48 protein-coding genes, 5 tRNA genes, 3 rRNA genes and 1 pseudogene (2 of these 57 only partly in view) are annotated in these 57,671 nt (G+C 57.5%); 14 read left to right on the top strand and 43 right to left on the bottom strand.

The genetic code is table 11. The features are described 5' to 3' along the window. The 4 genes from CPPEL_RS02170 to CPPEL_RS02155 all read right to left on the bottom strand — a co-directional run. On the bottom strand, positions 1 to 101 hold the start of the coding sequence (locus tag CPPEL_RS02170) for an ABC transporter ATP-binding protein (RefSeq protein ID WP_123959602.1). Its footprint begins 640 nt before the window's first position; 101 of the gene's 741 nt are visible here — the first part of the coding sequence; the start codon lies at positions 99 to 101; its stop codon lies off the left edge, out of view. Positions 102 to 223: 122 nt separating this feature from the next. Next, positions 224 to 340: ribosomal RNA gene (gene rrf, locus CPPEL_RS02165) — 5S ribosomal RNA — on the bottom strand. A gap of 105 nt (positions 341 to 445) precedes the next feature. Continuing rightward, positions 446 to 3,534 (bottom strand): 23S ribosomal RNA (locus CPPEL_RS02160). Positions 3,535 to 4,069: 535 nt separating this feature from the next. After that, positions 4,070 to 5,593, bottom strand: a 16S ribosomal RNA gene (locus tag CPPEL_RS02155). The 16S, 23S and 5S rRNA genes sit together here, the layout of an rRNA operon. A gap of 86 nt (positions 5,594 to 5,679) precedes the next feature. On the opposite strand from CPPEL_RS02155, the gene CPPEL_RS11200 reads away from it, so the two are divergent. Further along, a complete protein-coding gene (locus tag CPPEL_RS11200; protein WP_206608938.1) occupies positions 5,680 to 6,090 on the top strand; it encodes a hypothetical protein in 411 nt (136 codons plus the stop codon). 18 nt (positions 6,091 to 6,108) lie between these two features. On the opposite strand, the gene murA is transcribed toward CPPEL_RS11200, so the two are convergent. Next, positions 6,109 to 7,371: a UDP-N-acetylglucosamine 1-carboxyvinyltransferase gene (murA, locus tag CPPEL_RS02150; protein WP_123959601.1), complete on the bottom strand. Its 1,263-nt coding sequence runs from the start codon at positions 7,369 to 7,371 to the stop codon at positions 6,109 to 6,111. 49 nt (positions 7,372 to 7,420) lie between these two features. Between murA and CPPEL_RS02145 the strand changes: the two genes are divergently transcribed. Continuing rightward, positions 7,421 to 7,993 (top strand): cob(I)yrinic acid a,c-diamide adenosyltransferase, encoded by a 573-nt coding sequence (locus CPPEL_RS02145; protein WP_123959600.1) that lies wholly within the window; start codon positions 7,421 to 7,423, stop codon positions 7,991 to 7,993. 111 nt (positions 7,994 to 8,104) lie between these two features. On the opposite strand, the gene ramA is transcribed toward CPPEL_RS02145, so the two are convergent. Next, on the bottom strand, positions 8,105 to 8,947 hold the full coding sequence (ramA, locus tag CPPEL_RS02140; protein WP_123959599.1) for an acetate metabolism transcriptional regulator RamA: 843 nt from the start codon (positions 8,945 to 8,947) through the stop codon (positions 8,105 to 8,107). Between the two features lie 620 nt (positions 8,948 to 9,567). Here ramA and cysK point away from each other — a divergent pair. Continuing rightward, on the top strand, positions 9,568 to 10,503 hold the full coding sequence (cysK, locus tag CPPEL_RS02135) for a cysteine synthase A (RefSeq protein ID WP_123959598.1): 936 nt from the start codon (positions 9,568 to 9,570) through the stop codon (positions 10,501 to 10,503). Positions 10,504 to 10,608: 105 nt separating this feature from the next. Continuing rightward, positions 10,609 to 11,175 carry a serine O-acetyltransferase EpsC gene (gene epsC, locus CPPEL_RS02130; RefSeq protein WP_123959597.1) on the top strand — a complete coding sequence of 189 codons (567 nt, stop codon included), beginning with the start codon at positions 10,609 to 10,611 and terminating at the stop codon, positions 11,173 to 11,175. Between the two features lie 93 nt (positions 11,176 to 11,268). Here epsC and CPPEL_RS02125 read toward each other — a convergent pair whose 3' ends face one another. From CPPEL_RS02125 to CPPEL_RS02115, 3 genes are all read right to left on the bottom strand, one after another. Continuing rightward, the gene (locus CPPEL_RS02125; protein ID WP_123959596.1) at positions 11,269 to 11,556 is read right to left on the bottom strand and encodes a GNAT family N-acetyltransferase; all 288 of its coding nucleotides are present in this window, start codon (positions 11,554 to 11,556) and stop codon (positions 11,269 to 11,271) included. A gap of 138 nt (positions 11,557 to 11,694) precedes the next feature. Beyond that, a tRNA-Phe gene (locus tag CPPEL_RS02120) sits at positions 11,695 to 11,767 on the bottom strand. Between the two features lie 22 nt (positions 11,768 to 11,789). Next, positions 11,790 to 11,863, bottom strand: a tRNA-Asp gene (locus tag CPPEL_RS02115). Positions 11,864 to 12,016: 153 nt separating this feature from the next. On the opposite strand from CPPEL_RS02115, the pseudogene fabG reads away from it, so the two are divergent. After that, a pseudogene (fabG, locus tag CPPEL_RS02110) lies at positions 12,017 to 12,772 on the top strand (3-oxoacyl-ACP reductase FabG); the annotation flags it as partial. A gap of 65 nt (positions 12,773 to 12,837) precedes the next feature. On the opposite strand, the gene CPPEL_RS02105 reads toward fabG, so the two are convergent. The 3 genes from CPPEL_RS02105 to CPPEL_RS02095 form a co-directional block, all read right to left on the bottom strand. After that, positions 12,838 to 12,914: transfer RNA gene (locus CPPEL_RS02105), tRNA-Asp, on the bottom strand. A gap of 48 nt (positions 12,915 to 12,962) precedes the next feature. Then, a tRNA-Glu gene (locus CPPEL_RS02100) sits at positions 12,963 to 13,035 on the bottom strand. Positions 13,036 to 13,121: 86 nt separating this feature from the next. After that, entirely contained in the window at positions 13,122 to 13,967 is an 846-nt protein-coding gene (locus CPPEL_RS02095) for a hypothetical protein (protein WP_206608937.1), read from the bottom strand. Positions 13,968 to 14,540: 573 nt separating this feature from the next. On the opposite strand from CPPEL_RS02095, the gene CPPEL_RS11440 reads away from it, so the two are divergent. Both CPPEL_RS11440 and CPPEL_RS02090 read left to right on the top strand, forming a co-directional pair. Continuing rightward, entirely contained in the window at positions 14,541 to 14,861 is a 321-nt protein-coding gene (locus CPPEL_RS11440; RefSeq protein WP_487249545.1) for a VG15 protein, read from the top strand. Positions 14,862 to 15,515: 654 nt separating this feature from the next. Beyond that, on the top strand, positions 15,516 to 15,887 hold the full coding sequence (locus CPPEL_RS02090; protein WP_123959594.1) for a hypothetical protein: 372 nt from the start codon (positions 15,516 to 15,518) through the stop codon (positions 15,885 to 15,887). Positions 15,888 to 16,380: 493 nt separating this feature from the next. Here CPPEL_RS02090 and CPPEL_RS02085 read toward each other — a convergent pair. After that, a tRNA-Lys gene (locus CPPEL_RS02085) sits at positions 16,381 to 16,453 on the bottom strand. 134 nt (positions 16,454 to 16,587) lie between these two features. Beyond that, positions 16,588 to 18,102: a succinyl-CoA:acetate CoA-transferase ScpC gene (scpC, locus tag CPPEL_RS02080; RefSeq protein ID WP_123959593.1), complete on the bottom strand. Its 1,515-nt coding sequence runs from the start codon at positions 18,100 to 18,102 to the stop codon at positions 16,588 to 16,590. Between the two features lie 221 nt (positions 18,103 to 18,323). Between scpC and dusB the strand changes: the two genes are divergently transcribed. Then, on the top strand, positions 18,324 to 19,478 hold the full coding sequence (dusB, locus tag CPPEL_RS02075; protein WP_123959592.1) for a tRNA dihydrouridine synthase DusB: 1,155 nt from the start codon (positions 18,324 to 18,326) through the stop codon (positions 19,476 to 19,478). Between the two features lie 93 nt (positions 19,479 to 19,571). Here dusB and CPPEL_RS02070 read toward each other — a convergent pair whose 3' ends face one another. Continuing rightward, positions 19,572 to 21,866, bottom strand: coding sequence for an alpha/beta fold hydrolase (locus CPPEL_RS02070; protein WP_123959591.1), 2,295 nt, complete (start codon positions 21,864 to 21,866; stop codon positions 19,572 to 19,574). Between the two features lie 113 nt (positions 21,867 to 21,979). On the opposite strand from CPPEL_RS02070, the gene phoU reads away from it, so the two are divergent. Then, positions 21,980 to 22,732: a phosphate signaling complex protein PhoU gene (gene phoU / locus CPPEL_RS02065; protein ID WP_123959590.1), complete on the top strand. Its 753-nt coding sequence runs from the start codon at positions 21,980 to 21,982 to the stop codon at positions 22,730 to 22,732. 68 nt (positions 22,733 to 22,800) lie between these two features. Here phoU and pstB read toward each other — a convergent pair whose 3' ends face one another. The 6 genes from pstB to mshD all read right to left on the bottom strand — a co-directional run bounded on the left by pstB (position 22,801) and on the right by mshD (position 28,284). After that, a complete protein-coding gene (gene pstB / locus CPPEL_RS02060) occupies positions 22,801 to 23,574 on the bottom strand; it encodes a phosphate ABC transporter ATP-binding protein PstB (protein ID WP_123959589.1) in 774 nt (257 codons plus the stop codon). A gap of 22 nt (positions 23,575 to 23,596) precedes the next feature. Further along, complete coding sequence (gene pstA / locus CPPEL_RS02055) at positions 23,597 to 24,502, bottom strand: phosphate ABC transporter permease PstA (RefSeq protein ID WP_245990524.1); 906 nt, start codon at positions 24,500 to 24,502, stop codon at positions 23,597 to 23,599. An 18-nt stretch (positions 24,503 to 24,520) separates the two neighbouring features. Then, positions 24,521 to 25,561: a phosphate ABC transporter permease subunit PstC gene (pstC, locus tag CPPEL_RS02050; RefSeq protein ID WP_123959587.1), complete on the bottom strand. Its 1,041-nt coding sequence runs from the start codon at positions 25,559 to 25,561 to the stop codon at positions 24,521 to 24,523. A 117-nt stretch (positions 25,562 to 25,678) separates the two neighbouring features. Beyond that, positions 25,679 to 25,885 carry a hypothetical protein gene (locus CPPEL_RS02045; RefSeq protein ID WP_123959586.1) on the bottom strand — a complete coding sequence of 69 codons (207 nt, stop codon included), beginning with the start codon at positions 25,883 to 25,885 and terminating at the stop codon, positions 25,679 to 25,681. Positions 25,886 to 25,956: 71 nt separating this feature from the next. After that, entirely contained in the window at positions 25,957 to 27,060 is a 1,104-nt protein-coding gene (gene pstS / locus CPPEL_RS02040; protein WP_123959585.1) for a phosphate ABC transporter substrate-binding protein PstS, read from the bottom strand. 321 nt (positions 27,061 to 27,381) lie between these two features. Continuing rightward, positions 27,382 to 28,284 (bottom strand): mycothiol synthase, encoded by a 903-nt coding sequence (gene mshD, locus CPPEL_RS02035; protein WP_123959584.1) that lies wholly within the window; start codon positions 28,282 to 28,284, stop codon positions 27,382 to 27,384. Positions 28,285 to 28,387: 103 nt separating this feature from the next. Here mshD and CPPEL_RS02030 point away from each other — a divergent pair, with 103 nt between their 5' ends. Then, the gene (locus tag CPPEL_RS02030) at positions 28,388 to 29,098 is read left to right on the top strand and encodes an LmeA family phospholipid-binding protein (RefSeq protein ID WP_245990478.1); all 711 of its coding nucleotides are present in this window, start codon (positions 28,388 to 28,390) and stop codon (positions 29,096 to 29,098) included. Between the two features lie 66 nt (positions 29,099 to 29,164). Here the strand turns inward: CPPEL_RS02030 and CPPEL_RS02025 are convergent, their stop codons facing one another. Continuing rightward, complete coding sequence (locus CPPEL_RS02025; RefSeq protein WP_123959582.1) at positions 29,165 to 30,202, bottom strand: diacylglycerol/lipid kinase family protein; 1,038 nt, start codon at positions 30,200 to 30,202, stop codon at positions 29,165 to 29,167. A 155-nt stretch (positions 30,203 to 30,357) separates the two neighbouring features. Here CPPEL_RS02025 and CPPEL_RS02020 point away from each other — a divergent pair, with 155 nt between their 5' ends. Continuing rightward, positions 30,358 to 31,005 (top strand): heme-binding beta-barrel domain-containing protein, encoded by a 648-nt coding sequence (locus CPPEL_RS02020; RefSeq protein ID WP_123959581.1) that lies wholly within the window; start codon positions 30,358 to 30,360, stop codon positions 31,003 to 31,005. An 81-nt stretch (positions 31,006 to 31,086) separates the two neighbouring features. On the opposite strand, the gene CPPEL_RS02015 is transcribed toward CPPEL_RS02020, so the two are convergent. Beyond that, positions 31,087 to 32,007 (bottom strand): aminodeoxychorismate lyase, encoded by a 921-nt coding sequence (locus CPPEL_RS02015; protein WP_123959580.1) that lies wholly within the window; start codon positions 32,005 to 32,007, stop codon positions 31,087 to 31,089. Between the two features lie 52 nt (positions 32,008 to 32,059). Here CPPEL_RS02015 and ygfZ point away from each other — a divergent pair, with 52 nt between their 5' ends. Together ygfZ and CPPEL_RS02005 are read left to right on the top strand one after the other, a co-directional pair. Next, on the top strand, positions 32,060 to 33,118 hold the full coding sequence (ygfZ, locus tag CPPEL_RS02010) for a CAF17-like 4Fe-4S cluster assembly/insertion protein YgfZ (protein WP_245990477.1): 1,059 nt from the start codon (positions 32,060 to 32,062) through the stop codon (positions 33,116 to 33,118). Between the two features lie 164 nt (positions 33,119 to 33,282). After that, positions 33,283 to 33,444 (top strand): DUF3073 domain-containing protein, encoded by a 162-nt coding sequence (locus tag CPPEL_RS02005; protein WP_123959578.1) that lies wholly within the window; start codon positions 33,283 to 33,285, stop codon positions 33,442 to 33,444. An 86-nt stretch (positions 33,445 to 33,530) separates the two neighbouring features. Here CPPEL_RS02005 and purM read toward each other — a convergent pair whose 3' ends face one another. The 3 genes from purM to CPPEL_RS01990 all read right to left on the bottom strand — a co-directional run bounded on the left by purM (position 33,531) and on the right by CPPEL_RS01990 (position 36,611). Next, positions 33,531 to 34,586: a phosphoribosylformylglycinamidine cyclo-ligase gene (gene purM, locus CPPEL_RS02000; RefSeq protein ID WP_123959577.1), complete on the bottom strand. Its 1,056-nt coding sequence runs from the start codon at positions 34,584 to 34,586 to the stop codon at positions 33,531 to 33,533. A gap of 51 nt (positions 34,587 to 34,637) precedes the next feature. Then, positions 34,638 to 36,152 carry an amidophosphoribosyltransferase gene (purF, locus tag CPPEL_RS01995; protein WP_123959576.1) on the bottom strand — a complete coding sequence of 505 codons (1,515 nt, stop codon included), beginning with the start codon at positions 36,150 to 36,152 and terminating at the stop codon, positions 34,638 to 34,640. A 90-nt stretch (positions 36,153 to 36,242) separates the two neighbouring features. Further along, positions 36,243 to 36,611 carry a sterol carrier family protein gene (locus tag CPPEL_RS01990; RefSeq protein WP_123959575.1) on the bottom strand — a complete coding sequence of 123 codons (369 nt, stop codon included), beginning with the start codon at positions 36,609 to 36,611 and terminating at the stop codon, positions 36,243 to 36,245. Between the two features lie 43 nt (positions 36,612 to 36,654). On the opposite strand from CPPEL_RS01990, the gene CPPEL_RS01985 reads away from it, so the two are divergent. Then, positions 36,655 to 37,635: an acyl-CoA thioesterase gene (locus tag CPPEL_RS01985; RefSeq protein WP_123959574.1), complete on the top strand. Its 981-nt coding sequence runs from the start codon at positions 36,655 to 36,657 to the stop codon at positions 37,633 to 37,635. Here CPPEL_RS01985 and CPPEL_RS01980 read toward each other — a convergent pair. The 17 genes from CPPEL_RS01980 to CPPEL_RS01895 all read right to left on the bottom strand — a co-directional run. Further along, positions 37,632 to 38,921 (bottom strand): DUF2254 domain-containing protein, encoded by a 1,290-nt coding sequence (locus CPPEL_RS01980; protein WP_164470349.1) that lies wholly within the window; start codon positions 38,919 to 38,921, stop codon positions 37,632 to 37,634. The genes CPPEL_RS01985 and CPPEL_RS01980 overlap by 4 nt on opposite strands. A gap of 27 nt (positions 38,922 to 38,948) precedes the next feature. Further along, positions 38,949 to 39,725, bottom strand: a complete 777-nt coding sequence (locus CPPEL_RS01975) for a hypothetical protein (protein ID WP_123959572.1) — start codon at positions 39,723 to 39,725, stop codon at positions 38,949 to 38,951. Between the two features lie 3 nt (positions 39,726 to 39,728). Then, the gene (locus CPPEL_RS01970; protein ID WP_164470348.1) at positions 39,729 to 40,445 is read right to left on the bottom strand and encodes an ABC transporter ATP-binding protein; all 717 of its coding nucleotides are present in this window, start codon (positions 40,443 to 40,445) and stop codon (positions 39,729 to 39,731) included. Further along, positions 40,442 to 41,248, bottom strand: coding sequence for an MTB12 C-terminal domain-containing protein (locus tag CPPEL_RS11080; protein ID WP_164470347.1), 807 nt, complete (start codon positions 41,246 to 41,248; stop codon positions 40,442 to 40,444). The genes CPPEL_RS01970 and CPPEL_RS11080 overlap by 4 nt, the downstream gene beginning before the upstream one ends. Further along, complete coding sequence (locus CPPEL_RS01955; protein ID WP_123959568.1) at positions 41,245 to 42,036, bottom strand: class I SAM-dependent methyltransferase; 792 nt, start codon at positions 42,034 to 42,036, stop codon at positions 41,245 to 41,247. The genes CPPEL_RS11080 and CPPEL_RS01955 overlap by 4 nt, the downstream gene beginning before the upstream one ends. Before the next feature lie 198 nt (positions 42,037 to 42,234). Next, entirely contained in the window at positions 42,235 to 42,960 is a 726-nt protein-coding gene (gene trhA, locus CPPEL_RS01950) for a PAQR family membrane homeostasis protein TrhA (protein ID WP_123959567.1), read from the bottom strand. 143 nt (positions 42,961 to 43,103) lie between these two features. After that, positions 43,104 to 45,401: a phosphoribosylformylglycinamidine synthase subunit PurL gene (gene purL, locus CPPEL_RS01945; protein WP_123959566.1), complete on the bottom strand. Its 2,298-nt coding sequence runs from the start codon at positions 45,399 to 45,401 to the stop codon at positions 43,104 to 43,106. Positions 45,402 to 45,413: 12 nt separating this feature from the next. Then, complete coding sequence (gene purQ, locus CPPEL_RS01940) at positions 45,414 to 46,085, bottom strand: phosphoribosylformylglycinamidine synthase subunit PurQ (RefSeq protein ID WP_123959565.1); 672 nt, start codon at positions 46,083 to 46,085, stop codon at positions 45,414 to 45,416. Beyond that, positions 46,082 to 46,324 carry a phosphoribosylformylglycinamidine synthase subunit PurS gene (gene purS / locus CPPEL_RS01935; RefSeq protein WP_123959564.1) on the bottom strand — a complete coding sequence of 81 codons (243 nt, stop codon included), beginning with the start codon at positions 46,322 to 46,324 and terminating at the stop codon, positions 46,082 to 46,084. The genes purQ and purS overlap by 4 nt, the downstream gene beginning before the upstream one ends. A gap of 718 nt (positions 46,325 to 47,042) precedes the next feature. Beyond that, entirely contained in the window at positions 47,043 to 47,495 is a 453-nt protein-coding gene (locus CPPEL_RS01930) for a glutathione peroxidase (RefSeq protein ID WP_123959563.1), read from the bottom strand. A 16-nt stretch (positions 47,496 to 47,511) separates the two neighbouring features. After that, complete coding sequence (locus CPPEL_RS01925) at positions 47,512 to 49,611, bottom strand: S9 family peptidase (protein ID WP_123959562.1); 2,100 nt, start codon at positions 49,609 to 49,611, stop codon at positions 47,512 to 47,514. 108 nt (positions 49,612 to 49,719) lie between these two features. Continuing rightward, positions 49,720 to 50,613 (bottom strand): phosphoribosylaminoimidazolesuccinocarboxamide synthase, encoded by an 894-nt coding sequence (locus CPPEL_RS01920; RefSeq protein ID WP_123959561.1) that lies wholly within the window; start codon positions 50,611 to 50,613, stop codon positions 49,720 to 49,722. Positions 50,614 to 50,672: 59 nt separating this feature from the next. Further along, complete coding sequence (gene purB, locus CPPEL_RS01915) at positions 50,673 to 52,100, bottom strand: adenylosuccinate lyase (RefSeq protein WP_371869484.1); 1,428 nt, start codon at positions 52,098 to 52,100, stop codon at positions 50,673 to 50,675. A gap of 82 nt (positions 52,101 to 52,182) precedes the next feature. After that, positions 52,183 to 53,514 (bottom strand): APC family permease, encoded by a 1,332-nt coding sequence (locus CPPEL_RS01910; RefSeq protein ID WP_123959559.1) that lies wholly within the window; start codon positions 53,512 to 53,514, stop codon positions 52,183 to 52,185. Positions 53,515 to 55,273: 1,759 nt separating this feature from the next. Beyond that, the gene (locus CPPEL_RS01905) at positions 55,274 to 55,648 is read right to left on the bottom strand and encodes a hypothetical protein (RefSeq protein ID WP_123959558.1); all 375 of its coding nucleotides are present in this window, start codon (positions 55,646 to 55,648) and stop codon (positions 55,274 to 55,276) included. A gap of 289 nt (positions 55,649 to 55,937) precedes the next feature. After that, on the bottom strand, positions 55,938 to 56,126 hold the full coding sequence (locus CPPEL_RS01900) for a hypothetical protein (RefSeq protein ID WP_123959557.1): 189 nt from the start codon (positions 56,124 to 56,126) through the stop codon (positions 55,938 to 55,940). A 1,288-nt stretch (positions 56,127 to 57,414) separates the two neighbouring features. Further along, a protein-coding gene (locus CPPEL_RS01895; protein ID WP_123959556.1) for an AAA family ATPase crosses the window boundary here: on the bottom strand, positions 57,415 to 57,671 show its end. It continues 1,570 nt past the right edge of the window; the window shows 257 of its 1,827 coding nt (coding positions 1,571-1,827); its start codon lies beyond the right edge, outside the window; it ends in the stop codon at positions 57,415 to 57,417.

The following is a 57,671-nucleotide window of genomic DNA, read 5'->3' as shown; positions in this document are numbered from 1 at the left end:
AACGTTACGTCAATGCCGTTGAGGGCTGCCACGGCGGTGTCTCCGTAGCCATAGATTTTGTAGAGCCCTTCTGCGCGGGCGGCGGGTACGTTGTGGTTCATGCCTGCCATTATTCCCTACACGCCAGCAGCTTTCCGGCTTGGGGGCAAAGGCTGGAAAAGTACCCCAGATATAGCAAAAACGCACCCTGGTGTAGGGTGCGTTTTTGTGTTGTGAAGTTGTTGGTCGGCGGTGTCTTACTCTCCCACACCCTCCCGGGTGCAGTACCATCAGCGCTATCGGGCTTAGCTTCCGGGTTCGGAATGGGTCCGGGCGTGGCCCCGATGCTATAACCACCGACACGATTAATTATTGTTTGGTGTTGTTTGGGGGGTGTTGTGTCAGGACTGCATAGTGGACGCGAGTTGTAACACACCTTCATATGTGTGTGTCAGGTGGTGTGTTTTTTGGTGTGTTGTTCGGTGGATTAGTACCAGTCACCTGCATGACCTTGCGGTATGTCCAGTTCTGGCCTATCAACCCGGTGGTCTACCGGGCACCTAGTAATGAAACCTCATCTTAAAACAGGCTTCCCGCTTAGATGCTTTCAGCGGTTATCCCTTCCGTACGTAGCCAACCAGCCGTGCCACTGGCGTGACAACTGGCGCACTAGAGGTACGTCCGTCCCGGTCCTCTCGTACTAGGGACAGCCTTCTGCAAGTTTCTACGCGCGCGGCGGATAGAGACCGAACTGTCTCACGACGTTCTAAACCCAGCTCGCGTGCCGCTTTAATGGGCGAACAGCCCAACCCTTGGGACCTACTCCAGCCCCAGGATGCGACGAGCCGACATCGAGGTGCCAAACCATCCCGTCGATATGGACTCTTGGGGAAGATCAGCCTGTTATCCCCGGGGTACCTTTTATCCGTTGAGCGACACCACTTCCACTCGTAGGTGCCGGATCACTAGTCCCGACTTTCGTCCCTGCTTGAGTTGTCACTCTCACAGTCAAGCTCCCTTGTGCACTTACACTCACCACCTGATTGCCAACCAGGCTGAGGGAACCTTTGGGCGCCTCCGTTACATTTTAGGAGGCAACCGCCCCAGTTAAACTACCCACCAGGCACTGTCCCTGACCCAGATCATGGGCCGAGGTTACAAGATATCCAATTCGATCAGAGTGGTATTTCACCTGTGACTGACACCACCACTGGCGTGGCGTGCTGTTAATGTCTCCCACCTATGCTACACAAACCGAACCGAATATCAATACCAAGCTATAGTGAAGGTCCCGGGGTCTTTTCGTCCTGCCGCGCGTAACGAGCATCTTTACTCGTACTGCAATTTCACCGGGCCTGTGGTTGAGACAGCAGGGAAGTCGTTACGCCATTCGTGCAGGTCGGAACTTACCCGACAAGGAATTTCGCTACCTTAGGATGGTTATAGTTACCACCGCCGTTTACTGGGGCTTAAATTCTCCGCTTCGAACCACAAGGGTTCTAACAGGTCCTCTTAACCTTCCAGCACCGGGCAGGCGTCAGTCCGTATACATCAACTTCCACGTTTTCGCACGGACCTGTGTTTTTAATAAACAGTCGCTTCCCTCTATTCTCTGCGACCACGATCAGCAACCAACACCGCAAAAAGGTGTGGCACCAACAGTGGCCCCCCTTCTCCCGAAGTTACGGGGGCATTTTGCCGAGTTCCTTAACCACAGTTCACCCGTTCGCCTGAGTATGCTCTACTTGACGACCTGTGTCGGTTTGGGGTACGGGCTCACAACATCCTCGCTAGAGGCTTTTCTCGACAGTCCAGGATCACCACCTTCCCCACCAGTGTGGGGTTGCATCACGCCTGACCCATGATGCCTACCGGATTTGCCTAGTAGGCGGGCTGCACGCTTACACCACGAAAACCAACCTCGTGGCGTGGCTACCAACCTGTGTCACCCCATCGCTTGACTACTACCAATGAAGGTCCCACGCAACAAACCCAACACCAGGTCACACAAGGTGACCACGATTGGGATGCTGGGTGGTTAGTACCACTGATTCATCATGGACGGCTGTTGTGAGGTACCAGAATATCAACTGGTTGTCCATCGACTACGCCTGTCGGCCTCGCCTTATCCGACTCACCCTGGGAAGATTAGCTTGACCCAGGAACCCTTCGTCATTCGGCGGAGCAGGTTTTCACTGCTCATTCGTTACTCATGCCTGCATTCTCACTCGTATGCACTCCACACCACGATCACTCGGATGCTTCAACGCCGCACACGACGCTCCCCTACCGTGGTGTGTTGCGGTGTACTTGAGCCCCACTACATTGTCGGCGCAGAACCACTCGACCAGTGAGCTATTACGCACTCTTTCAAGGATGGCTGCTTCTAAGCCAACCTCCTGGCTGTCTTCGCGATCCCACATCCTTTTCCACTTAGTACACCCTTAGGGGCCTTAACCGGCGATCTGGGCTGTTTCCCTTTCGACCAACGGAGCTTATCCCCCGCAGTCTCACTGCCGTACTAGCATTCACTGGCATTCGGAGTTTGGCTGACATTGCTAAGATGATAGTCCCGCTCAACCAACCAGTCGCTCTACCTCCAGGAAGCACCATACAACGCTGCACCTAAATGCATTTCGGGGAGAACCAGCTATCACGGAGTTTGATTGGCCTTTCACCCCTACCCACAGCTCATCCCCTCAGTTTTCAACCTAAGTGGGTTCGCGCCTCCACAACCTCTTACAGCTGCTTCACACTGGCCATGGGTAGATCACTCCGCTTCGGGTCCAGGACATGCCACTCACAACACCCTCGTTAGGATTCGCTTTCGCTACGGCTACCCACACTCATGGTTAACCTCGCGACATGCCGCTGACTCGCAGGCTCATTCTTCAAAAGGCACGCCATCACCACACACAAGGTGGCTCTGACGGTTTGTAAGCACACGGTTTCAGGTACTCTTTCACTCCCCTCCCGGGGTACTTTTCACCATTCCCTCACGGTACTATTCCGCTATCGGTCATTTCGGAGTATTTAGGCTTACCGGGTGGTCCCGGCAGATTCACAGCAGATTCCACGAGCCCGCTGCTACTCGGGGCAACGCGATCAACACCACCACAATCAGCATTCACGTACCGGGCTTTCACCGTCTACGGCAGGCGATTCCACACCACTTCCGCTTACCAACTGCAGTCATGCCACATGTCATGCCACCATGTACAACCACGCCCCACAACACCACACACGCAACCCTGGCACAGGTATCACACGCATGCGGTTTAGCCTCATCCACGTTCGTTCGCCACTACTAGCAGAATCACAATTGTTTTCTCTTCCTGTAGGTACTGAGATGTTTCACTTCCCCACGTCTACCCCCAACAACGCTATTTCATTCACGCTGCGGTCACTACCAATCACAGTAGCCAGGTTTCCCCATTCGGACACCCTCGGATCAACGCTTGATTGACAACTCCCCGAGGCCTATCGCGGCCTTCCACGTCCTTCATCGGCTCGAAATGCCAAGGCATCCACCGTGTGCCCTTCCAACACACACCAACCACCAACAACCATTGGCAGCTGTGCATGACAGAAAACACAAGTAATACGACCACCACCACCAACCACCAACAAGGTGATCAGCAATGATGCGCCACACAAACACACACAAACAAACTGGTGTATTACAAAACTCTTACAAACATTCATCACTGATATTTCAGCAACAAAGAAATAAAGATGACTCGCGTCCACTATACAGTTCTCACACAACACCACCATGCACCCCACCAACCACCAACAGCAGCCAGTAGCGCACACAACAATCACAAGGACACGTGCATGTCCCAGACACCCAACAGCATGCCAACACTTTGAAAACAACATATCGTTTGTGCTTGTTACAACAATGACGATCACGATGCGGGCGTGTCACAAGATCTGCTTGCAACACCTACCCACACCCATTGGTGATCTCCACCCGGTCACACCACACCCATCACACACCACCACCAAACTGGCGAGAGTGTGCAACCTCATCAACGACGATGCAGTGTTGTTCAAAGAAAAGAAAAGAAAAAATATTGCTCCTTAGAAAGGAGGTGATCCAGCCGCACCTTCCGGTACGGCTACCTTGTTACGACTTCGTCCCAATCGCCGATCCCACCTTCGACCACTCCCTCCACACACAGTGGTTGGGCCATGGGCTTCGGGTGTTACCAACTTTCATGACGTGACGGGCGGTGTGTACAAGGCCCGGGAACGTATTCACCGCAGCGTTGCTGATCTGCGATTACTAGCGACTCCGACTTCATGGGGTCGAGTTGCAGACCCCAATCCGAACTGAGGCCGGCTTTCAGCGATTCGCTTACCCTCACAGGCTCGCTGCGCGTTGTACCGACCATTGTAGCATGTGTGAAGCCCTGGACATAAGGGGCATGATGATTTGACGTCATCCCCACCTTCCTCCGAGTTCACCCCGGCAGTCTCTCATGAGTCCCCACCATTACGTGCTGGCAACATAAGACAAGGGTTGCGCTCGTTGCGGGACTTAACCCAACATCTCACGACACGAGCTGACGACAACCATGCACCACCTGTACACCAACCACAAGGGAAAGACTATCTCTAGCCCGATCTGGTGTATGTCAAGCCCAGGTAAGGTTCTTCGCGTTGCATCGAATTAATCCACATGCTCCGCCGCTTGTGCGGGCCCCCGTCAATTCCTTTGAGTTTTAGCCTTGCGGCCGTACTCCCCAGGCGGGGCGCTTAATGCGTTAGCTACGGCACAGAAATCGTGGAAGATCCCTACACCTAGCGCCCACCGTTTACGGCATGGACTACCAGGGTATCTAATCCTGTTCGCTCCCCATGCTTTCGCTCCTCAGCGTCAGTTACTGCCCAGAGACCTGCCTTCGCCATCGGTGTTCCTCCTGATATCTGCGCATTCCACCGCTACACCAGGAATTCCAGTCTCCCCTACAGCACTCAAGTTATGCCCGTATCGCCTGCACGCCCGGAGTTAAGCCCCGGAATTTCACAGACGACGCGACAAACCACCTACGAGCTCTTTACGCCCAGTAATTCCGGACAACGCTCGCACCCTACGTATTACCGCGGCTGCTGGCACGTAGTTAGCCGGTGCTTCTTCTCAAGGTACCGTCACAAAAAGCTTCGTCCCTTGCGAAAGAGGTTTACAACCCGAAGGCCGTCATCCCCCACGCGGCGTCGCTGCATCAGGCTTGCGCCCATTGTGCAATATTCCCCACTGCTGCCTCCCGTAGGAGTCTGGGCCGTATCTCAGTCCCAATGTGGCCGTCCACCCTCTCAGGCCGGCTACCCGTCGCCGCCTTGGTAGGCCATTACCCCACCAACAAGCTGATAGGCCGCGGGCCCATCCCACACCGAAAAAACTTTCCACCACACGAACTACCATGTGGTCCTATCTGGTATTAGACCCAGTTTCCCAGGCTTATCCCAAAGTGCAGGGCAGGTCACCCACGTGTTACTCACCCGTTCGCCACTCGAGTACCCTGCAAGCAGGGCCTTTCCGTTCGACTTGCATGTGTTAAGCACGCCGCCAGCGTTCGTCCTGAGCCAGGATCAAACTCTCCACAAAAAATGAACAAAACAGTCCACAAAGGCTCGTGAAAAGCCCAAAACCTAGCAAAGCCACCACCAAAACAGTGGCAACCAAACCAAACGATGACAAAAAAATCATCAAAAACAAAACAGGGCAATCAGTGCACACGCATGGCCATCCTTGACGAGGACAAACAACCACACACACCAATCACCCTAAGTACTACCAATCACAATAACCGTGACAACAGCACCACAACCGGCACCACCAACACGACCATCATCATCAACAGCACAAAACATATAAAAAGTATTGGCACACTATTGAGTTCTCAAACAACACGCACACCCACCACAGTGAGTGCAACGGAAACACAACCTAACACAGCAACAAACACCGCGTCAACACAGCATGAACAATCATCCACACCACGTGTTTCCCATCTCCGCGACATCAACCGTGTCGCAGCGACCCCGATAAAACTACACACACCCCAACAAACACACAAACCCGCAGGTAAACAGCGGGTTTGAACGTCGAAAAGCTAAAAACTAGCGAGCATCGCTCACTCGCTCAATCGTGGCGCCAAGGGAACGCAGCTGTTCTACGAAGTTCGGGTAGCCACGGTCGATATGGAACACATCGTGAACCTCGGTCACGCCATCGGCGCACAAACCGGCAAGCACCAAACCCGCGCCGGCGCGAATATCGGAGCTCCACACCGGAGTAGAAGACAACTGCTCCACTCCGCGGATCACCACATAGTGGCCATCGACGGTGGCATCGGCACCAAGACGCAAAAGCTCGTCTACGAAACGGAAACGCGCTTCGAAGATGTTCTCGGTGATCACCGAACTGCCTTCTGCGATGGTGGCAATGCCAATGGCCATGGGTTGCAAATCAGTCGGGAACCCGGGATAGGGCAAGGTCTGGAAATCCACAGCCTGAGGGCGATGATTCATCCGAACCCTAAAGCCGTGCTCATAGGTCTCTACCTCGGCTCCGGCCACCTTGAGCTTTTCAAGCGGCAGGTGCAGATACTTCGGCGCGATGCCACCTACGGTGATGTCACCTTGAGTCATCGCTGCGGCATAAGCCCAGGTACCTGCGACAATGCGGTCGCCGATCACCGCGTGGTCAGCCGGATGCAGCTTCTCCACACCGCGAATGGTGATGGTGGAGGATCCCTCACCAGTAATATCTGCGCCCATCTCCTTGAGCATGATGCAAAGATCGAGGATCTCCGGTTCGCGCGCGGCGTTATCCAGCACCGTCGTACCCTCTGCCAACACAGCGGCAGTCAGGATGTTCTCGGTAGCACCCACCGAAGGGAAATCGAGGCGAATATTGGCACCGCGAAGCTCCTTGGCCTCAGCAACGACGCATCCGTGCTGGATATGGGTGGTAGCGCCCAGTTTTTCCAAACCGGATTGGTGCATATCTAGCGGCCTCGAACCGATGGCATCACCGCCGGGCAGCGCCACCTTCGCGCGGCCACAACGCGCCGTAAGCGGACCAAGCACGCACACCGAGGCGCGGAATTGGCGCACCGCATCGAAGTCTGCGTCGCTAGCAATTTCTGCAGGCGTGGTAATCGAAACATCGGAGCCATTGATGGTGACAAAGCACCCGAGGCCCTCGAGCACCCGCTTCATATAGGGCACATCAAGAATTTCCGGACAATTACTCAATGTGGTGGTGCCCTCAGCCAAAAGCGCAGCCGACATGAGCTTTAACACACTATTTTTCGCGCCAGCCACACGCACGGAGCCTTGAAGGCGAGCACCACCAGTTACAAGAAATCTGTCGTTCACGCCCCTAACCCTACTGAACCTGCCAAAGAAACCGCGTAGGTTAAAGGTTATGGCTGTTCACCTAACCAAGATCTATACCCGCACCGGCGACGATGGCACCACGGCTTTGGCCAATTTCGAGCGCGTTTCCAAATCCGATCCACGCCTTGCCGCCTACGCCGATTGTGATGAACTTAATGCCTCCATTGGTGTTGCCATCGCCTTTGGCGAGCTCGACTCCGAGGTGGTGAGCACCTTGCAGCGTGTGCAAAATGAGCTTTTCGACGCAGGCGCGGACCTTGCTACCCCGATCGAAGAAAACCCGAAGTACCCGCCACTGCGCATCCAGCAGGAATATATTGATCGTCTGGAAGCCGACTGCGATCGCTTCAATGAGGATCTAGCCAAGCTCGACTCCTTCATCCTCCCCGGTGGCACCAAGGGCGCAGCACTGCTGCATAGCGCCCGCACCATTGCTCGCCGCAGCGAAAGAAAAGCCTGGGAAGCCGTCGACGCTTTCCCGGAGACCACCAGCGCTTTACCCGCGAAGTACCTCAACCGACTCTCCGACCTGCTCTTTATCCTTTGCCGCGTGGCAAATGATTCACAGGACGTGAAGTGGGTTCCCGGCGGGCAGCGCTAATAGCGCCTGAACACAACAACCCTCGCGGGGTCTGCATTGACCCGCGAGGGTTGTTTCATAGGTGTGGCACTGAACCCTGGTTCGTAGATGACCTGGGCCAAAGCCGATGCTTTAGGGCAACGCGCCGATACGGCGGGCGGCGTTGACCGCCTCGTAACGAGTATGTGCACCGAGTTTGCGCATCACGCTGCGCAGATAGCTCTTCACGGTTTCTGCGCCGATGCCCATTTCTTCTGCGGCTTCCACATTGGTGTGCCCAAGGGCTACGCAGGAAAGCACATCGAGTTCTCGAGCAGAAAGCTTGGTGGTTTGTTTTACCTGCACGGGCGCAACCATCTGATCGCAGAGCTCTTCGAGCTCTTGGCGCAGGTCTTCTTGGGTGATGCGATTGGCCAGCATGCGCAGCTTGGAGTGCGTGGAGCGAACCTGCTCCCATTCCGCGCCGTTCATTGCCCGGTTGGGCTTCATGGCGCCACTACGCATTCCCTCCGGCCTGCGGGCAGCGGCATTGATAGCGAGATCTTGTTCGAGCACGCGGGCCGTCATCGCTACTTCTTCAATCACTTTGTCGCCCAAGCGCACCGGGGAATGCACGCCGACGTACAAGATGCCCCGCACCTCACGCTGCACAATCACGGGCACTGCGACGATGGAGTGCAGCCCCTCATCTTGGATGATCGAATCCATCTCGTGGGAGATCACGTTGGCTCTGGTGTAATCACTCACGCCAACGGGGCGGCGGATCTTGAGCACTCGGCCACCGACGCCAACGCCGTTTTCAATGACGAGGTTCTGCAGCGCTGGGGTGCGAAGCCCGATCCATTGGCTGATCTGGAGGCGATGCTCCCCGATCACCGTGGCGTACATCGTTACTGGAATGCCCGTGGCGTTTTTAAGCGAAGAAAGTGCTGAACGGATGGCGTCTTCGTCATCACGGGTGCGCTGCGTTTCCACCGTGCGTCCTCCTGTCAACTGCCTTGGAGCGCTGGTCACGACCGCGACCATGAGGGCTCGCTGCCAAGGTGTTCGGTTTAACTGTGCAAAGTATAACCATGGAATGGGGGTAATCAAAGCACAGGCCTGTGTCCGATTATTCAGAATAAATTTCCGCTTTGGCTCGCGCTTGGGGGTATGGCAGGGGCACCCGTTTCTATGCAAAATTACCCCTGCACTTTTTGCAATGAATGCCTTTAAGCCCTGTTCGCCCGCCAAGAATCGCGGTTTTCGCAGGAAAAACCGGTTGCATACCCTCCGTTTAGGAAAGTGTAGGAGGCCTCGCCGCCACCTCCCCCGCCTTATTCAGGCCGATTATTGGAAACGTATCGAACATCGCCCTATATGCCCGCTCGGTACATCTGGGTCTATAACGATGTTCAATAAGAGCCATTTTCCTTCCGTTATTGCACATTTAATGTGACAAGCCTCACCTAGCTTGCGGGCTTCAATCTTGAAAGTTTTAAGGAAACGAGCCAGTAGACCGCTCGGTATAGCCTAAAAGACGGCTCTGTCTAGCTTTTTGGGTTGGAAGGCACTATGCTCGGAGCAAGTCAAACAACGACACGAGGAGAATTCACGTGGCACAGATCTACAACGACATTCTGGAAACCATCGGCAACACCCCCCTGGTGCGCCTTAACCGCCTGAGCAAAGACCTGCCCGGCAACGTGCTGGTCAAGATCGAGTCTTTCAACCCAGCCAACTCCGTGAAGGACCGTATTGGTAAGGCCATTATCGACGCCGCCGAGGCCTCCGGCGAGCTCGCCCCCGGCGGCACCATTGTGGAAGCCACCTCCGGCAACACCGGTATTGCCCTGGCTCTGGTTGGCGCAGCCCGTGGTTACAACGTGGTGCTGACCATGCCAGAGACCATGTCCCTGGAGCGCCGCGTCATGCTGCGCGCCTACGGTGCAGAAATCGTGCTCACCCCAGGTGCTGCCGGCATGCAGGGCGCTGTAGATAAGGCCAATGAGATTGTGGCAGAGCGCGAGAACGCAATTCTTGCCCGCCAATTTGCCAATGCAGCCAACCCAGAGGTGCACCGCAAGACCACCGCAGAGGAAATCTGGCGCGATACCGACGGCGACATCGACATCTTCGTTGCAGGTGTTGGCACCGGCGGCACCGTCACCGGTGTGGGTGAGGTACTGCGCGAGCGCAAAGACGACGTACAGATCTACGCCGTAGAGCCGGAGGCTTCCGCCCTGCTGACCACCGGCAAGGCAGGCCCGCACAAGATCCAGGGCCTTGGCGCCAACTTCATCCCCGAGGTGCTCAACCAGAAGATTTACGACGATGTGCTCACCGTTTCCAACGAAGACGCCATCGCCACTTCTCGTAAGCTCGCCGCAGAAGAGGGCATCCTCGGCGGCATTTCCACCGGCGCCAACGTCAAGGCAGCTCTTGAGCTGGCCGCCCGCGAAGAAAACAAGGATAAGACCATCGTGACCGTCGTATGCGATTACGGCGAGCGCTACGTATCCACCGTGCTGTTCGAGGACATCCGCGACTAAGTCGCCACCTTTAGCAGCAGCCCTCGACGGCAGTGCCTAAACCTCAACACTGCCTCGGGGGTTTTCTTCTTGGCACTGTTGCGCTGACTGATAGGTTTAACAAACATGAAGCACATCCTGCGAACGATCCGTGAGGATCTGCGCAACGCCCGCGAGCACGACCCAGCAGCACGTGGGGACGTTGAAAACGCCATCGTTTATTCAGGCCTCCACGCCATTTGGGCCCACCGCGTCGCCCACTGGCTGTGGCAACGCGATCTCAAAGGCCCGGCACGAATCCTGGCGCAGTTCACGCGCTTTCTCACCGGCATTGAAATCCACCCCGGTGCCACCATTGGCCGGCGCTTCTTCATCGACCACGGCATGGGCATCGTTATTGGCGAAACCGCAGAGATCGGTGAAGGCGTGATGCTCTATCACGGCGTCACCTTGGGAGGGCAGGTGCTCACCCAAACCAAACGCCACCCCACCATCGAAGATGGCGTAACAATTGGTGCCGGCGCGAAAGTGCTCGGCCCCATCACCATCGGTGAAGGCTCTGCCATCGGCGCAAATGCGGTGGTAACCAAGGACGTTCCCGCCAAGCACATCGCCGTGGGCATTCCTGCCAAGGCACGCCCACGCAAGGATGGTGAATGCATCAAGCTCGTAGACCCTGACTACTACATCTAGCAATCAGGAACGAGGAAAAAACCAACAGCCGCCCCAAGGGGCGGCTGTTGTGCTGTGTGGTGCGCGGCGGCCACATGCCGCCTGCGGGATCGTTTAAGCCTGAAGATCAGCGTAATCGGGGTTTTTCTCAATAAACTTCGCCACTGCAGAACAGGTTGGCTTTACCTTGAGCCCTTCTTCGCGGGTGGCGTCGAGCGCCTCACGAATCAGCGGCTTAGACAAGCCACGGCCGCGGTAATCCTCCAACACCACGGTGTGGTTGAAATCGCGCACGCCGTCATTTTCGACGTACTCTGCAAAGCCTGCGAGGTTATCGCCATAGAAGATGGCAAAACGGCTCTGGACGGACTCGTGGCGTACTTCAGTGGGCTGATCGCTCATAACACGCTCCCTTGCTATTTTCACTGTCGTTTATGTTGAGGTCTAGTATGCACCAACTCCGGCACTTGGACTTCAAGGATGTGAAAATTAAGAATAAAAAAACCCCAACTACCTTCAAGCAGTTGGGGTTTGTGGTTGTGGCACGGACCAGGATCGAACTGGTGACCTTCCACTTTTCAGGCGGACGCTCTACCAACTGAGCTACCGCGCCACTGGCTACCGAAGTAACCGAGCGACCCTGACGGGACTTGAACCCGCGACCTCCGCCGTGACAGGGCGGCGCGCTAACCAACTGCGCCACAGGGCCTTACTCTGCTGCATACGACAGTTTTTACTGCGCAATCTGCAACGATCCGTTACTTTACACAGACAAGAGAATATCGCACAAATCTGCACGTCAAACTATATTCCACTAGCCTGGTATCAAGCTTGACCGCCAAGCAATGCTAGGAGGAATCATGTTGAACAGCACAAGGCTTTAGTAGTCGGCGGCACTATCGGCATCGGCGCCGGTATTGCCAAGGTGTTGCGCGATCAGGGCGCTGAGGTTGTCGTCACCGGCATCAATCAGGAAGAGTGCGACGCTGCTGAGAAGGAGGGTTTCAAGGCCCTCATTTTGGATGTGCGCGATCTGGATCAGTGCCGCACGGTGGTTGATCAGGTAGCTAAGGAGTTGGGTGGTCTCGATCTTGTGGCCAACAATGCTGGCATCTACCCGCAGTCAAGCATTGAGGAGATGAGTGATGAGGACTTCGACTTCATCTTCGACATCAATGTCAAGGGCATGCTGCACGTTGTCCGTGCCGCCACTGCGCACTTGGAGGAGTCTGAGCACGGTTCGTTTGTGATGACGTCCTCGATCACTGGCAATGTCACCGGCTATCCTCGCTGGGCGCATTATGGCGCGACGAAGGCTGCACAGATGGGCTTTGTGCGTTCTGCTGCCATCGAGCTTGCACCGAAGGGCATTCGCGTGAATGCGGTCTTGCCGGGCAATGTGCTCACTCCGGGCCTTGAGGCCATGGGTGAGGATTATGTGGCTCAGATGGCTCGCAGCGTGCCTATGGGCGAGCTGGGTACCGCTGAGGACATTGGCGGTGCTGTCGCCTTCCTGGCTTCTCCCCTCGCCGGCTACATCACGGGTCAGGGAATCATCGTTGATGGTGGCCAGATCCTGCCTGAGTCGCCGGAGGCTTTGGAGGAGCTTCGCTCCTAAGCTTTTCGACGCCCACGCAACGAAAAAAGCAGCATCCTCATTGAGGATGCTGCTTCTTAAATTTTTGGCGACCCTGACGGGACTTGAACCCGCGACCTCCGCCGTGACAGGGCGGCGCGCTAACCAACTGCGCCACAGGGCCACACAGGCCACACGTCCCCACAGAATAAAACTGTGGGGATGATGGCTGTACTCCCAACGGGATTCGAACCCGTGTCGCCGCCGTGAAAGGGCGGTGTCCTAGGCCCCTAGACGATGGGAGCAAGTACACAAGCGCTCGGCGCTTTGTGACTGTGCAGAACTATACTTGAACTATTCCAGAACACAAAACGCCAGGCTATGCACGGTTTTATTGCACCGAAACGAACTTTGTAGCGCTTCCAAGATCCGCGTTTACGGCAAGCACGCCTTCTTGGGCACTGTCTACTGGCGCGGTAAGTGCTTGGTTGCCGGTTACGCTGCCGCCTTCGTAGAGCTTGTCTACGGTGTCGATCTGATCGGGTGCCACGGCGAAGTTATCCAAAGCGCTGAGAGTGTTTCCGTCGATGGTGACGTAGGAAACCAACGGACTAGGTACTTCGCCTTCGGCCTTATCTCCGGTGTATTCCACGGTGTAGTTGACCAAGATGTACTTCTGACCCTCGGGGGCTGGGTCGTTGAATGTATTGGCGGCTAGCACCGCATCATCTGCATTGAGATCAACGGAGTTGATAGTGACCTTCCAGTCCTCGGATTCGATGGAAGAACCAAGAGGAAGCGGATTCTCACGCGAGCTACCTGCACCCTTTTCCAATTTGCTTCCATCGCCGGAAGACACGTTGGATTCGGCATTGAAGGCATCATCAAATGCTTGTGCAGCAACAAAAACGAAGACGAGCACACCGACAACGAAGCCGACAACAGAAACAGCAATAGCGATGACTGCTGTGCGGCGCTTCTTGCTAGTAAACAGCCCCACGATGCCAAGGATGAAAGCGATCGGCAGCAGCACCCAGCCGATGATGAGGGCACCGGGGATGCAGGCAAAAATAAAGCCGACTACTGCGCAGACAAGCGCTACGATGCCAACGACGTTTTTCGACTCTTCTTTCTTCGGAGCCTGCGTTGCATACTGCTGCTCTGGTGCTTGAGGGTACTGGTTGCCCTGTGGAGCCGGAGGTTGCTGTGGCACCTCGGGGTGTTGGGGTTCAGTCACTGCGGATTCTCCTTGCAAACGAAAAATAGTGGGGTTTGAGGGACTCAGCCAGTCAAACACACTTTTCTGCACCAAAAACACTTTTTGTCCGACCGGGGGTGAAAAGTGCTGTGGAAGGTCCGGTATCCACCGAGCAAGGCCAAAGAAGTTACTCGTTAAAGCAAGCAAAACCCCCGCCAACCAGGAACAACACCAGGCTAGCGGGGTCTTATGATGCGGAGGCACAGGGATTTGAACCCTAAAACTAAACACCGGTCACCAGCGCAAACACGTCAGGTTTCCCAAAACCCACGACAATCACACGACACGCGAAAACGCCCCAGTATGCCGTAAACCATGCAACGCCACCCACGTACAAATCCACCCGTCCTTCACGCACCGCTTCACCGCCTGATCAAAACCACTTCCCCAGGGGGGGGATGTTCAATGATTCGCTGGCGCTTCGCAAGTTGGAGGGTGTGTTGGTGCGGTTAGTGTCGCACCCAGCGCACCAGACGGTGATTAGCACGGCTGAGCGGGACGGGACGGCCTTTTACGCGTGTGCCCAAGGCTGAGGCGTGCTCGTTTTGTTTAATGCTGGCTTCGCGCGGTGCGGTGTATGCGTCGCGTGGCCATGCGCTGAGTGTCGGTGTTAATGGGTCCGGTAAGAATCGGAAGCAGGGTATTGGGAAGGCGTTTCACGACAAGTGCCGGTGTTTGGCGATTGAGGTGAAGCGCGATGGCTCTAATCTTCCCCGGATTAATAAAGATTTGGAGAAGCTTTGGGCTGACTCTGATAGTCGCTCGCATGAGGATTTTAAGAAAGCTCTGGAGACTCGCGCGGAGCAGGCGCGTGGCAAGAAGAGCGAACTGCCGATTGGCAAGTATTCTGCTGGCGAGCAAACTAGACGATAGAAGAATTTGGCATCGACTCCACGGCTTGAGTCTGCCGAGGGATTGGATGCGTATCTTCGAGCGAATCCGAATTTTGATGTTCGGCCGGCGAAGCTGCCGGAGGGTATGGACATGAGCCGTGGAAGGTGAACTGTGTTCGTTGTGTGAGCGCTTCTGAGTTACGACGTCGCGGCTATGACGTGACTGCTGGGCCGGGGACTTTCAAGGCCCCTGTTGGTAGCGGTAAGTGGAACGTCCAGCATGCTCTGGACGTTGGTTGGCGCAACAGAGAGACCGGCAGACCGCCGAAGTTCGTAGAGATACGGGGGAATACGGAGAAATCTGACAATGACCTAATCAAACATTTCAACACAAACAGCAAGCCCGGGGATTGAGCATTTCTCACTAATACATGGAAAACGGCCAACGAAATACGGAAAGACGGAGGCCTCCCGCCGATTCCTGATTCTAAGTCCGATGAACGCACATCGCATATTGTCGTTTGGGAGAAGAAGGGAAACCGGATCGTGATCCACGACCCTCAGAATAGCGATGTTGGTCAGACCCCAAAGAGGTACTTGGAGGATGCGAAACCGGGCACCGTAGCCATGGTGAAGATCTCTGACAGTGATCCCATAGAGGGATCCTTGACGTGGTAGGAGGTGAGTTAGAGCAGTGGCGTTGACATTCGAACAGGCTGTGGAAATAGCCCGTAAAACGGCTGGTCGATTCGAGCTAGACGTGGAATACATTGCGCATGGAGAGGGAAGGTACCAGTTCTTTAAGAAGGGTGTTTCCAACCCTGGCCAGCTTGCTGATAGTTATGTCATAGTTGTATTCGAAGATGGCTCGGTAATCAGTGGTAGTAGCGCTCCCCGCTATATGCCCACTGTCTACGAGATTCTCGATAGTGACGGGAATGTAGTCAAAACGCGTGAGGAGATTCGCCAATTACGACAAGCATCTGAGGCTGAGCAAGCTGCCCTGGATGCGATTGATGATGGTGAAACTGGCGAACCAGTTCCGGTTGAGCACCCGTATATCTGATCTCCTGCGTGCAGGTTGAGTCGATCAAGCCGTCAGGTTGTGGCGGCTCTAGTTAGCGCCGTCTGGTTGGTAGATGCGCCTGGTTCGAAGGCCGCGGCTGAGGCGTGGGCGAAGACGCTGATGAGCAAGTGATGACGTATTGCATTATTCGAGAAGAGAAAGGGCTTGTGTAATGCAGCTCAATACAATTCGTGCAGATTGGTGCTGTGCCTGGCGCTAAGCGCATGACCATTGATTTGCCGCCTTGGCCAGAAAGTGCGCGTGTCTGAGCTTGATCAGTTGCGCATGCGTGGTCTGGTCGCTGATTTCGCCGCGCACAATCAACCCAGGGTCTCGGCGATCATGGCCAAGGTCGTCGGTCCATACATACGCAATCCCACGACATTTCCACGACATACGAGACTAAAAACAGGCTGAAATATCACGCATGCTGCATACACGAAAACCCCCGCCAACCAGGAACAACACCAGGCTAGCGGGGGTTTCAATTTTGTGGGCCCTCCGGGGCTCGAACCCGGGACCTGCGGATTAAAAGTCCGTAGCTCTACCAACTGAGCTAAAGGCCCACTGACCATTTTCATGGCCACCTATGGGAGTGTACAACACTGCTTTTGGGAGGTTCAAAATGGACACGAGAATGCCCCACGAACTGTGTGAAAACAGTGACGTGGGGCTTTCGTCGAAAAGCTAGGAAGCTAGCTTAGGAGAGCTTCATGGAGCCGGTCTCCTGGAAGCGCTGGTGGAAGGAAAGCGCATTTGCCAGGTCGTGAGGCGTCTGCATGATCTTCTTCTCCTCGGCGATCTTCAGAGCGCGCTCGTAGTACTCCTCGAGCAGCGGACGGTAATCCGGGTGAGCCAGAGCGATCATCTTCTCCACCTTCTGGCGCGGTGCCAGGCCACGCAGGTCGGCGTAACCGTACTCGGTGATGATGACCTTGACGTCCTGCTCGGTGTGGTCGACGTGGGAAACCATCGGCACGATTGCGGAGATGTCGCCGCCCTTAGCATCGGAAGGAGTGATGAAGGAGGAGATCAGGCCGTTACGGGTGAAGTCGGCAGAACCGCCCACGCCGTTCATCATGCGCGAACCGATCACGTTGGTGGAGTTCACGTTGCCGTAGATATCGGCCTCGATCAGGCCGTTGGTGCAGATCAGGCCCAGGCGACGCACAACCTCGGGGTGGTTGGAGATCTGCTGCGGGCGCAGGATGATCTGCTTGGCGTAGCGGGAAGCCTCGTTGTTCATCTTCTCGGCGTACTCGGGCGAGAGTGAGAAGGAGGTAGCAGAAGCAACGGTCATCTTGCCGGCGTCGATCAGGTCGACCATGCCGTCCTGGATCACCTCGGTGTAGGCCTTGATGTTCTCGAACTTGGAGTCGAGCAGGCCAGCCATCACGGCGTTGGGCACGTTACCCACACCGGACTGCATGATGTAGCCGTCGTAGGTGAGGCGACCGGCGGCAACTTCGCCCTCAAGGAAGTCGAGGAAGTGGCCAGCGATCTTCTTGGAAGTCTCATCAACCGGCTTGAAAGGAGCGTTGCGGTCAGGAGCGTCCGTCTCAACCACGGCAACAACCTTGTCCAGGTCGATGTCGATGTAGGTAGAACCGATGCGCTGCTCAGGAGCGGTGATCGGGATGGGCTGACGGTTGGGCAGATGGTTAATGCGGTAAATATCCGCCATGCCCTCGAGCTCCTCGGACTGCCAGGAGTTGACCTCGATGATGATCTTCTCGGCGTTGTCCAGGTACTCGACGTTGTTACCGATGGAGGAAGAAGGCACGATGTGGCCGTCTTCGGTAATGCGCACGGCCTCAACGATGGCGAAGTTCATCTTGCCAAAGAAGCCCTGCTCCACGTACAGGCCGGACTCCGAGAGGTGGTAGTCCATGTACAAGGTGGTGCCGTCGTTGATCTTGGAGCGCAGGATCGGGTCCGACTGATAAGGGGTACGGAAGCGGATAGCGTCTGCCTCTGCAAGCACACCATCGCAATCCGGGGCGGTGGAAGCGCCAGTGAACAGGTCGATCATGAAATCATCGCCGCGCTCGTGTGCTTCCTTTGCGCGGTTAGCGATAGCGGTGGGCAGCGCCTTGGGGTAGCCGGCGCCGGTGAAGCCCGAAATACCGATCTTGTCGCCGTGATTGATCAGCTCAGCCGCCTCTTCAGCGGTCATGACCTTCGACTTGAGCTGTGCATTTCCAATGCGGGACATTCAGTTCCTCCTCAACGTGCTCAACGGTGTGCAATGCGACCCCACTGAGCAAGATTTGCTCACCGTGATGTGCGCACACCCGCTTGTGAAGCAGGCGCCACAACACCACAGATAGTTACGAAGCCCACAATAACGCATATCTGCGCCCCGCGTGTCCGATTGTGTTATCGTCCTCACCCCCAGATCGGTGCAGTTTGAGTCCACCGGCAGCTTTGAGTTCAATGGTCAAGGTGACGCTGCATATTGGACCTCTTAGCCTGAACTCCCCCGTGGTACTCGCACCCATGGCGGGGGTAACCAACGTAGCTTTTCGTAGCCTGTGCCGCGAACAAGAACGCGAGAAAACAGGCACGGTATCAGGGCTGTATGTGTGCGAAATGATCACCGCACGCGCACTCGCAGAACGCAATGAGAAAACCCTGCACATGACCACCTTCGCTCCCGACGAACAACCGAGGAGCATGCAGCTTTATACCACCGATCCCGAATACACCTACAAGGCCGCGAAAACGATCGTGGACGAAGATATGGCGGATCACATCGATATGAACTTCGGCTGCCCCGTGCCCAAAGTAACCCGGCGCGGCGGTGGATCAGCGCTGCCATATAAACGCCGGCTGTTTGGCAATATCGTCGCAGCAGCCGTGAAAGCCTGCGAAGGCAGCAACGTGCCGGTCACAGTGAAGTTCCGCGTAGGCATCGATGCAGAACACCACACCCACCTGGATGCCGGACGCATCGCCGTAGAAGAAGGCGCGGCCGCCGTGGCCCTGCACGCACGCACTGCCGCGCAGCGCTACTCAGGCGAAGCCGATTGGCAAGAAATCGCCCGACTAAAAGAGCACCTCGCCCACACCGGGATTCCAGTATTAGGCAATGGCGATATTTTCAAAGCCACCGACGCCCAAGCCATGATGGAAGAAACCGGCTGCGATGGCGTGGTAGTTGGCCGCGGATGCCTGGGGCGCCCCTGGCTGTTTGCAGAACTTTCCGCAGCGCTTCGCGGAGAACCCATCCCCAACGAACCCACCCTGGGCGAAGTCACCCGCATTATCTACCGCCACGCAGAACTCCTGGTAGAACACGAAGGAGAACAAAAGGGCTGCCGCGATATGCGTAAGCACATGGGCTGGTATCTGCGCGGATTCCCCGTAGGCGGCGAGGTGCGAGCACAGCTTTCGGGCATCAACACCCTCGACGATCTACGCCGCGTGCTTGATCCTTGGGCAGATTCCGATGCCTTGGCAGACGACGCCGATGGCGCCCGCGGGCGCAAGGGCTCACCTTCCAAAGTGGTGCTGCCCGAGGGTTGGCTGGACGATCCAGAAGATGACACTGTGCCAGAAGGCGCAGAGATCATGCACTCCGGCGGATAGCGACACCGCGCTCTAGGGGCGCTTAGGCGCTTTTGGCGAGCACCGCCCCGGCGCTTAGGCGCTTTTGGCGCGCGGCTCCGGCGCGCTGCCTACTCAAGCCTCGGCTACTTCTTCTAAAGCAGCCAACACAGCCTGCGGGCGTTCAGTGGCAACCATGTGCCCGCAGCCTTCAAGCAGCAGTACTTCTTGGCCATAAAACGCTTCGGCCTGGGCTGCGTGCTGGGAGCTAATCACCTTGTCTTGTGCACCCCAGAGAATGCGCACGGGAACACCTGACTCGCGCGCCACCTCGCCGGCACTGCGCGCAAGGGCCTCACGATCTTCATTTGCCAGCAGGTTGGCAGAAATATCGGCGAAGAGCCCAGCTCGATCGGGGTTCGCTACCCGCTGTTTTGCCCTAGCCACCACGGCATCGCTAATCCGCCCCGGATCCGCGACGGTGGCTTGTTCAAAGGCTCGAAGCAGCGGCGTCCACTTCAGCCCGAGCAACCTCGTGCCAAGCACAGGTTTGGCAGCAAGGCGAACAATCGGCGTGATCTCCTGGGAGAAGCCACTGGGCGCCAGGAGCACCAGCCCGGCTACAGCATCGGGGCGTTGGCGCAGCATTGCTTGCACGATCAGCCCGCCGAGCGAATGCCCCAAGAGAATCGGCGCCACGCCACCTTCCCCGCCAGCTCCACTGCCCTGCCCTAGACCAAGCTCATCGATCATCTGCCACATGCTCGCAGCAAGCCCCTCGATGCTGGCGTCTCCTCGGCGGGGAGATTCACCAAATCCGGGGATATCCAGGCTGATTAATTGCATCCCGCGTGCCACGATCTCCGGTGCGAGCACTTCCCAATCTTCTAGGCCCCGCCCGATGCCGTGGATGGCGATGATGGGCTGGCCTTCGCCTTGCACTCGACACCGAGTGCCTTCGATGCGCAGTTCTGTGGTTTCAGGTGCTTCGCCGCTATAGCGCATGCCGTGGTTGAGTTCGGTGCGCAGAAAGTCGCGGCGTTCGCGCGCATGGTGGTTGCGCAGTGTCCACGGCGCTTTCTCGCACACCACTGGGAAGGCATCAATACCGCGATTGACGTAGCCAGAGGCAAGGTCGATGATGCGCTGCGGCTGATATTGCTGAGGTTTTTCCGGGGTGGCGAGTTCGAGGTGCGCTGCGCGCATGTGCTGGAGCATGCGTGCAAGAAAGCTCGCCACAAGTTCTGCTCTCAGCGTGTAGGAATCATTGACGTAGCCGAGGGTGAAGCTGAGATTTGGTACGTCATTGAGCATCATCCCGCGCCAAGCCACATGTTCTCCTGGCGTAATTGGGGTGCCGGATACCTCGATCTGGATGCCGCCAAAGACTAATAATTGCAGGCCAGTGGCTTTAATCAGCACATCGGTGTGCAGGCGTTTGCCCGATGCGAGCTCGATATAGTCCTCCCCCATGCCGTTGATTTCGCAGTGATGGATAGCCACCTCACCTTCGTCAATCAGGTGCAGCAAGTCCCCGTCTGGAATCCGGCATACGCGCTGCGTCCACAGCGGATAGTTCGCCCGAAAGGCCTCCCGATCTTCTTCACGCTGCACAATCTTTTCGCGGTGTTTGGCCAGTGCCGCAGCCATCATGTCGGGCTTTTTGCGCGAAAGCCACAGCACAGCTCGCTGCGATTGAATGGCACGTGCTCGATCAAGCTTGTCGACGACCCCCGCAGCCAATACCCGGCGAAGCGGCGCTAGGACATCTGCATCGCTCATCACTGCCATGTGATTGGCGGTGCGTTGAACAATACTGACCTGCGCACCTTGGGCGTGCAACGCTGGCGCAAGGCTAGTAGCGGTGGCCCCGGAGCCGATGATGCTGACGTTTTTGCCGCGTAGTTGATTGGCCGGGTGCTCTGGGTGTTCGGGCCAGTGCTGGGGATCAACGATAAGCCCCTTGAAGTGTGCTTCACCTGGCAATTGGGGTTGATGCCCCTGGTGGTGATCGTAATAGCCGCAGCCTAGGTGTACCCAGCGGCTTTTGATCTCTACGGCTTCATCGCCGCAAGTGGCAACGATATGCCAGTACCCATCGCGGTGTTCGAGGCGTTGTACTCGGTGGCCAAAGCGCGTGCGGGTATCCATGCCTGCGTGTGTTGCGGCTTCTTCTAGGTACTCGCGTATCTCTTGTCCACTGCCAAGGGGGCGGGTGCCGCGCCAGGGAAGGAAGCTGAAGCGGTATGCATCAATATCGGAGTCGCTGCGCACTCCGGGATAGCGAAACGTGTCCCAGGTGCCGCCTACTGAGTCCTTTTCTTCCAGCACCACCCAGGAAAGCTGGTCAATCTTATTTAGTTGTTCTGCTACTGCAATACCTGCGATGCCGGCACCGATGACCACGACATCGAAAACCTCTTGAGTCATATCCGGAAGTATATTGAACACCGTTCAGCTCTTTGGGCGTTTTCATATCTTCCACACCCCCGCATTCGCTGCTCAGCGAGCGCAAAGGCTTTCAAGCGCCTACACTAACCACCATGCGTACTGCTTATAGGGAACATCTCGATGCCTTCGCAAACGACGTCAATGACATGTGCAATGTCGTGATTGAGGTGCTCCGTAACGCCACCCATGGCCTTTCCGAGACCTCATTGCAATCTGCAGAGCAGGCATTGTCTTTAGGCGATGAGCTCAAAGAGCTCAAGCAACGCTCCACCAGCCGCGCCTTCCAATTGCTTGCCCTTGAAGGACCTGTGGCCAGGGATCTGCGTCAGATCTTGAGCTCGATCTACATCATCGAGGATCTCGACCGCATGGCCTCCCTTGCCAAGCACATTGCCTCCACGGCACGCAGGCGCTACCCAGAACCGGTGATTGCCGATCCTGTCATGGGCTATTTCCGCGAGATGGGCCGGCTGTGTTTAGAGATGGCCGAAAAGCTGAAGGCCATTTTGGAAAACCCCGATGCCGATGTGGCATTGGTCTTTAGCGCCGACGATGATGCTGTGGATGATCTGCACGATCACCTCATGGGTCTTTTAAGCAATCGCCCCTGGCCCTATGGCACCCGAGCTGCAGTGGATTGCACCCTGATCGCCCGCTTCTTCGAGCGTTTTGCCGATCACACCGTGGCCGTTGCTGGCCAGATTGTCTATTTGGCTACTGGCCTAAGCCCGCACGACTACCGCGCGAAGCGCAGCGAGGGCGAGGAGCAGGCAGAAATCGAGCGTCGCTTTGAAGAGCTCGAGCGGCAGTTCAGCAACTTCGAGTGGCCCAAAGCCGTTGACTAAACACCCTTGATACGCCCGAAGCGCCCTGCACCTTTGATTAAGGAGCAGGGCGCTTTTTGGTGTTGTGCTTAGCCGAAGCGACCAGAGATATAGTCTTCGGTTTCTTGCTTTTCTGGGTTAGAAAAGAGCTTCTTTGTATCGGCAACCTCGACGAGTCGGCCGGGCTTTCCGGTGGCTTCGAGCGAGAAGAAGGCCGTCTGATCGGATACACGCGAGGCTTGCTGCATATTGTGGGTCACGATCACGATGGTGTATTCCTCTTTGAGCTCGTGAATGAGATCTTCCACCGCGAGCGTAGAGATCGGATCCAGCGCCGAGCAGGGCTCGTCCATGAGGAGCACTTCGGGCTCAACGGCAATGGCCCTGGCAATGCAGAGGCGCTGCTGCTGGCCACCGGAAAGCCCCCCACCTGGTTTATCCAGGCGATCTTTGACTTCCTCCCACAGGTTGGCGCCGCGAAGGGAGCGCTCGGCTACCTCGCGCAGTTTCTTCTTATTCTTCTCCCCTGCCAGCTTGAGGCCTGCCACCACGTTTTCTTCGATGGACATGGTGGGGAAAGGGTTGGCCTTTTGAAAGACCATGCCGATGGTGTTGCGCACGCTTACCGGGTCTACGTCTTTTGCGTAGATGTCTTCGCCGTCGAGCAGCACCGTGCCTTTGACGCTGGCGCCGGGTGTTACTTCATGCATGCGATTCAGGGTGCGCAGCACGGTGGATTTACCGCAGCCGGAAGGGCCAATAAAGGCGGTGACGCTTCGGGGTTCTACGTCTAATTCAACGTCTTGCACTGCATGAAAATCGCCGTAGTAGATGTTCAGGTCGCGGATTGAAAGCTTGGACATGGGTATTCCTTTTTCGGTGTGCTTAGTGCTTGGTGGCAAATTTGGCGGAGATCCAGCGGGCGCCGATGTTGAGCAGGGCGATGATCAGCACCAGGGTCAGTGCTGCTCCCCAGAGCTTGTCCAGCACTGCCGGGGCGGTGCCTGCCTTGAACATGTCGAGCATCATCAGCGGCAGCGAGGACTGCGGGCCGTGCATGGGATCCCAGTTGATGCTTTGGGTAGAGCCCACCAAGATCAGCACTGGTGCCGATTCGCCCATCACACGCGCGATGGCCAGCATCACGCCGGTGACGATGCCGGAGAGGGCCGTGGGCAACACGATCTTGACAATGGTCTTCCACTTCGGAACACCGAGGGCATAGGAGGCTTCGCGTAGATCGTGGGGCACCACGCGCAGCATTTCTTCGGTATTGCGGATGATCACGGGGATCATCAGAATCACCAGCGCGAGGGATACGGCAATGCCGGAGCGGTCGAATCCGAATAGGACGATCCACAGCGAGTACACAAACAGCGCTGCCACGATCGATGGCACACCGGTGAGGATGTCTACCATGAAGGTGGTGACCTTTCCTAGGCGGGAGTTGCCTGCGTATTCCACAAGGTAGATGGCGGTTGCAACGCCGATGGGGATAGAGATCAGCGAGCAAATCGCTGTTTGGGTGGCGGTACCGATGATTGCGTGGAGTGCGCCGCCGCCATCTACGGAGTAGAGCACGCCTTTTTGGGAGGTGGTCCACCACGTTGCGTTGGCTACTGCACCGATGCCCCGGGAGATCACGGTGTAGAGCACCCACATCAACGGGATCAGTGCAAAGGCCACGGAGCTGCTGATGATGACGGTGGCTACGCGGTTGGTGGCTTTGCGTTTGGTGGAGATGTGGCTAAAGCCTGGGCCTGGTTCCAGTTTGGCGCTATCGATGGTCATAGTCATGGTGTGGGCTCCTTAGGCTTTCTTGGTAATGATTCCGCGGGCGATGGAGTTCACTACGAAGGTGAGAGCAAACAGCATGAGGCCGGCTGCGATGTAGGCGCCTGCGCGCAGGTCGTCGTTGAATTCCGGTGCCGCATTGGCAATGGCGGTGGCGAAGGTGGTGCCGCCGTCGAAGAGCGAGAAGCGGAATTGGCTCGACGGGGAAACCACGAGGTACAGCGCCATGGTTTCACCCAGGGCACGTCCGAGTCCGAGCATGGAGCCGGAGATAAAACCTGGCATACCGAAGGGAAGCACGGTCATGCGTACTACTTCCCAGCGCGTTGCTCCCAGTGCGAGGGCTGCTTCGCGCTGGCCGATGGGAGTTTGCACGAAAATTTCCCTGGCGGTAGCGGCGATCACGGGCAAGATCATCACCGCGAGCACGATGCCACCGGTGAGCATATTGCGGCCGGTGTCAAAGGAGGGGGAATTGGCGTAGGTGGCAAACAGCGGGATGCCGGAGCCTACGCTGTGCAGCCACTGGTAGAAGCCAGACAGTGATGGGCCGAGCACCTGCCAGCCCCAAAGGCCGAACACAATTGAGGGCACCGCAGCGAGCATGTCTACTAGAAAGCCCAATGGTCGCACGAGTTTCGCTGGCGCGTAATTGGATAGGAAGATGGCAATACCGAGTGCTACTGGCATTGCCAGGATGAGTGCAATGGCAGAGATGAGCACGGTGGCTGCGAGGAGGTTGGGAATACCAAACTCCATGGCGGCGGTATTGCTGAGGTTCCAGTCGCCGGCGTAGGTGAAGAAGTTTGCGGCGTTGTTGCGGAGTGCAGGAATTGCGCGCCACAGCAGGAAGAATCCGATGGCTGCAATCACCACGGTGATGGTTGCGGCCGAGAAGGTTGCCAGGGACTTGAAAATGACATCGCCTGGGCGGCGCACACCGCGTGAGCTTTTGGTGTCCGTGGCGGGTGTGTTGCCGTTTTTTAAGTCTGAGGGCGTTGGGGTGCTGGTGAGGACATCGCGCTGTGATGCGATGGGCTCGATTGTGCGATCCATTGGAGGAAGTTCCTTGGAATAGGAACTTTCTGAGCTAAAACCCTCACGAGCCAAGCACCAAATCAGGTAACGGCAAAAGGTTGCCGCTACCTCCGATTGTGCTGGAGTGTTTGGTGCTTAGGCGGTGCGAGCGTTGCTCAAAGAAAGCTCGGTGGAAGGAGAGAGTTTGGCAACCACCTTTACGCCAACACGCTCGACTGCGGAGCCGATCGAGGTCTTCTTGGACCCGTTCATGCGTTCCATGTTGTCGAATGCGACGTCTGCGGCGGCGATGAGCTGCTCAGCGGAAGGGAGGTCAAGCTTCTGAGCGATGGTGGCTGCCATGTTCTTCATCCTTTTAGTGCGTTGTGTGTTCAATCTTGGCGGCACTGACCTTGCAGCCAGCGCCTGGAGTGCTAGCTGATCGCGTCTACAGCTTTCTGCAGGCGATCGTGGAGCGAGCCTTTGACCGGGATGTAGCCAAGTTCTTCCAACTGCTCGTCCTGAGAGTTCAGGGCGACGGTGAGGAAATCCTTGACCTGATCGCGGGTGTTGTCTTCGTAGCCCTTGGAGCACACCAACTCATAGGTGGTGAGCACCAGCGGATACGCACCCTCGTCCTTCGATCCGAAGAGCTTCTCGGTATCGACGACCATGTTGTTGCCCTCGGTGGTGAACTCGAGGTTCTCCAGAGCAACGCCGACGGTGTCGGGGTCGAGCTTTACCGGACCTGAACCGAAGTCCAGGTTGGCAATGCCGAGGTTCTGCTGCTTAGCAAAGCCGGACTCAACGTAGGTGATGCCGCCGTCGATGTTTGCCACTTCGCTGGCAACACCGTTGGAGCCGGAGGCACCTGCTCCAACCTTGGAGGGGAAGGACTTACCTTCGGTGTCCCATTCTCCGGTGGAAGCCTTGAGGAACTTCTGGAAGTTATCGGAGGTACCGGACTCATCCGAGCGGTACACCACCTTGATGTCTTTATCCGGAAGATCCTTGCCTTCGTTTTCCTTGGCAATCTCATCGTCGTTCCACTTGGTGATGTCGCCCTTGAAAATCTTGGCAACAGTCTTGGTGGAAAGGTTGAGATCATCCACACCATCGAGGTGATATGCCACTGCAACAGGGCCGATCACCATGGGCAGGTGCCATGCTTCGTTGCCTCCGCAACGCTCTTTGGCAGGCTCAATCTGATCCTCTTTGAGCGGGGAGTCGGATCCACCAAAGGCAACCTGGCCGGCAATGAAGTTCTTTACACCAGATCCAGAACCCGTGGCGTTATATGCCAGGGTGGCTCCAGGCACTGCGGCCTGGTACTGGTTTGCAAAGTAGTTCATGGCGTTTTGCTGGGAGGAGGCTCCCTCGGCAACCAGTTCACCGGTCGCGCCGGTCAAGCCTTCGATGGCGGTAGCGTCAGACGCCTTGGAATCGTTGGACGTGCTATCGGTCTCGGAGCATGCTGCGAGCACCATCGAACCAGCCATCAGGCTGGCAAGGGCGGATCGCTTGATCGATCGAGTCACGGGGTAACCTCTCCGGTTATCTTGTTCACTTGGTCTATTGCATGTTGCTTCGAGGCCTCGGTCAACGCGTGCAGATGTGTCTGCTCACGCTCACGAAGAACAATCTAAGACAGCAAAATGAAGGAAAATGACCCCGCAGGTTAACAATGGGTTAACTCAAAAAGTGACTTTATGAACACCGCGCTGAGCTGCAACGATGGGGGCGTTGTCTGCTCTAATTCACCTAGAGTTCACCCAAAAGTGAGCAACCCAACCCCCGATTGCAGCCCTCCCCCACCAAGCACGCGCATTTTTCAGGCAGATGTTTACCTTTTATTTGCCTCACTCACGCGATTTGGAAGCCGAATCGCTGTACACAACGTGGCGTTCGAGGGTGAAAAACCCCAAGCGCTCATAGGCCTGCACCGCAGGGCGATTATCGGATTCCACATAGAGGATCACGCGCTTCGCACCTTCCTGATACAAACGCCTCAAACCAAGGCGCACCAGCGGATCACCCAAACCACGGCCACGGAAATCACGGCCAAGGCCTACCACGTACACCTCACCATCAGCGCCTTGGCGCAGATCCCCGTGACGTTTGAGCCAGTGGAAGCCAGCCAGGCGCCCATCCTGCTCCAAAAACAGCACGTCATCGGCACGGAACCAATCCTGGTCCATGGCCTTTGCCAAGCGATCAGCATCCCAACCGCCCTGCTCAGGGTGCCAATCAAAGGCCTCATTATTCACCCGCAGCCACTCTTGCTCAGCCGCTTGAAGCTTCGTATTGGCCAGGCTGCTCAATTCGAGCCCCTCTGCTAATTGCACCTCCGCTGCAGCTTGCAGCGCTGCACCTTCAATGCCCATCACTAAAAGCTCGCGGGTGGGTTGATAATGCTCGCGTTGGGCCAACCTTCGCGCCCCCGGAAGATTGCCGTGGGCCCACACATCATGGATCTGATCCTCAGCCAAGGTTGCGAGCAGTTCGGAGCCGATGCCGCGGCGTCGAAAAGCTGGAGCCACAGCAAATTCTGCCTGTTCACCCTCGGCTGCGGCGATAGCAACTGGGCCTTGTTCGCGCATGGCAAGCAGGTGCGTGTGGTGTAAGGAGGCGTCTTTGAGTCCGCGAACAAAGTGCTCCGAGAGCGCCTCAACACCGTCTTCTTGGGCAATTTCATCGAGCATGTCTAGGCACTGGCTGGCCAATTCTGGGTGCTCGGGCAGGGAAAGTCTTAATAATTTCATGCTGTCTAAGGTACGCGTGATCGCAGTGCTGCCGCCGGAAACGGTATGGAAGAATGGCACTGTGCTTCGCTCCAAAGCTTTTCGACGCCTCCTCATACTCATAGTGAGCCTTCTTGCTGTCGTATGGGTGATCGACTCGGCCATCGCCGCGCGCGCCGAACGCTCCTTTGCCCAAGCCGTGGAGGAATCCGCGGAGCTAGAGATGAGCCCCGGTGTGTATTTCGGTGGCACGCCCTATACCCAGGCGCTCATTAGCGGCAAGATCAAGCAGGTTTCTGTGTCCGTTTCCGATGTGGATACGCCAAACTTTGGGCTGATCACCACCACCACCGATGCCGTGGATGTACAAGTGGGTGCCTCGCAGGTGTTCTCGGGTGCTATCCAGGGCAGTCGTGCGCTGCTGCTTACCCAAACCATCGGCCTCGATGCCGTAAGTGTTGGCCAACAGCTCGGCATTGCGGATCTGGATATCTCTAATCCCTATGACATTTCTCCAAACGGCGGCACGGCCAGCGAAGCGCAACTACGCGGCACGCTCAAGGGCCAATCAAAGCCTGTGAGCGTGGTGGCCGATCTGCGCATCGAAGGCCCAGATTTTCGCCTCACCCCCACCAAAGTGCTCGATCGAGGAGATGGAACTCTAAGCGATGAAGCCATCATGGACGCGATGAGCTGGCGCATCGATACCCGCCTTTTACCCATGCGCTCACAAGCCGGCTTTGTGTATGTTTCGGGCGGCACCTTGTATTTCCAAGCCCAAGAAAGAAACGTGACCCTGCGCCTGCGCGATTTCTCCCCCACCAATATTGGCTAAGACAAAACGCCCCGCAACCGGTGCATATTTACACCAGGGCTGCAGGGCGCGGGCTGTGGGCAGCGTTTAAGAGCGCGGATCAATAAAGCTGAGCAGGCGACGCATCCGAGAGATCGGGGTATCGCCAGAATCCTTCCCCGGCGCGTACACGCGCAGGGCATCAGGCAAAGCACCTAAGGTAACCGAGCTCATCTGATCGACGTACTCGCCATCCACCTGGAAGCGCTGCTCTTTTTCGCAGTGAATCTCAACCTCGGCCACGTCGTCATAGGAGACGGTGCGCGGCTCCAGGTAGCGATCCATGAACTTATTGTGGCCAAAGCCCACGATGTGCGCCATGGCAGCCACGCCACCAACACCGGAGATATCGCGAAGCCCGAACAGGCCGAGGCCCTGGTCAAAGGAGTTATCGGGGTTGGTTACCACCGGCAGCGGGCCAAGGAAGGTCCAGGGGTTGGTGTTGGAGGCGATCAGCAGCGGCAGACGCTCTTCCTGGAAGCGCTCACCCGATTTCAAAGTGCCGCTGATATTGATCTGTGGTGGTTCGCGGTGGATACGCCTCCACGCTTGGATCGCTACCTTGAAATAGCGAAATGGCGTGGCAGAAGCGCCCTTGCTGCGTACTCGATCCACCCCGGCAATCACATCGGCGTCGATGCCAAAACCTGCGTTTACGGCAAACCACTCGTTATCCCAAGTGCCCACCTCTACGCTGCGAACACGCTGGGTGCGAAGTGATTTGGCCAGCTCCTCGGTGGCAAGAATCGGCTCGGCGGGAAAGCCCAAGGCGCGCACAAATACATTGGCAGAGCCGGTAGGAATCACCGCAAGCGCTGGTACCTCGTTGGGGTCGCGGCGTTCATCGACAGGCCCGAGCAGACCATTGACTACTTCATTGACGGTGCCATCGCCGCCGACGGCGATGACTACGTCGTAATCTTCAACGCTTAATCCGCTACAGATTTCACGCGCATGGCCTGCGTAGTGGGTAAACACGGCCTTTAATTCCAGGCCTTCTACCTCACGCAAGGTAGGGATCAGACGGCTAAAAAGTCGAGGTGACTGCGTGGTGGAGTTTGGATTAGCAATAAGCAATGTACGCACGGCGCATAGCCTAGTGTGCAGCAGCGCTATTGCCCAACAATCTATCCAGAGCGCTGCAAAAACACGCACTGTTTTTTTTGTTTTCAGCCTTCACAACAACGCCCTTGGCGAACATCTCAGCGATCCATGCAGCAATGCCACTAAGGTAGGGCACTATGAGCGAAGAACAACAAGGAGCACAGCCGGAAGTCTCGCTTTCCGGCAGCGATGTAGTAAACCAAGCCGCTGAGCAGTGGAAAGACACTGCCCACCGCAATATCCCCGGCTTAGGCGATCTGCCCATCCCCGACGACACGGCAAACCTGCGCGAAGGCCCGAGCCTGCACGATGGCCTGCTTGCCCTCCTGCCCCTGGTGGGCGTGTGGCGTGGCACCGGCCAGGCCGATACCGCCGAGGATGGCCAGTACAACTTTGGCCAGCAGATCATTTTTGCCCACGACGGCGAAAACTACCTCACCTATAGCTCGCGCATGTGGAAGCTCGACCAAGAGGGCAACCCCACCGGTTTAGATGTGCGCGAGTCTGGTTTCTGGCGCATTAATGATCAAGACGAAATCGAAGTGGTGTGCACCCACTCCACTGGCGTGTCTGAGATCTACTATGGCCAGCCAGTCAATGAGCGCGCCTGGCAGATCGAATCGGCCTCCACCATGGTTACCGCCACCGGCCCTTCCACCCTTGGCCCTGGCAAGCGCCTTTATGGGTTGATGCCCAATAACAACCTCGGCTGGGTAGATGAGCGCATGGTTGGCGAGGAGCTTCGCCCGCGCATGTCTGCAGAGCTTTCTCGCGTGATCGGCTAACTCCCGCCACGCAAGGCACCCCGCGGGCGCAGTGAATATGTTGCTGCACCTGCGGGGCTTTTTTTAGCTCGCCCAGCGCTCTTAAGCACCCAGCGCGGCCTGGAACAGTGCTTGGAGCTCTGCCTCGTTGTCCGGCTTGGGCAGCTTTATATCGTTGATGCGCCGCACCCTGGTGGCCATGCGCACTGAGCTTAAAAGCCACACGCTATCGGCCTTGTGGCAGAGGTATTCCAAGTCCATGGGCTTGGCTTTGCAGTTCCAGCCTTGAGCTTCTGCATGAGCAAAGACCGCGGCCTGGGTGGTTCCCGCCAAGATCCCCTCGGCTAAGGGGGTGCGCAGCTTATTGCCCCGCACCGTCACCACCGTGGAGGTGGCCCCTTCGAGCACTTTTTCGCCTTCGGTAAAGATCACATCATCAAAGCCTTGGCCATGCGCCCACCGCAGCGCTGCCATATTGGTGGCGTAGTTCAGCGTTTTTGCTCCTACTACGAGCCACGGGGCGGCCTGGGCGCCTTCTTGGCCATCGTCTGTGTGCAGCACATAGCCGCGCGGGGCGCTGAGCACTTTCACGCCTTCTTCTCTTTGGCGCAGCACTGCATCGTCAATCGCGGTCACGCTTAGCCACGCGGTGGGGTGTGGCTGTTGTGGGTCCCTGGTTGGCCTGCCCCTGGTGTAGGTCCAGACCAGTTTGGCGTCGCGCTCGGTTTTTTCGGCCCATTGTTCGGCGGCCATGGCGGTGGCTTTGCGCCAATCCTCTGCTTTGGGTTCTGGGAGGTCCAGCAGTTTCGCTGAGCGTTGGAAGCGCTGGAGGTGTTCGTCGATAAGGCAAGGTTTGCCCTTGTGCAGCAGCAGCGTTTCAAAGACCCCATCGCCCCTGGTTACGGCTGCATCGTCCCAGTACACCAGTGGCAGCAGTGGGCTGTGGTTACGGATGGAGCCACCGAATGGTTCGACGGCGATGATGATCGGTTGCGGCGCAGGTGTGCGCGTTGGTGCTGCCATATCTTTATTATGCCCAACGCGGATGCTAAAAAAGCCCAGTAGGATGAAAAATGTGCAGCAAAATCATGTGTCTTCTCCCTTGCTGAATCTCCCCGGCGCCACCGAGTGCGATCCCGGCGATGATCCGATCGCCGTTGCGGGCGTGGCGTGGCATTATGGCAATCCGCTTGGAGAACAGCGCGCCTTTGAAACCTCGCTGGCCTTGGTGGATCGATCTCATAGGCGTGTGATTGCCGTCGAGGGTGAAGATGGCCCGAGTTTTCTTAATAATCTGCTTTCCCAAAAGCTTGTCGACGCCCCCGTCCCCTTTGGTGCTCAAGCCTTAGACCTCGATGCCCAAGGCCGTGTACTGCACCAGATGGATGTGCTGGTGTGGGAGAACACGATCTATTTGGATTGCGAGCCGGAAGATTTTGATGGCCTGCTCGATTACCTGAACAAGATGGTGTTTTGGTCCAAGGTGGAGATCAGCACTCCCGATATTGCCGTGCTCACCTTGGCTGGTGTGCTCCCAGAGGTTGAGCCTGCTGTGCCCTATCGCCGTATGGATCTGCTGGCAGTGCCGAGCATGGATTTGCTCGTGCCTCGCGAGGATGTGCTTGAAGTCGCCGGCGAGTTGATTGCCCAGGGTGCCCAGGCCGTGGGGCTCATGGCCTATCAGGCAGAACGTGTTCGCGCGCTCGCCCCCGTGCGGCATTTGGATTTGGATAGCAAGTCCATTCCTCATGAGTCTTCATCGCTGCTCAACCACGGGGTGCATCTGCACAAGGGCTGTTATCGCGGCCAGGAAACGGTGGCGCGCGTGGAAAACTTGGGGCGTTCGCCTAGGGTGCTGGTGCTCTTGCATCTCGATGGCTCGGCACCAACCTTGCCCGTGCCTGGCGATGCGATCACGGCTGCAGGCAGCAGCCGGGCCTTGGGCCGGGTTGGCACTGTGGTGCATGATCATGAATTTGGCCCGATTGCCTTGGGCTTGCTCAAGCGCAGCGCGGTGCAGCGTAAGGATTTGCAGGCGGGAGATGTAGCTGTGGCGGTGGATCCTGATTCGATCCCCAAAGAGGAAGCAACGCCTGCGGGGCGTCAGGCAATTGAGCGCCTCCAGGGCAAGTAGCCCCATTTATGGTGAGCTAAATGTGCTGCTCACAGACCCCGGCGCGACAAATGCCTACCTTTCGGGCTATTGTGTCATTTAGGAATAGATAAAACAGCACAAGATTGCGAGCGGCCCCGGTGAATTCCGTGGGCCGATCGAAGTTACTCCAAGGGGGTCATGCCATGGGTCGCGGACGCGCGAAGGCTAAGCAGACCAAGGTTGCACGCCAGCTGAAGTACAACACTCCAGAGATGGACTTGGAGCGGCTGCAGCGAGAACTTGCGGGCAAGTCACGAGATGAAGATCGTGAAGACGACTACTCGGACTACGACTGGCGCGACTAGTCGTTCATGCCCGCTCTAAGTGGGCAGGCGCTTGAAAGGGGAAGCAGCGTTGAGCCGCTTCCCCTTTTTCTCGTGCCCGAAAACGATTAGTAGCCGGGGTGGGTGCCGCTGAGTTCCACGGAGGCTTCGCCTTCTTCGGCAGCCACGATGGTTCCTAGCTCCCAGGCGTCGATGTGGCGGGCGGTGAGCATGGCCAGGGCGCGGTCGCGATCCTTCGATGCCACCACGGCCACCATGCCCACACCCATGTTGAAGGTCTTTTCCATCTCTGACAGTGGCACCTGGCCTACTGATTGGATGGTGCGGAAAATCGGGCCCGGAGTCCAGGTGGCGCGAGACAGCTCGGCGCGCAGGCCTTCTGGGATCACGCGCTCTAAGTTGCCGGCCAAACCACCGCCGGTGACGTGGCAGAAGGTGTGCACTTCGCATTCATCGGCCAGCGCGAGGCAATCTTTGGCGTAGATTCGGGTGGGCTCGAGCAGTTCTTCACCGAGGGGGCGGTCGAGTTCTTCCATCTCTTTATCCAGCGGCAGCCCTGCTTTTTCTAGCAGCACGTGGCGTGCCAGGGAGTAGCCATTGGAGTGCAGGCCAGACGATGCCATGGCGATCACCACATCACCTTTGCGCACGCGGTCTGGTCCGAGCAGCTCATCGGCTTCAACCACGCCCACGGCGGTGGCTGATACGTCGTATTCGCCCGGTTCCATCACACCCGGGTGTTCGGCGGTTTCACCGCCGAGCAGGGCGCACCCTGCCTGCACGCAGCCTTCTGCAATGCCTTTGACAATCTCAGCAACGTGCTCGGGCACCACTTTGCCGATGGCGATGTAGTCCTGCAAAAACAGTGGCTCTGCACCGCATACCACCAGATCATCCACGCACATGGCCACCAGGTCGATGCCGATGGTGTCGTGTTTATCCATGGCTTGGGCAATGGCTAATTTGGTGCCCACGCCATCGGAGCCGGCGGCAAGGAGGGGCTCACGGTACTTGCCCAGTGCAAACAGCCCTGCAAAGCCTCCGAGTCCGCCGCGTACCTCGGGGCGGGTGGCGCGCTTGGCGTGCGGCGCGAAGAGTTCGACTGCGCGATCGCCAGCTTCGATATCGACGCCGGCTGCGGCGTAGGAAACATCTTCGGTCATGGTGCTACTTCCTTGGGTGTTGGATTGGTGTGGTGGTCTTTGGCCTAGGCGCTAGTCTTTGCCGCCGCAGGATCCGCGCTGCATGGCAGAAACGAGTTCTGCGTTTTTGTTGCCCTTGGGCATCCCGATGGGATAGTGCCCATCAAAGCAGGCGGCGCAGAGTTCTTTTGCGGGTTGTTCGGTGGCTTCGATCATGGCCTCGGTGGAGACGTATCCGATGGTATCGGCACCGATGGCGGTGCTGACTTGCGCGGCCATTTCTTCTTCATTGTCGCCGGTTACGGCATTGGCAATGAGCTCGCCGGGGCTTGCAAAGTCGATGCCATAAAAACAAGGCCACTTCACCGGCGGGGAGGCGATGCGCACGTGCACTTCCTTGGCACCTGCCTCACGCAGCATGCGGATCAGTGCGCGTTGGGTATTGCCGCGGACGATGGAATCGTCTACCACCACCAGGCGTTTGCCTTGGATCACCTCGCGCAGCGGGTTGAGCTTGAGGCGGATACCAAGCTGGCGCAGTGTTTGAGAAGGCTGGATAAAGGTGCGCCCCACATAGGCGTTTTTCACCAGCCCTTGGCCGAAGGGGATGCCTGATTCTTGGGCGTATCCCACGGCAGCCGGGTTGCCCGATTCCGGTACGGGGATCACCAGATCTGCATCCGCTGGGAATTCGCGGGCGAGCTTTCGCCCGATTTCTAGGCGGGTGGCATTGACGTTGCGGTTATGAATGGTGGAGTCTGGGCGAGCCAGGTAGACGTATTCAAACACGCAGGTCTTGCGGTCTTCTTCGGCAAAGCGCTCCGAGCGCACCCCCGAGCCATCAATGGCGACGAGTTCTCCGGGTTCGATCTCACGCACAAAAGAAGCGCCCACAATATCCAAGGCACAGGTTTCAGACGCCACGGTCCAGCCCCCATCGAGGCGGCCAAGCACGAGCGGGCGAATACCCCAAGGATCACGCGCTGCATACAGGGTGTGGCCATCGGTGAAGGTGAGGCAGAAGGCACCTCTGATGCGCGGCAAGAGGCCGCGGGCTGCATCGAGGAGGGTGTGGCCATCGTGGATGTCGTGCGATAGCAGCGCCGTCATCACATCGGAGTCAGATGGCGCCTCTTCTTTGCGCACGAGGTCTTTTTCAGCGGCTTCGTCGAGAAGCTCAAGAAAATTGACCAGGTTGCCGTTGTGGCAAAGGGCCACGTCGGTGCCATCGGGAGCCACGCGGAACATGGGCTGGGAATTTTCCCAGGTCACGCCACCTGCTGTGGAGTAGCGGGTATGGCCGATGCCTACGTCGCCACGCAAGGATTCTAAGGTTGGCTCATCAAAGACTTGGCTGACGAGCCCAAGATCTTTAAACACCACCACTTGATCGCCGTCGCCGACAGCAATACCGGCGGCTTCTTGGCCACGGTGTTGCAAAGCGAATAGTCCGAAATAGGTCAGCTTAGAAACTTCTTCGCCGGGGGCCCATACTCCGAATACGCCGCATTCCTCGCGGGGCGATTGTTCGCCTTGATCGTCGAACGGGGCAGGGGTACTACCTTGAGGCGCTTGTGTATTTGCCACGCAGCCATGCTAGCCCACCACCCTGGATTCTCGCCCCATGTTGGGGTGATCACCCCCGGCGCCGCTGACGCATTCGCCTTTCCTTGGCCACTAGTCAAGGGGGATCAGCGGCAGCAGTGATGCCACTTCCCCAGCGCGTGTGCCTGAGGCTTCTATTGCTGCGTCTTGCCAGGTCTTGATTCCTGTCACGAGCTGCAACCAGGTGCGCGGGTCACATTCCACCACGTTCGGAGGGGTGCCTCGTGTATGCCTGGGCCCTTCGATGCACTGCACCGCCACGAAGGGAGGTACGCGCACCTCTACGGAATGTCCGGGGCTTTCTTGGGCCATCAGGCGTGCGCTTAAACGCACCGCCTTGGCCAGTGCTTGGCGCGAGGGTGCAGCTTGGTGCTCGAAACGGAGCCAGGGTGCCAGTGCGAGCACTGCGTTGCGGGTTTCAGCAGGGTCGATGCGTGCCATGGGCTTGAGTGTAAGTCAGGGGTGTAATTGCTAAAGTTTCGCCATGAGCAAATCCTCGGTGACTCTCCGTTTTCTTGCCGCCCCTACCGATATCATCATGGCCGGAAGCCACGGCGTTGGTGGCGGCAGGCTCCTTGAATGGATTGACAAGGCAGCCTATGCCTGCGCTGTGCAGTGGTCGGGCACCTATTGCGTAACCGCCTATGTTGGCCACATTCACTTCACCCGCCCCATTAAGTCGGGCGACATGGTGGAGGTGCGTTCCAGAATTGCGATGACGGGGACGTCTTCTATGCACATCGTGAATGAGGTGCTTTCTGCAGATCCGCGCGAAGGCGTCTTTACTCGCGCCTGCGATTGCTTGGTCATTTTCGTGGCAAAGGATCCTGAAAGCGGCAAGCCGGTGCGGGTGCCGAAGTACGAGCCGAGCTCGAAAGAGGATATGGATGTGCACAATGCGGCGGAGTCTCGCATTGAGCTGCGCAAAGCCATCGAAGAGGAGATGGATAAGCAAACCTATGATGGCCCTTCAGAAGCCCCAAGGCTGGTCAACCGTTTCTTGGCTAAGCCTACCGACGTCAACTGGGGCGGCAATGTCCACGGAGGCACAGCGATGGAATGGATCGATGAGGCCGGCACCGCCTGCACCATGGAGTGGTCGGGCGAACACACCGTGGCCGTCTACGCCGGAGGTATTCGCTTTTATCGCCCCATCTCCATTGGCGATCTGATCGAGGTGGATGCGCGTTTGATGCGCACCGATGCCCGCTCAATGCAAACCTCCATCCATGTGCGCGCAGGCGACCCCAAAGGTGGCCGCGATGCATTACAGACGGCCATCCACGCCACGGTGACCTACATTGGCATGGATATTGATGGCCACCCGCTGCCGGCACGGCAATTTAGCCCCAGAACAGTGGAAGATCAGCGCCTGGCGCAGCACGCCAATACGTTGCGCGAACTTCGAGCCAAGTACTCGCCGTTGCCTTTGATTTCGCGCAGCGGCTACCAGCAGGTTGATTAATCGCGAACGTTTTGCTCCATGAGCTCAATAAAACGTTGATAGCGCTGCTCAAGGGCTCGCAGATCTGAAGAGGTAGTAACGAGCTCGCCTGCATCACTCATGATCAAATCGGCGTGGCGTTTGAGCACCTCGCAGCGATCTGGGCGGGTGGTGGTATCCACCACCTTGCTCAAGGCCTCAAGCATGCGCATATACACCGCGACCGTGCCCTTGGCGTTCTGGCGGATTTGCACAAACATCTCATCTACCAGCCCCTCATAGGTGGTGACGTCGTGCAGCACACGAATGGTGTGATCGCGCTCGATCACCCCCTGGGGCAAGGAACGATCTTGTAATTGGCTTAAGACCTCAGCAAAGCGATCAACCACGTCCATGGCGGTAAAAGGATCATTGGTGCCTGGGCTTAGAGCACGCACAGCCACTTCTAGCAGTTGGCGCACCGAAAACTCCATGTCTTGTTTATCGCTTCGGGTATTGCCAATGATGAGGTATTCATCAATATCGAAACGCTCGGGCACACAACGCGCCAACAGATCTCCCCTGGTGACATGGGTGCCGGGGCGCACTAATAATTCGATCGCGGCCTCGTGGTGCTCGGCTGCTTTGGCCAGCCCTTGATAATCCACGTACTGCACATAGCCTCCACGATCTGCATGCAGTGGCTGTGCTGCTAAGAAGTAGCCCTCGGGAGGCATGGTGAATTGGCGCTGCTGTTCTGCCTCTTCGGTGCCCTTTTGCAATGCGTCACTGAGGTCGTCGGCAAGCAAATTCACTACCCGCGTCATGGAGATACTGCCGGCCATGTGCCCGATGTAGTACACCACTGCGGCGATATACAAGGTGGCATAGATCATGACCACGGTGACGTTATAGTGCGGAACGAACACGCTTTCACCTTCTTCACCTGCACTAATGGAGCGCAGGGAGAACAGTGCGAAGGCGAAGGTGGCAACGAAGATACCGAGGGTGAGTTTGATGCCGCGGTCTTGCAAAAAGCTGTGCAAAAGCCGCGGGCCCATCGTTGACACCACAGAAGAAAGTGCGGCGATGGTAATGGAGAACATGGTGCCTGCCACACCGATGCTGGCGGTGGTGATGGAGCTGAGCAGGCTGCGCGCGCCCGATTCGCCACCCTGGTAGATGAAGCTGAGCTGGCTTGGAACGCCGAATCGCAATTCCAGCCAGATCAAAAACTGGGCCAAGACGATGGAGAAAACGACGAGGACCGCTGGGATAAACCAGAAGGTTTGGGCCAGGGTGGACAGCTTATAGCGCAAGGAATTCACAAGCGGTGATTCTATCTGCCGCAGGTGCTAGTAGTTACGTTTGCTCACCAATGCACCTAAGAACACCACGCCCAGCGCCAGGATGGCAACATACAGCAGTGCGCCGTTTTGGCCCCATCCGGGTTCGATGGCTACTGCCTGCCCCGTGGCGAAGGTGCCGTTGATAAAGGGCATGAATTGCAGCAGTGTGCCGCCGTGTGGAAGCAAGGCGATGGCGTTTTCTATCAATAGCGCCCACACGCTGAGCACCGCGATGATGGCAGCAGGGGTGCGCAGCACCGCACCGAGGCCAATGCCAAAGCCGCTAGCAATCCACGCCCAGACAGGGCCTGCCCACAGCAGGCGCGCGCCGGTGAAAGAAAAGAGATCTACCCCGGCATATACCTGCCCGAATGCTTGGGGCAGCAGTACGAGCAAGAGGAAGATATCAAGCCACACCACCATGCAGGCCACCGCACCGCAGAGCAACCACCGGGCGAAAAGGATGTGCAGGCTGTGAGGCTGGAGGCGTTGGTGTAGCAGCGCGACGGGTGCTAATTGGGTGGTGCTGGTTTGGGCCAGGGCCGCACCGATCACGCAGATCAACACGCCTAGATGCACCACCCAGTAGGCGGCGTTATCGCTTGTGACTCCCTGGACTTTTAAGATCGAGCTTTCAGCAGCAATGCGGCTGGCAACCGCGGCCACCGCGAAGGTGATTAGCAAAGGGGCGAATACTGCTAGGGGCAGTACCCAGCACAGCCAAGGCCCAAGCCCTGAAAGGCGTATGGCCTCGGCGCGAACATTGCGGATCAACGTATGCATGGGCTACCTCCCCGCCAGTTCTGGGATGTGCGCAATCATGGCCGGCTCAAGCCCACCAAAAGTAGCTAAGACCTGCTCCATGCCGGCCTGAAGGCGCACCTGCTTGTCGGCAATAATGCACACCTGATCCACGCTGCGCTGGGCTTCTGGCAGGTCGTGGGTGGATAAGACCACCGTTTTTGCTTCCGCGCGCCAGGTATCGAGCAGCCCGCGAAACCACAGGATGCCTTGGAGGTCGAGGCCGTTGAGGGGTTCGTCGAAAAGCAAAATCGGAGGATCGGCCAGCATCGCTGAGGCAATGCCGGTTCTTTGGCGAATACCCAGCGAACAATGCTTGAGGCGACGCTGCGCAAAGGCCTCCAAGCCGGCGTGGTGGATGAGCATGTCTACTCTTTGCTTGTCGACGCCCAGCGCGGTCGCCATCCACTGCAAATGCCGGCGCGGGCTGTGGTGGGGGTGTAAGGCTGCGACATCGAAATGGAAACCCACCTGATGCAACGGTTGTGCAAACTTTCTTGGGTTATATCCATCGATGTGGATGGTGCCTGCACTTGGCTCCAAAGCGCCGGCGAGCATGGCCAGCAGTGTGGTTTTGCCAACGCCATTGGCCCCGAGCAGCGCACAAGTACTGCCCTGATTGATGCGCAAGTTGAGGTCTTGGAAAATGACCTTGGCGCCGAAGCTGCATTGCAGGTGCTCTACTTCGATCGCGGGCGTCATGCGGGGCATTCCAAAGGCAATCCGACGGTGCGCACGCCTTCGCAGATCGAGGCATTAGCCAAGCGCCAATTGCCATCGCGGTACACAAACTGGATTCGGGTATGCACGCCGGGGCGCCCAGCCGACTCGGAAATCAGTGTGGCCACTGCTCTATCCTGGCCAAGTTCGAGCGGGCCGGTAACTTCCTTCCAGCCAAGGGGTGCGCGGAACAGCCCCAGGCGATACACCGTTTGAGGGATCATCACCGCGGCACGCCCACCTTCAAGGTTCGCAGCTTTGGCCTCATCACTAGCAGGTGTGGCCACAAGAAAGTGGATGATCGCATTGAGCTCATCCAGGCTGGGATTGGGGTTGGTGACCCGGAAATTAGCAGGCAGTGGCGTTGTTGGTTGCCAGCCTCGCGCTGTTTGGGCTGCGGTGGGTGCGTCCTCGCTTTCCCCAGCGCCTGGGTCTGCTTGGGTGGTCGGGGTTGCTTCGGGGGTCGGGGTGGCCGCGGCGGTGGGGGTGGCCGCGGTGGTTGGGGTGGCCGCGGCCAAGGCCTGCTCGGATTCCGGCGCCTCGGTGCTACTCGAAGGCTCAGGCTTGGTGCTCGTTTCGGCCTCTGCGGTTTGTTGCGCGCTTTGCGTTGTTGCCTCGCTTTGGGTGGCAACGCTCGAATCTGCCTGCAAGCTGGTGCGATCTTCGCGCTGTAGGGCTTGGACCGCCAGGGTGATCAGCAAGGCAGCTACCACGAAGGAGACCACAGCCGAGGTGATCACGGTGCTCAAAAGCTGCTGGCGAGAAAACTGTTGGCCGGATTTCATGCTGGCTTCTCCGCCACAATCGCAATGGCTGCCAATGAGTCGGAGTACTGGTGGAATACCTTGCGCATGGCCATCACGCGTTTCCTGGCCGCTGGCATGCGCAGGAGGTTGAACAGGATCTTGGCGGTTCCAGCGATCCCTTCATCGTCGATGTTGCGCTTGAGATCGAGCAATTCCATCCCGGCGTGTTTGACGCTGATGACCTTGAATCCGGCCTGCTCAAGCGCCGCTTGCCATTCAGACTGCGTAAGGGGTCGGGCATTGACATGGATGCTTCGGGCAAGTGCTTTGGAAATTTCCTGCTTGATCTCCTCTGCAATGCCATCGGGGCGCAAGGAAAGCTCGTGAATGCAATACCTTCCGCCGGGTTCGAGCACCCGATACGCCTCGTTGATAATCGCGCTTTTGCCTTTTGCGCCTTGCATGGTGAGCATGGCTTCGCCCACCACTACTTCCAGGCTCTCGCTTTCAAGCCCGGTGGCCTGGGCTTGGGCTTGGCGGATCTGGCCTTGATCACCGATGGCTTCTTGGCTCAGCACCACTGCTTGGGGATCTTCATCGATGCCGATATAGCTTGCCGGGTGGCGTTGCAGGATCAGCTTGGCGGTCTTACCAATACCGGGGGCAAATTCCGCGACCTTTTTGCCTTGAAGCTGTGCGGCATCAAGGAGGGCGGTGGTGAGCTCTAGGCCTCCGGGGCGTAGCACGCGCTTGCCTAGGCGTGCGAGTAGCCAGTGGCCGGGCACGGATTCGGTGGGACGCTGATCCATTGGAAGCGCAGGGGACATGGGCAGCCTCAATCCAGTTACTAACGAGTATTTCCGTATCTAATGTAGCGCATGGATTAGGAAACCCTCACCTAATAAACTCGACCCACCCCCGACTTGCCCCACCCACAAAAACAGGCCCAGCTACTCCCCTGGAGTAACCGGGCGTGTGAAGGCTGCAGCAACGAAAACGCGGCGCTGATAACTACCGCTACCCTTTTAGGAGGTAACGGCACCAACCACCATCCAGATGGCTACAAAGTGCAAGGCCGCCGCGATGATGGTGGCGGTGTGAAAATGCTCGTGATAGCCGTAGATCTTGGCGTTGCGCCCAGGCCAGCGCAACCCATACACCACAGCGCCCACGGTGTAGACCAAGCCGCCGGCAAGCAGCAGCCACACCACGAGGTGGCCGATATTGCTCCACAGTTGCGGGATCAAGGGCACGATGAGCCATCCCAGCACTAGGTACACGGCAACGGCCAGCCAGCGCGGGTGGTCGATCCACACCAGGTTCATCACCACACCGGCCAGTGCACCGATCCAGGCGATGAGCAGCATGATCAGCCCCGGTGTTCCCGGCAGGGCGATCAAGCATAGGGGCGTATAGGTTGCAGCGATAAACACCGCGATCGTGGCGTGGTCTGCCCTTCGCCACCACTTCACGGTTTTGCTGGAACGCCACGGCCCGCGGTGATAGGCGGCAGACACACCAAATAACACCAGCACACCAATGGCGTAGACGGTCACGCCAAAGGCTTGCAGCGGCGGCAGCTTGATCCAGGCGATGGTAGAAAGCACCGAACCGGAGATGATCGAGGCCAATGAGGCGAAGAAGTGAAACCATCCACGAATCAGCGGACGAACGCCGCGGTCGGCCAGCAGGAGGCGCCGCTCAATCACGCGTTCTTCCAATGTGGTGTGGGGTGCGTTCTTGCGACCCATCCATGGCTCCTTTTGATTAATCGACACCTTGCTGCAAGCAGCATAGGTTCTATGTTGCCACGCATGCGAAACCCCGGTGACGCTTCAGGCCATGCAGGCCTTTACACCACCGGGGTATTGCGACTACGGCGCTACGCCACTTCCTACTCCACTACGGAGTTAGCACCAACGGCGTGTCCGAAAAGCCCAGGCAGGGTGGCTTTCCAGGTGGCTTCGAGCTCATCTAAGGATTCCTCGAAGCTCACGGCAGCATTGCCAAGTTTCAAGGTGCGCGAGGCAGTGGTGTTGCCAATGCGAGCAATGGGCACGCCACATGCCTGTGCGCGCTCTTCTACTTCCGCCACGCGATCGGCGGTGGTAGCGATCACTGCGCGCGATGCCGACTCGGAGAACATCGCCACGAAGGCATCCTCGTGCACGGCTGAGAGATCCACGTCGAGGCCGCCGCCGGAACGAATCGCCATCTCTACCAGCGTCTGGGCCAAGCCACCCTCGGAAACGTCATGGGCGGCCGTTAAGGCGGTATTGCCCACAAAGAATTCCGCCAGGCGCTGCTCATTGCCAAGGTCTACCTGCGGAGGCAAACCGGAAAGCCCTGCGCCGGAGACGTCTTGCCAGATGGAGCCGCCGAGCTCATCGCGGGTTTCACCCAGTACGAAGAGCACCTCGTCTTGTTCAGAGCCGAGGTCGTGGGCGATGGCGTGTTCAACGTTGTCGATCACACCGAGCACACCAACGACAGGGGTGGGCAAGATGGCTTCTTCGCCGGTCTGGTTGTAGAAGGACACATTGCCGCCGGAAACGGGAATGCCGAGTTCCTTGGCGCCATCGGCAAGACCATGCACGGCCTCGCGGAATTGCCACATCACGCCGGGATCTTCGGGCGAACCAAAGTTCAGGCAGTTGGTCACCGCGATGGGGCGTGCGCCACTGACCGCGACGTTGCGGTAGGCCTCTGCCAGCGCCAGGCGGGCACCCATGTTCGGGTCGAGCTTGGTGTAGCGCCCGGAGGCATCGGCCGATACGGCAACGCCACGGCCGGTTGCTTCATCGATGCGCAGCACACCGGCATCGGCATGCTGTGCCTTGACGGTATTGCCGCGCACGTAGCGGTCGTACTGGTTGGTAATGAACTCCCTGGAGCACAGTGCGGGAGAAGCCACCATCTTCAGCAGCGCCACGCGCAATTCCTCGGCACTGCTTGGCCTTGGCATGGGCTGGAGCTGCTGGAGCTGGTCTTGCCATTCGGGGCGCGCGAAGGGGCGCTCGTAGACGGGGCCTTCATGGGCGATGGTGTGCGCGGGTGCATCCACCACGAGCTCGCCGCGGTGGCGGATGAGCAGGTGCTGACCATCGGTTACCTCGCCGATTTCGGCGCAGGTGACATCCCAGTGGGCGCAGATTTCCTTGAAGCGCTCCACATCTTCGGGGCGCACCACGGCACACATGCGTTCTTGGGATTCAGAAGAAAGGATCTCTGCGGCCGTCATATTGGCAGCACGCAGCGGCACGGCATCGAGGTTGATTTCCATGCCGCCATCGCCTGCTGCTGCAAGCTCGGAGGTAGCGCAGGCAAGGCCGGCGCCGCCGAGATCCTGAATACCAACCACAACGCCTGCTTTGTAGAGGTCGAGGCAGCATTCGATGAGGACCTTTTCTGCAAAGGGGTCGCCCACCTGCACGGCTGGAAGTTTGCGCTCTGCGCCGTCTTCGAAGCTATCGGAGGCCAGCACGGATACACCACCGATGCCGTCGAGGCCGGTGCGCGAACCAAAGAGCATGACCTTATTGCCAAGGCCAGAGGCGAAGGCGAGTTTGAGGTCTTCTACCTTCAGCGTGCCCACGCACAGGGCATTAACCAGCGGGTTGCCGGCATAGGAGGCATCGAAGACGGTTTCGCCGCCGATATTGGGCAGACCCAGGCAGTTGCCGTAGTGGGAAATGCCATCCACCACACCGGGTAGTACGCGGGAGGTATCGGGGGCATCGGCAGGACCGAAACGCAGTTGGTCCATCACCGCGATGGGGCGTGCGCCCATGGCCATGATGTCGCGCACGATGCCGCCGATGCCGGTGGCGGCACCTTGGTGGGGTTCCACGAAGGAGGGGTGGTTGTGGGATTCCACGCGGAAGGTCACCGCGTTGCCATCGCCAATATCCACCACGCCTGCGTTTTCGCCAATACCGGCGAGGATCTTCGAACCCATCTCCTCGGTGGTGGTTTCACCGAAGTAGCGCAGGTGCACCTTGGAGGATTTATAGGAGCAGTGTTCCGACCACATCACCGAGTACATGGCCAGCTCGGCGTCGGTGGGCCTGCGGCCGAGGATCTCCTTGATGCGGGCGTATTCATCGTCTTTGAGCCCAAGCGAAAGGTAGGGCTGTTCTAGATCGGGGTGGGCCTGTGCCGCCTCGACCGTGTCGTTAAAAGTGTGAGTCATAGCAGTACTTCCCTATGCCGCGATCGAGCCGATGGCAGAAACGAAGAGTTTGAGCCCATCAACTGAAGGGCCGGTCAGCGTTTCCACGGCGTGTTCTGGGTGGGGCATCAAACCGACTACTCGGCCGGTTTCATTGCTAATTCCGGCGATCCCGTTGACGGATCCATTGAAGTTTTCGGTATAGCGGAACACCACTCGACCTTCGCCTTCAAGCTTTTCGACGGTCCCCGCATCCGCCTGGAAGCGTCCCTCACCATGCTTGGAGGGGATGTAGATTTTCTCTCCAGCGCTGCAGGTATTCGTCCACGCGGTGGTGTTGTTTTCCACCACCAGGTGGGTATCCACGCAGTGGAAGTGCAGGCCTTGGTTACGAGTCAGGGCGCCTGGCAACAGGTGGGCCTCGGTAAGGATCTGGAAGCCATTGCAAATGCCCAGCACCGGCATGCCCTTATGCGCTGCGTCGATCACGGATCGCATCACTGGTGCCAGCGCAGAGATGGCGCCGGTGCGCAGGTAATCTCCGTAGGAGAAGCCTCCGGGTACGACCACGGCGTCGACCTGCTTGAGATCTTCATCGGCGTGCCAAAGCGAGACGGCTTCGGCACCTGCGAGACGGGCCGCACGGGCAGCGTCTACGTCGTCAAGCGTTCCTGGAAAGGTGATTACTCCGATCCTGGCGCTCATTCGGCCGCCTCGAAGATCACGTCGAAGTTTTCAATCACGGTGTTGGCAAGCAGGGTCTCGGCCATCTTTTCAATATCTGCGCGAGTCACGGCATCATCGACTTCGATTTCGAAGCGCTTGCCTTGACGCACATCGGCCACCCCCTCAACACCGAGGCGTCCAAGCGCACGAACGACGGCCTGACCTTGGGGGTCGAGGATTTCCGCCTTGGGCATCACGTTCACAACTACACGGGCCACGTTGATAAAGCTCCCTTTAAGGATGGTGAGTGTCAGTGTTGACGGCGATCGCCTTAGATCTAGGCGCATCGCCACACACGTTACCTGTGCGCCCCGTGAAGTATCCAAGCTCAAAGCCTGCACTACCCCCAACCGCGCAGCAGGGCGCTTGAACTGCACGTTTGCGGCTTTGCGCCAAGTAGAAACAAACTGCCAGCTAGCTTTAAACTTTTGTTCAACCATCACCTTTTAGGCACATGCACATCCTCATCGCTGCTGCTCAAGCGGGTAAATCAGGAAATATCAACGATTCCCAGCTATTCTTCAGGTTCAGCATTTATGCAGGTCAAAGCGCTAAACACCACCCTTGCCGGGCGTGATTACCCGTGCCAAACTTGGGTGCATCAGCCGGTCAGATACAGACCGACTCGATAGGAACAAAACCGATGTGGAAGGAGAGGGTTGTTTGATAGCTTCGCCGCTTCATCCGGCTAGCAGGATCGAGACTCTGTACCGCTAGTTCCGGAAATTGCCAACGGCGAGACGCGGTATAACACGTTGAGGGACACGTTATACCAGAGGTTTTCCCACCATGAGGGCATTGCGGGAACGACTTGGTTGAGGGGCTAAGCCCGTAATGAGTGTGGGAAGCCAGCCGCCGATTGGTATGAGGCATCTTCCTTTTGAGATAGAGGGTTACGCAAACTGGGCAGTCGAAAGACTGCCCAGTTTGTTGTTGTTATACCGGAAGATGCTCTTCGAGCACCTCGATCACCTTCATCTCATCCGGCTCCAGGCTGGGGGCAAAACGCCCAACCACCTTCCCCTCGGGTGAGACCACGAACTTTTCAAAGTTCCACTCAATCCCAGGGCCATCGCCAATGAGGTAGCTATACAGCGCGGTATCCAAAGAGCCTTTGGCCAGCAGCGGGAAGCTCACACCATAGTTGGCGTACTCCTTGGCAATCTGCTTGTCGCTCAAAGGCTCTTCTTGGAAGTCATCGCTTGGCACACCAATAACGAACAGGCCGCGCTGCATATAGTCCTGGAAGAGTTCTTCTAAGGTTTCCAACTGCTCCGTGTAGCCGCACTTCGAGGCGGTATTGACAATGAGCAGGCAGTGGCCTTGGAAGTCGGCCATGGTGGAGTCACGGCCATCGGCATAGGTGATGGGGATATCAAAGAAATTCATATCCCCTACTTTGCCGTTATTCGCGCACGCCCGCAGCCTGATTGGCAAGCCATGCGTACTCGAATGCGGTTTGGTGCCACTTTTCATAGCGGCCAGACACACCACCGTGGCCTGCCACCATCTCTGTCTTGAGCAGGAATTGCCCACCAGTGGCAGTGGCACGCAGCTTGGCAATCCACTTGGCCGGCTCCACGTAGAGCACGCGCGTGTCATTGAGTGAGGTGACTGCCAAGATATTGGGGTAATCCTTGGCCTCGACGTTTTCATAGGGCGCGTAGGAGGCCATGTACTCATAGACCTCCTGCTCGTGCAGCGGATCGCCCCACTCGTCCCACTCGGTGATCGTGAGTGGAAGCTCGGGCATGAGCATGGAGGTCAGCGGATCCACGAAGGGCACCACGGCCTCGATGGCCTTGAAGCGATCCCCGGCAAGGTTGGCCACGGCACCAACGAGCATGCCGCCTGCAGAGCCTCCCTCGGCCACAAGCTGCTCTGGTGTGGTCACACCACGTTTGATCAGGTGATCTGCCACGGCAATGAAGTCGGTGAAGGTGTTCTTCTTGGTCACGGTCTTGCCCGTGTCGTACCAGCCGCGGCCCATCTCGCCACCGCCGCGCACATGGGCCACGGCGAAGATCATGCCGCGATCCATCAGCGAAAGGCGCGCCACAGAAAAGCCCGGATCAATGCTCATCTCATAGGAGCCATAGCCATAGAGCAAGGTGGGGTTGGGTTTGCTTATAACCAGGTCCTTGCGGTGCACCAGGGAGATCGGGATGCGGATGCCGTCTTCGGCCTGCGCCCACAGGCGGGTGGCTACATAATCATCGGCGTTGTAGTGATACACCTCGCGCTCTTTGAGCACGGTGCGTTTGCCGGTGGCTACCTCATAGTCAAAGACTTCACCCGGCACGGTGAAAGAGCCATAGCTCATGCGCAGCACCGGTGCGTCCCACTCGGGATTGCCGGAAGAGCCCACGGAGTAGAGCTCCTCTTCAAATTCGAGCTCCTCGAAGGTGCTAAAGCCAGGATCCAGCTTCATCACCGCAACGCGCCCGATGGCGCCTGCACGGTAGCCCACCACGATTTGGCCGAGGTAGGTATCCACGCCTTCGATGCGCACGTCATCGCGGTGCGGGATCAGGGTGGTCATCTCGGTGGGGCGATCCAGCGGCGCCCAGGCCACCTCAAAGTTCGGACCGGAGAAGTTGTGGGTAATAATCCACAAGTCCTCGCCTTCCACGATTGCGTGGTCAAGGTCGTATTCCTTGCCCTTTTCACGCGGAATCACGCACTCGAATTCACCTTCGGGGTTGGTCTGCTCCAGCACCCACACCTCAGAGGTGATCTTGGAGGCCACCTCGATCATGAGGAAGCGATCGCTGCGTGTGGCACCGATGCCGACGTTGAAGCGCCCGTCTTCTTCACGGAACACACATACGTCCTGCTCAACAGGGGTACCGAGCTTATGGCGCCACACCGAATCCGGGCGCCAGGCCTCGTCCACGCGTTGATAAAACAGGTAGTCCTCCCCCGCCCACGTCGCACCGTAGAAGGCGTCGGGGATTTCGTCGACAAGCAACTCGCCGCTATCAAGGTTTTTGATCCGGATGGTGAAGCGCTCATCGCCGGAGGTGTCGGTGGAATAAGCCAGTAGCTTGCCTGAATCGCTTATCGACGCCGCGCCGAGGGAGAAGAACTCGTGGCCTTCGGCGAGCTCGTTCAAATCGAGCAGCACCTGCTCATCGGCAGGCGGGGTGGACTCGTCGATCACCGGTGGCACCCAGGTGCCCAGCTCAGCGGGAACACGGCAAGAAAGCCCATAGCTCTTGCCCTCCACGGAGCGGCTGTAATACCAATACGCGCCCTTGCGCTGCGGCACGGACATGTCCGTTTCCTTGGTGTGCTTCTTAATCTCTTCAAAGATGTTCTTGCGAAGCGTGGCCAGGTGCTCGGTTTCCTGCTCGGTGTAGGCGTTTTCCGCCTCCAGGTACTGGATGGTCTCATCCGATTCCTTGTCACGCAGCCACTCGTAGTTATCCACGAACTCAAAGCCGTGGTGGGTGCGGGTCTTGGGATGGATGGGGGCAATGGGTGGATTGAGCATGCGCACCATCGTAGCCAGTGGGGTCCGATTGCTGGGGGTGCCGGGCTTGAGTGCTGCACCTACAAAAACGTCCCGCCTCGTTTCTAGGAGGCGGGACGAAAAGTGCTGTGTTGTTTTTTAGACGCAGCAACCGATCCATTCATTGAACTTCTTGCCGGTGATGCGCTCAAAGGCTTCCACGTAGCGCTCGCGGGTGGCCTCTACCACCGAACCTGGCAGGTGCGGCGGGGTGGCGGTGGATTTCATATCCCACCCGGACTTGGAGCTGGTGAGCCAGTTGCGCACGTATTGCTTATCAAAGCTTGGTTGGACCTGGCCGGGCTCGTAGCCGTCGGCTGGCCAGTAGCGGGAGCTGTCGGGGGTGAGGACTTCGTCGGCAAGCACTAGGGTGCCGTCTTCGTCGATGCCAAATTCCAGCTTGGTATCCGCCAAGATAATGCCGCGCTCCTCAGCGAGCTTGGCGGCCTTGGAGTAGATGGCCAAGGTGGCCTCGCGCAGCTCATTGGCGCGGGCTTCTCCTAGCTTTTCTGCAACATATTCAAAGCTGACGTTTTCATCATGATCACCCAGCTCAGCCTTGGTGGCTGGGGTGAAGATGGGCTCGGGCAGCTTGCTTGCCTCTTCCAGCCCCTCGGGCAGCTTGACTCCGCACACCGAGCCGGTGGCTTCATATTCCTTCAGGCCAGAGCCGGTGAGGTAGCCTCGGGCGACGCACTCGAAGGGGATCATCTTCAACTTCTTGCACACCATGGCGCGCCCCAACACAGATTCGGGGATGGCGGGGTCGTCGATAGGCCCTGCGAGGTGGTTGGGGAAATCGAGGTGGTGGAAAAAGTACATGCTCATGGCGGTGAGCACGCGACCCTTATCGGGGATCTCTGGATCCAGGATGTGGTCGTAGGCGGAGATGCGATCGGAGACCACCATGAGCAGGCGGTCCTCATCGATCTCGTACATTTCGCGAACCTTGCCCGCGGAAAGATGTGCGTAAGTAGAAAGCTGAGGGCGCATGAAGGCCAAGTGTAGACCTCCCGCCCTCAGCACGAAACTTGATTCACACCGCCATAGGGCTAGAGGATCTCACCGGGGGTGTACTGAGCTGCCTCTGGGTAGCGATTGACCAGGTCACGCACCCGCGCCAAGACGCGATCCACCTGGGACTCGGCGGAACCAATAAAGGCGTGGCGATCTGCCAGCGCAGCCTCAATTTCTTCCTTATTCATAGGCAGACGCTCATCTGCTGCCAGCTTTTCGACGAGCTCCTGCTCCCCACCGTTTTCGCGCATGTTCAGCGCCACTGCCACGGCATTTTCCTTGATCACTTCGTGAGCAGTCTCACGTCCAACACCGGCGCGCACCGCGGCCATGAGGATGCGGGTGGTGGCGAGGAAGGGCAGGTAGCGCTCAAGCTCGCGGTCGATCATGGCCGGGAAGGCACCGAACTCATCCAAGACGGTGAGGAAGGTTTCAAACATGCCGTCGATGGTGAAGAAGGCATCGGGCAAAGCCACGCGGCGCACCACGGAGCAGAACACGTCGCCCTCATTCCACTGCTGGCCAGAAAGATCAGCCAACATGGTGAGGTAACCGCGCAGAATCACCTGCATGCCGCCCACGCGCTCGCAGGAGCGGGCATTCATCTTGTGCGGCATGGCCGAGGAACCCACCTGGCCTTCCTTGAAGCCCTCCGTCACAGTCTCGTTGCCGGCCATCAGGCGAATGGTGGTGGCAAGGCTCGACGGCCCTGCACCCAACTGCACCAGGGAGGAGACGGCATCGAAGTCCAAGGAGCGCGGATAGACCTGGCCAACGGAATCGAAAACATTGGCAAAGCCCAGATAATCAGCGATCTGCGTTTCTAAGGAGGCGAGCTTGGCCTCGTCGCCGCCGAGCAGATCCAGCATGTCTTGAGCAGTACCCATCGGGCCTTTAATGCCGCGCAGTGGGTAGCGGCTGAGCAGGTTTTCTACTCGCTCGATAGCCACCAGCATCTCTTCTGCAGCAGAAGCAAAGCGCTTGCCCAAAGTGGTGGCCTGGGCTGCCACATTGTGGGAACGCCCCGCCATCACGAGAGTCTTGTAATTAGCTGCGTGCTCAGCCAGGCGAGACACCACAGCCACGGCCTTGCCATGAATGAGTTCAAGTGAGCGGAACACCTGGAGCTGCTCAACGTTCTCGGTGAGATCGCGCGAGGTCATGCCCTTGTGCACATGCTCATAGCCAGCCAAGGCATTGAACTCCTCGATGCGAGCCTTCACATCGTGGCGGGTGACCTTCTCACGCTCAGCGATGCTGGCCAGATCTACCTGATCCACCACATCTTCATAGGCGCGGATGGCCTCGGCGGGCACGTCCACGCCGAGCTCGCGCTGAGCCTTCATCACAGCGATCCAGAGTTGGCGTTCCAGCACCACCTTGGACTCGGGGCTCCACAGGCTTGCTAGAGCCTCCGATGCATAACGGTTGGATAGGACGTTCGCGATTTTCTTTTTAGCCACGCCATTTAGTATCGCACGATAGTGGCGATGGGGTTTGATGGTTGCACCCGCTTGGGGCGTGGCGGGGTTTGGGGTGGAGGTGTTAGGAGCGCACGATCCAGGAATTGTCCTGGCCTGTGTGCTTACGCCTGAACCACTCGGCAGTAAAACTGGCTACCAACAGCACGATGAGCGCCACCCAAGTCAGCACTTCTTTGTGGATGATGGTTTGAGAAAACAGCAGCAAGAACAGCAGAAGATTCAGTGCCACAGACACCATGAGAATCCAGCGATTTGCCCCGGTTTCTTCCACCAGGCGTAGGTGGCCGAGGTTGACGGTGGCGTAGACCAATAAGAAGGCCAAGCTGGCGAGCTGGCCTACAGCCGAAAGCGGGAAGATCACCACGAAGATGGCAGCAAAGATGGCGGTGGCAAAAATGCCGAGGTTGCCGCCGAACTTGGTGGGCTTTTCAAAGGCCTTCGGAATCTCATTGGCATCGGAGATATTGATGCCCAAATTTTGATCGCCGAACATGGTGGAATTGACCGCCGATGCAGTGGCCACGAGGGCTGCGACACCGATGGCCGTAAAGCCGATGGCACCGAGTACTTGGCGCCCGGCATCGGCAAGCGCATGGCCTTCTGCCGCCTCGGCACCATGGGCGCCGATGGATCCGATCACCACCACGCTGGATGCGATGTAAACGAGCATGACCACACCTAAAGCCAAGTACATGGCCTTTGGGAGCTGCTTTTTGGGGTTACTCATGCTGCCTGCGGCATTGGTGACCACACCGAAGCCCTCATAGGTGACATACAGCAGGCCGGCTGCAGAAAGCACACCGAGGAGGCTCGCGCCGCTTTCTTTGGCTACGGCATCGCTAAAAGAAGATGGGCTCACGTGCACCAGGCCGATCACGATGAAGGCCAGGAGAATGACGAGCTCTACCGCGATGATGATGGTTTGGGTGCGCGCGACGAGTTTGGACCCGAAGATATTGATCATCACCGAAGCCGCGATGATGCCCACGCCGATGAGCTTGCCCACCCAAGGCGAATCGTGCAGGTGGAAGATCACCTTGGCATATTCCGAGAAACCTGCTGCATACAAGGCGATGGCGACGATCCAGCCGAAGTACTGAAAGATGTTCATGCCTCCGGCAATTAAGCCATTGCCGAAGCCCTGGATAAGAAACTGCGCGGCCCCTCCCCTACTGGGGTACTTCATGCCCAACTTTGAGTAGGAGTAGACGGAGAAGGCCGCGACGAGGCCGCCAATGAAAAATGCCAGTGGTAACCACGCACCGGCTGAGGCGCTGGCTAAGCCTACGAGGGTGTAGAGCCCGGCGCCCATCATGCCGCCGACGCCGATCGCCGCAGCGCCGACCACACCGATGGAGCCCTTGCTGGCCTTCGCGTTTGAGGGTTGGTTCATGAGGGACCTCGTTTAGGTGAAAACGTTGTTGTTTATCGGATGCACTTAAGAATAGGTGCATGAGGTGCTTGGGTGCGCGGGTTTTGCGGGAGGGGGCGCTCCGATTTTTCATCGGCATGGTGGTTAACCTCGGGGCGGTCACAGTTGTGTTCGTTTCAACCTTACTTTTGCGCTGTGTTGATTTTTCCTAAGCGTTGACGCAGGATGTGGCTCCTACGTTCTTCATTACGCTGGCTCACTTCCTGCTCCGAGGTGCTTTCATGGAAATCATTTCCTGACCACATTGCTTGCCGCAAGTCTTCGTTGCGTTGATCGCGACATCGCTGACGTTCACTGCACTGCATGGAACCAATCCAAATATGGGAGTCAGGGCATAGCGAACCTGGTAATTTTCGGTTTGTTGTTTGCCCTTCTTGATTGATAAGAGGCATTTCTCGGAAGACTGGCGCAAGCCACGCTTTCTAAAACATGTTCTTGGGCATTACCTGCGGTTCCTGTGCCAGCGGTGTGGTGATGGAGATGCACTGATTCACGCTCAGTCACGCCCGGGAAACAACTTCTTACTAGCGGAGAGTTCGACACGAAAGGGGACATCATCGCACCGATCGCGGGAATCGCGCTGATCGCCTTCTGTTTGAAGAAGCCCCAGCACAGAATGAGAAGCCAGAGACCGTTCGCACAGAGTAGCCGTTTTCCTTACCGCGGGGTAAAGAACGCTCCGAGACCGCAGGTGCATCAGGCTTCTACACCATTGCAACAGAGATGTAACAGCCCTAGGCTTTTACATGTTCTCAGCTAAGACCACAGAAGAGTTGTTTCTCACGACTGAGTTGGGTTTCATGAGCGCCGAATCGACGCTCTGTTGTTGTGGTGCCTTGCGATGGCGCGAATCCGAGAAAGGAAACTGAAGGCTACATCAGCCCCATGCCCACGGTGAGGGCATCATCGCGGACGGCTCTAGCAGAGCCCATAAGCTCCAGCGCGGAAAACGTCATCGGATGCCCCGCTCATCACCCACTCTTGATGTCGCGGACCTCGGGCCACCCCTCGATGCACAGGCTGGCAAACACCATCACTCAACCAACCATCTTCTCCCCCAGGCTGACTCCACGTAGCTGCTCGGAATTCAGCTGCGCCATCGTCATGTAAGCGTGAATCTAATATAAGTACAGAGTTTTCAGGGGGTAGAATGATCGCCATGGCGGCCCGTCGCCATGTTCGTGAACTTCGCATCCACGATAACCAAGCAGCCCTCAGAGCCCACCAGAGTGATGTCCGTCATCATTCGCGGTAGCTTCGGCTCCTACCCCACGGGCTCGCCGGAGACGTCATCCACAGCCCAATGGAGGCTCCTCGCGCCATGCACCCGCCATCCATGCGGCGTCAAATAAAAGCAATAGAGTCCCAGGAGAGCGGCCCCGAACAACTTTCGCAGCTTCTCCTCGCTGAGATCCGACGGCTTCACGGCAGCGTGACCCGTCCCACAATCAGAAAGCAGGAGCTGCAGAACCAGGGAGGCTAGCGCCACGGGCTTTCGTCCCTGCCGCGATAACCGACCACGAGGCTTGGGTGCATCCGCTTGGAAGGTAACGCCAGCGCTAGTCAAGATCCGGCACAACTGCCGAACCGGCGCCGGGAGAGCCACGGCCTCTTTGGTTCGCTCGATCGTTAGAGTGCCGTAGCGCTGCCCGGGCTTACTCATCACCTGCACCATGGTGGCCGCGCGGTGCAGCGCCTTAAGAGATACCGGTTCACCAGGCTATCCACCGTAATATCGGTAAATGTGCAGTTGATCTGGACATTTTCCAGCAGTTGCCCAACCAGCGCCGGCAGGACGTTGATCTTGCCACGTGGCCGGGTGAGGTTCTTCTTTTCCGCCAATGCGTGAGGATGGCCTCAAGATCGTCTTGGGGATGAAGCAGCCTGCATCCACAATGTCCGCGACGGTGTACTTGATGGCTGCCTCTACTGCCTCCGAGCTACCGGCATTGTCTGCCGGGTGCGCCGTAGGCGACGATGGGGTTTCCTCTGGTTCCACGTCCGTATCGCCACCCCAAGGGATCCGGTACTCGGAGTCCGATACCTCCGCGAACGTTGCTGGCAGCGTTGCATCTTGGGCGAGCCAGGCAACCATATTATTACAAAATTCGTTTTACTCACGCCCGGTGACGGATCGAGGCAACTTCGCCTACGCAATGCGCGCAGCTATCGGCTCTCCATCTGGCGATTCGGCAGCGGTCAGCCCTTGGAGATAGACCATGGTGCGCTAGTCGAGTGGCGAGTAGTGCTGAGATCAGATTCAAAACAGCTATATGGTGTACGACCCGCGCGCGTCCTGCAATTGCTACATCGAAGACTCAACGAACCTCTCGCGGGCTTCGCCTTCGGCGCCTAGTTCCAGCTCGACGCCGCCACTGCCGTATTCACCCGATGTCTCCTAATTGCGGGGCGCCAGCGGGGCTATCGCGTTGGGCGGGGACAGGTGGGGTGTTCAGTGACACCAGCTCCAGCTCGACGGTGAAGAGCGCCCAGATGTTGTCATCGAAGGCGGTGTTGCCTGCGTGAGGATCCCGCGATGCGAACCTGGAGCAAATATTGTTTACTTGGAGCACTCTATCGAATCCATTGGGCAGGAGCGAGTTAAGTTTGAGGGCTAGCTTGAATCCGCTGCAAACGAATTTTACTGCTCAAGGAGATTTTTCCATTGATCACCACGAGGATGGTGAATGAGCCTACATCATCGGCTTCGTAACGCCCACCGCCTCTGCCGTAGATCCATAGGCGGCTACTACAGCGAGGGATGCCCGGACGCCTCGGCCACTTCACAAAGTTCGGGAAGCAGCTCTGCGCGACGGTTTTGATAGTGCTTGAGTGTGTTTGCCATCTCAGCAAATTAGGGAACCCAGCTTAGACCCTGTTCGTAGTTAACTAGCAACGGCTCCATAGAGCTAGGATCTTCCTTTTTTTGAGAGCACCGTTTCAATTCTCGCGGCTGCGTTCTTTCACGTCCCAGAGAATGCAGGGCGAGAACGCAAAGTTGTTCCGAATGTTCGTTCTAAACTCCTGTATCAAAAGACGTCCGAGCTCCCGCGGCGAGGAAACGCAAATGCGGCGCTTTTCGACCGCCTCAACTGGGGCAATAGTAAGTTCGCCGAGCGATAGTTACCATGTGGACATTCCTAACTAGAGACGACTTGGTGCCATTGCCGAGCACCAGCTTACGGGCGCTGACCTGAAGGCAATTGCGGAAAAGTAGATCGACAGGTGGGTAAAACTATGTACCCCATAGATGGGAAGAAACTAGATTAAGACGCGGCGCCTCTCAAATGGGCGATACCCAAAACGGTCAATTAACCTAGTAAAAACCATGCGTCGAACTTTCAAAAAAACCTAACTAAGACCACCGGACCTACTAGACAACGAAGGTCAACTTGGCGGTAAACCAGCGAACGTCTGAAAACATAAAACGCGGACAGGCAGTCGAGAACCGGGTAAATTCTTTAGCCAACCGCGACTTCCACGTGATTAGCGCACACTAACTGCAACTTTCTTAGCTAAGGCAAAAATGCAACGCAAAGAGACTAAAGGGTTTGTCACGGGAACCGGCCGAAAACCACACACGGATAGCTTAAATTCATTTCGCCTCCCGGAGCCAAGAAATCAGATACCGAGGCACGGTTTTGGCTCACCAAACCCACTGAAACAGCAGAATCAATATATGAACCTAGCTAGGAAAAGCAATTCGCAAGTAGCCTAACAAGACTCTACCTAACGCCCGACCCTGACAACCTCGAACAAGCAAGAACACTTGTTCAATAAAATCGAAGTGAGATGAACTAGACGGAAACTAATCCGTAGGCACACAACAAGTCACTCGAGGATCTCTCGGCAGAAACAAACTTAGCCCTCCTTAAACTCAAGGACAGGATCGAGATGGCTCTTCACCAAGGCCAAGGCATTCACCACCTCCTCTTCCCCCTCTCTTTCTCGGAACAGACTCGAAACCCAACTAACATAGTCGTCGGTCTGCAGAAAGGCGCTCTCTTCCTTAGCAGACGATAGCTCTTGCCTGAGAAACTCCTTGGCATAATTGCCGGGAAATAAGGAAGCAAGGCACTTTCGTGAACCATCAGACTCCAAACAAAAATCCTGGCGGT

It is taken from the genome of Corynebacterium pseudopelargi (assembly GCF_003814005.1).
GTDB lineage: Bacteria > Actinomycetota > Actinomycetes > Mycobacteriales > Mycobacteriaceae > Corynebacterium > Corynebacterium pseudopelargi.
Note: the sequence above shows the minus strand (reverse complement) of the source record. Positions and strands in the feature narration are given on the sequence as shown.

Bases quoted from the DNA above. Each gene is read 5' to 3' on its own strand.
- CPPEL_RS02005 (WP_123959578.1), top strand. From the start codon at position 33,283: ATGGGTCGCGGACGCGCGAAGGCTAAGCAGACCAAGGTTGCACGCCAG.
- dusB (WP_123959592.1), top strand. From the start codon at position 18,324: ATGGTCAAGGTGACGCTGCATATTGGACCTCTTAGCCTGAACTCCCCC.
- CPPEL_RS02020 (WP_123959581.1), top strand. From the start codon at position 30,358: ATGAGCGAAGAACAACAAGGAGCACAGCCGGAAGTCTCGCTTTCCGGC.
- CPPEL_RS01970 (WP_164470348.1), bottom strand. From the start codon at position 40,445: ATGACGCCCGCGATCGAAGTAGAGCACCTGCAATGCAGCTTCGGCGCC.
- purL (WP_123959566.1), bottom strand. From the start codon at position 45,401: ATGACTCACACTTTTAACGACACGGTCGAGGCGGCACAGGCCCACCCC.
- CPPEL_RS01930 (WP_123959563.1), bottom strand. From the start codon at position 47,495: ATGAATTTCTTTGATATCCCCATCACCTATGCCGATGGCCGTGACTCC.
- CPPEL_RS02145 (WP_123959600.1), top strand. From the start codon at position 7,421: ATGGCTGTTCACCTAACCAAGATCTATACCCGCACCGGCGACGATGGC.
- CPPEL_RS02015 (WP_123959580.1), bottom strand. From the start codon at position 32,007: ATGGCAGCACCAACGCGCACACCTGCGCCGCAACCGATCATCATCGCC.
- CPPEL_RS01925 (WP_123959562.1), bottom strand. From the start codon at position 49,611: ATGGTGCGCATGCTCAATCCACCCATTGCCCCCATCCATCCCAAGACC.
- CPPEL_RS01910 (WP_123959559.1), bottom strand. From the start codon at position 53,514: ATGAACCAACCCTCAAACGCGAAGGCCAGCAAGGGCTCCATCGGTGTG.
- CPPEL_RS01955 (WP_123959568.1), bottom strand. From the start codon at position 42,036: ATGTCCCCTGCGCTTCCAATGGATCAGCGTCCCACCGAATCCGTGCCC.
- phoU (WP_123959590.1), top strand. From the start codon at position 21,980: ATGCGTACTGCTTATAGGGAACATCTCGATGCCTTCGCAAACGACGTC.
- epsC (WP_123959597.1), top strand. From the start codon at position 10,609: ATGAAGCACATCCTGCGAACGATCCGTGAGGATCTGCGCAACGCCCGC.
- purM (WP_123959577.1), bottom strand. From the start codon at position 34,586: ATGACCGAAGATGTTTCCTACGCCGCAGCCGGCGTCGATATCGAAGCT.
- pstA (WP_245990524.1), bottom strand. From the start codon at position 24,502: ATGACCATCGATAGCGCCAAACTGGAACCAGGCCCAGGCTTTAGCCAC.
- CPPEL_RS11200 (WP_206608938.1), top strand. From the start codon at position 5,680: ATGACAAAAAAATCATCAAAAACAAAACAGGGCAATCAGTGCACACGC.
- CPPEL_RS02070 (WP_123959591.1), bottom strand. From the start codon at position 21,866: ATGACTCAAGAGGTTTTCGATGTCGTGGTCATCGGTGCCGGCATCGCA.
- pstC (WP_123959587.1), bottom strand. From the start codon at position 25,561: ATGGATCGCACAATCGAGCCCATCGCATCACAGCGCGATGTCCTCACC.
- CPPEL_RS02125 (WP_123959596.1), bottom strand. From the start codon at position 11,556: ATGAGCGATCAGCCCACTGAAGTACGCCACGAGTCCGTCCAGAGCCGT.
- CPPEL_RS11440 (WP_487249545.1), top strand. From the start codon at position 14,541: ATGCTGGCTTCGCGCGGTGCGGTGTATGCGTCGCGTGGCCATGCGCTG.
- mshD (WP_123959584.1), bottom strand. From the start codon at position 28,284: ATGAAATTATTAAGACTTTCCCTGCCCGAGCACCCAGAATTGGCCAGC.
- scpC (WP_123959593.1), bottom strand. From the start codon at position 18,102: ATGTCCCGCATTGGAAATGCACAGCTCAAGTCGAAGGTCATGACCGCT.
- CPPEL_RS02045 (WP_123959586.1), bottom strand. From the start codon at position 25,885: ATGGCAGCCACCATCGCTCAGAAGCTTGACCTCCCTTCCGCTGAGCAG.
- CPPEL_RS01975 (WP_123959572.1), bottom strand. From the start codon at position 39,725: ATGCATACGTTGATCCGCAATGTTCGCGCCGAGGCCATACGCCTTTCA.
- CPPEL_RS01985 (WP_123959574.1), top strand. From the start codon at position 36,655: ATGAGCAAATCCTCGGTGACTCTCCGTTTTCTTGCCGCCCCTACCGAT.
- trhA (WP_123959567.1), bottom strand. From the start codon at position 42,960: ATGGGTCGCAAGAACGCACCCCACACCACATTGGAAGAACGCGTGATT.
- CPPEL_RS01920 (WP_123959561.1), bottom strand. From the start codon at position 50,613: ATGCGCCCTCAGCTTTCTACTTACGCACATCTTTCCGCGGGCAAGGTT.
- pstB (WP_123959589.1), bottom strand. From the start codon at position 23,574: ATGTCCAAGCTTTCAATCCGCGACCTGAACATCTACTACGGCGATTTT.
- purQ (WP_123959565.1), bottom strand. From the start codon at position 46,085: ATGAGCGCCAGGATCGGAGTAATCACCTTTCCAGGAACGCTTGACGAC.
- CPPEL_RS11080 (WP_164470347.1), bottom strand. From the start codon at position 41,248: ATGAAATCCGGCCAACAGTTTTCTCGCCAGCAGCTTTTGAGCACCGTG.
- CPPEL_RS01990 (WP_123959575.1), bottom strand. From the start codon at position 36,611: ATGGCACGCATCGACCCTGCTGAAACCCGCAACGCAGTGCTCGCACTG.
- CPPEL_RS01905 (WP_123959558.1), bottom strand. From the start codon at position 55,648: ATGGTTGCCTGGCTCGCCCAAGATGCAACGCTGCCAGCAACGTTCGCG.